Source organism: Bradyrhizobium sp. IC3123, assembly GCF_020193625.1.
Lineage (GTDB): Bacteria > Pseudomonadota > Alphaproteobacteria > Rhizobiales > Xanthobacteraceae > Bradyrhizobium > Bradyrhizobium yuanmingense.
The window spans coordinates 170,259-218,869 of record NZ_JADYVF010000013.1; the positions used below are offsets into that span (position 1 = coordinate 170,259).

Below are 48,611 nucleotides of genomic sequence, written 5' to 3' on the forward strand. Positions count from 1 at the left end.
GAACGGTAAGATCATTGCGGCAGGGTCGATCGCCGACATGCAGGCCTCGCAGCATCCCTGGCTGAGGCAGTATTTTCATGGCAAGCGCGCCCGCGCGGTCATGGGTTGAGAGCTGGGTTGAGTAGCCGGAGCACCTGATGGAAACGCGGGCGAACTACATTTTGATCGGCTCGTTCACGCTGGCGGTGATCGCCGCCGCGATCGGCTTCGTGCTGTGGTTTCAGTCGCTGCACACCACCAAGCAGCGCAGCCCCCTGCGCGTCGTGTTCGAGGGCCCGGCGGCGGGCCTGCGCAACGGCGGCAGCGTCAATTTCAACGGTATCAGGGTGGGCGAGGTGGTCTCGGTGAAGCTGGACAACCCGCGGCGGGTTGTCGCACTCGCCATGATCGAGAACAACGCCCCGATCCGCAAGGACACCCTGGTCGGCCTCGAATTCCAGGGTCTCACCGGCGTTGCGGCGATCTCGCTGAAAGGCGGCGAGGAGGCCGCGCCAGCTCCGCCGCTCGACCAGGACGGCATCCCGACGCTCACGGCCGACCCCAACAAGCTCCAGGATGTCACCGAGGCGATCCGCGCCACGCTGCAGAACGTCAACAAGATCGTCGCCGACAATCAGGAATCGGTGAAGAACTCGCTGAAGAACCTCGAGACCTTTACCAACTCGCTGGCGCGCAATTCCGAAAAGATCGACGCCGTGATGGCCAAGGTCGATGGCGTCATGCTCAAGGCCGACAATCTCATGCTCGGCCTCAACACGCTGGCCGGCGGCAAGGACGGCGGCGAGCTGTTCCAGGCGGTGAAGTCGATCCGCGAGCTAGCCGAAGATTTCGACAAGCGCTCGGGCGCTCTGATGGCCGACGGCCGCCGCACCCTCGGCGACATTAGCCGCGCCGTGAACAATTTCGACCGCAACCCGACCCGCGTCCTGTTCGGCGCCAGCAACTCGTCGCAGCCCGCCCCGCCGCCCGAGCCGCCGAAGCCTGCGGCAGCGCCGAGGCGGTAGGCGGTAGGAAAGCGCGAATGGGGAGTGGCGAATAGCGAGTAGCGTATACAGCCTTCCTCACGGATCGATCCCAAACAAAAACGGAGCCCGCGAGGGCTCCGTTTTCATTCGCTATTCGCTATTCGCAATTCGCCATTGGCGAGCTTCCGCTCACCCCAGCCGGCCCGCCGCGTGCGCGAGCAGGGTGTAGACCAGGCCCGTTTCCGAGATCAGGTGGCTGCGCAGCTCCTGCGGGCCGCGGCCGTCGCGGGCGACTTCGTCGAGGAGGCGCTCGAACTCGGCGACGTAGCGGTCGACCGTGCCCTTGAAGTTGCGGTCGGCGCGGTACTTGCGGGCGACCTCGTCGAAGGCCTTCTGGCCGGCGGGCGTGTACAGGCGCTTGGTGAAGGCCTTGTTCTCGCCGCGCTGGTAGCGGTCCCACATCTCGGCGGCGAGGTTGCGGTCCATCAGCCGGCCGATGTCGAGCGACAGCGATTCCAGCGGATTGCTGCTTGCCTGCGGCGCCTGCGGCTGCGGCGCGGGTGCCGCGCGGCCACGCGGAGCCTGACCGGCCGGTGCGCCCTGATTGGCGTCGGTGCGGTTGAGCAGGTCCGACAGCCAGCCGTCACGGCCCTGGTCGTTGCCACCGGGCGCGACCGGCGGCGCTTCGGTGCGGCGCCCGGCCGGCATGCCGAGGTCCGGCGGCGGCAGCGTCGAGGCGCTGCCGATGTCGCGCATGCGGGTCTCGGGAGCCCGGCCGCCGACGGCGGCCAGCACCGGCTCTTCCTGGCGTTGCACGCTGGCGCGGCCCGCCGTGGTGACGTCGAGCCCGCGGCCGTGCTGGGCCACGATGCGGTTGAGCTCGGCGAGCGCCTCGATCTGGTCGACGATCACCTTGCGCATCTGCGCCGTGCTCTCGGCGGCCTCCTGCGGCATCTCGAGTACGCCGCGGCGCAGCTCGTTGCGGGTGGCTTCGAGCTCGTTGTGCATCTCCAAAGCCATCTGCTTCATGCTGGCGACGAGGTTGGTGAACTTCTCGGTCGACTGCTTGAACATCGTATCCGCCTCGTCCGTGGTCTGGCGGTAGATGTCGTGCATGGCCTCGATGGTCTGCCGGTGCTCCTCTTCAGACGCCGCGCGCACCGCCTCGAACTGGCGGGTGATCGCGGCCGAGCCGGCGCCGGCGGTCTCGGCGACGACGCGGGCGATGTCGCGGGCGCGCTCTTCGGCCGCGGCAAGCGATTCATCGAGCAGGCCGGTGAAGCGCGACAGCCGCTGGTCGAGATCGGCCGTGCGCAGGTCGATCGTGGTGACGAGCGATTCCAGTGCCTGCTTGCGTTCGGCGAGCGAGGCAGTGGTGTTCTTGTTGCTCTGCTCGACGACCTGCGCGGCCTCGACCAGCGCCTGGCCATGCTTGTCGAACTGGGTCGACAGCTCGCCGAGATCCTGCAGCGCCTTCGTGGTCTTGCTGTTGAAGACGTTGAGCTGCTCTTCCAGGTTCTGCGTCGCCGCGCCGTTGCGCGAGGTGACGTCGTTCATCGCCGAGACGAAGTCGGCGACGCGGGTCACCAGCGCCCGCTCGAGCGAGTTGAGGTTGTCGTGCGCACCGGTCAGCACCTCCTGGAGCAGGATGTTGCCTTCGCGCAGGCGCTCGAACAGGGCGACCGTGTCGGTGCGCAGGATCTTGCTGGTCTCCTGCATCTCCGTCACGGCCGCGATCGAGACCTGGCGCGACTGGTCGATCGCGGAACGCGAGGCCTGCTCGAGGTCCTTGAGCGACTTGCCGACGGCGCTGGTGGCGACCTCGCTCGCCGCGTTGATGGTGCGGGCGACTTCCGAGCCGTTGCCCATCATGGTCTGCGAGAAGGCCTGGCCGCGCGTCTCGATCGACTTCAGCGCGTCGGAGGTGACGCGGTCGATGTCGAGCGTGAGCTGGCTGGTCTTGGAGCCAATCGCGTCGACCAGTGCGCCGCGCTTGGCGTCGATCATGTTCGACAGACGGTCGGCCTGCTGCTGCACGTAGGTGACGATCTCGTCGGTCTTGCCGGTCATGGCCTGGCCGAAGCTGGAGCTGGCGGCGAGCACCGAGCGCTCGACGTCGGCCGAGCTCGACTTGACGCGCGAGCTCGCCTCGTTGGAGGCGGAGATCAGCGCGTTCTGGGCGTTGAGCGCGCTGGTCTGGATATCGTTGGTCGCGTTGGCGGCGGCCGCGCTCAGCGTACGCTCGATCTCGGTCGAGATCGTGCGGATCTGGCTCGCGGCGTCGGCCGAGGTCGAGGTCAGCGAGATCTGGGCTTCACGCGCGCTGTTGAGGATGGTCGAGGCGGTGTCGGCGCCGACCGCGGTCAGCGTGCGCTCGATGTCCGTCGTCAGCGACTTGATCTGGCCCGCCGCATCGGTCGAGGCGGAGATCAGCGTGCCCTGGGCCTCGCGCACGCCGCTGGTGAGCGCCTCGATGGTGGCGCCGCCGGCTGTCGCCAGCGCGCGCTGCATCTCGGCCGCGAGCGAACGGACCTGGCTGGTTTGTTCTGCGGAGACAGCAAGAAGGGTGCTCTGGGCGTCGCGGGCGCTGGTGGTGATCGTCTCGGCGGTGGTCTGGCCGACCTGAGAGAGCGAGCGATGCACTTCGGCCGCGAGCGACTTGACCTGGCTCGCCGCGTCCGAGGACGCCGTCACCAGCGTGCTCTGGGCCTCGCGGGCGCCGCTCATGATGGTCTCGGCCGTCGAGGTGCCCGCCATCGTCAGCGAGCGCTGCACGTCCGAGGACAGCGCCTTGATCTGGTTTGCGGTCTCGGTCGAGGCCGCGATCAGCGTGCTCTGCGCATCGCGGGCGCCGGCGGTGATCGACTCCGCCGTGGCGGTGCCGGCCATCGACAGCGAGCGCTGCACGTCGGCGGTGAGGGTCTTGACCTGGCTCGCCGCATCCGAGGACGCGGTGACGAGGGTGGTTTGCACCTCGCGGGCGCCGGCCAGGATCGAGGCTGCGGTGGCGGCGCCCGCCGCCGACAGCGTGCGCTCGACGTCGGCCGCGAGCCCCTTGATCTGGGTGGAGGCTTCGCCCGAGGCCGCAACCAGCGTCGACTGCGCTTCGCGCGCGCTGGTCAGGATCGAGTTCGCCGCACCGGTGCCGACTGCGGTCAGCGCCTGCTCGACCTCGGCCGAGGTCATCTTGAGCTGGGCGTTGACATCGGAGGAGACCGTCAGCAGCGACTGCTGGGCGGTGCGCGCGCCGGTCTGGATGGTCTCGCTGGTGTTGACGACGAGGTTGGTGAGCGAGCGCTCGGCGTCCTCGACATGCGAGCGGATCGCGGTCGAGATCATCTCGGCGCGGGACATCATGTCCTCGCTGGCCTGGCGTCCGCTGCTTTCGATGCGGCCGGCCACGGCCTCGACGCGGGAGCCGAGCAGATCCTCGAACTGAGCCACGCGCACGTCGATGTCGCTGGCGACCGAGCCGACCTTGGTCTCGATGGCCTGCTGGATCTCCTGGAAGCGTGCCGTGACCGTGTCGGTCAGATGCGTGCTGCGGCCGTCGATGATCTCGGTGACGCCGGTGATGCGGCGGTCGACCGCCTCGATCGCCTGCGCGGTGCCGTCGGTGAGCGTCGAGGTGAGCAGGGTCAGGCGCGTGTCGATCGACTGCACGGCCTGCGATGCGCCGTTGGTCACGGCGGTGGTCAGGTAGGTGAGGCGGGAGTCGATGGATTCGAGCGCCTGCGTCGCGCCACCCGTGAGCGTGGTCGTGAGGTGGGTCAGGCGGGTGTCGATCGACTGGATGGTCTGCGATGCACCGTCGGTCAGCGAGCTCGTGAGGTGGTTGAGGCGCGCATCGATGGTTTCAATGGCCTGCGAGGCACCGTCGGTGAGCGAGCTCGTGAGGTGATTGAGCCGTGCATCGATTGTTTCGATGGCCTGCGACGCCCCGCCGGTCAGCGACGTCGTGAGGTAGGTGAGGCGGGAGTCGATAGACTGGATCGCCTGCGCGGCACCGTCGCTCAGCGACGTCGCCAGCGTGTTGATGCGTCCGTCGATGGTCTCGGTCATCGACTTCGCGCGGCTGTCGAACGACAGCTCGAGCGCGGCGACGCGGCCGACGAGCTGCTCGTCGAAGGTCCTGATGTGGCCTTGGATGGTGCCGTCGAGGCTGGCGATCTTGCCGTTCAGCGAGGCGTCGATATTGCCGACGCGTTCGCCGATCGTGGTCTCGAACTGCACGAGGCGCTGGTCGAGCACCGCCGTGATCTGGCCGCCGTTCGACGTGAAGCGGGTGTCGAAATCGTCGACATAGGTCCTCAGTGTCTCGGCGATGTCCTGCGTGCGCTGGCCCATGCGCTCGACGATCTCGCCGCCGAAGGTCTTCACGGTGCGGTCGAATTCGGAGATGTGGCGGGTGATCAGCGCGCCCAGCGTGCCGGAATCGCGGGCGAACTTCTCGACCAGCTCGGTGCCCTGGTTCCGCACCAGCTCGTCGAACGCGCTCATCTGCAGCGACAGCGAATCGTGCGCGGTCTCGGTCTGGCTGACGACCTTGGCGACCAGGGCGTTGACGGTGGCGTCGAGCGCTTCGCTGGCCTTGTCGCCGCTCGTCATGATCTGGCCGGCGAGGCGGTTGCCGGCGTCGTCGATCTTGGCGGAGATGTCGTTGGAACGCAGCTCGAGCTCGAGCAGCAGCGAGTCCGATGAGTTCTTCAAGGAATCGTGCACCTGCTCGGTACGCTCGGAGATGCCGTCGACGATCGCGGCGGAACGCTGCTCGAACTCGCCGGTGATGCGGTCGATGCGCTCGTTCAGCATCTCGTGGACGCGGTCGGCGAGGTCGACGAACTCGTCGTGGACGTGGCCGGTCTTGAAGTTGAGGCTCGTGGTCAGCCGCTCGCTGGCGTCGAGCACGGCGCGCGTGGTCTCGTTGCTGGCCTCCTCGAGACGGTCGAGCAGGTCGCCGCCGCGCTCGCCGAGCGCCAGGATCATGTTGTCGCCGGCATTGCTCAGCGCCTGGGTGATGTGGGCGCCGCGCTCTTCCAGAGCGCCGGTGATGGACTTGGCGACCTCGTCGACGCGGGAGGCGATCGCGTCCGAGATCAGCGCGATGTCGTGGCGCAGGTCGATCTGCACGCCGGAAATGGCGCTGCGAACCTGCTCGGCCTGGCCGACCAGGTTGTCGCGCTGATGCGCGATGTCCTGGAGCAAAGCGCGGATGCGCACCTCGTTGTCGGAATAGGCGCGTTCGAGCGCGGCGACCTCATTGGCGACCAGCGTCTCGAGCTCACCGGCGCGCGCGATCGCACGCTCGATGCCGTCGCCCATCGCCGCGACCTCGCGGCGGATGGCCTGGCCCACGGTGACCATGGAATCGGAGGCCGAGCCTTCCGGCTCGGAGAAGCGGATCGCGACCTGCGCCATCGCCTGCGCGATCATCCGCATTTCCTGGCCGCGCCAGACGAGGCTCGCGAGGAAGTAGAACAGCATGACCGGCGCGAAGAACATCGCGACGAGGCCGGCGATCACGAGCACGCCGCCGCTCTGGCCCATCGCGGCCTGGATCGAGGGCAGGAAGCCGACGGTCAGCGCGGCGCAGGCGGCGAGCCAGATGCCGGCGAAGATGGTGGCGAAGGTGTAGACGCTGCGGGCAGGGCGGCCCTTCTGCAGCGCCTGGAGCAGCTGGCCGATGGTCTCGCGATCGTCGTTGGCGGCGCGGCGCGCAGTGCGCGGCTCCTCGACCGGGTCGAACACGGTCGAGCGCTCGTTGGCGGCCGGGCGCGGCTCGAAGCTCGGCTCGTCGAAGACCGGAGGCGCGGCCGGCGGCACCGGGGGCGCCGTTTCGTTGCGCATTGCGGCGTTGCGGCTGGTATCGGCCGCGGTGTCGCTGATGTTCAGAGCTTCCTGGATTGCAGAAAGCGCAACTTCTGTAGGGTCTTTGACCTTTTTCGGAGTGTTCGCCATGTTCAGTCCGAGCCCTCGTTACTTGTACGCGTCCCCCCGCGAGCCCTGCGCGCGACGCAAGCCCACAGACCGGATCATGCCGCTTGCGCGGATCTCCGAGCCGTCCCCACCCGGACGGCTTGTCCGCCAATTTCTGCAACATCCTATTGGCAGAGCGTCGCGAATGAAATGCCCGCAATTAAGACATTCTTAATCATCGTTAACAGGATCGCGCCGTAACGCCTTAGCAATCAACGCAATTCTCAACCGGACTCGGCCAATTGCGGCAACTTTTCGTCAATAAACCGGCGGATCTGCGTCAAATCCCCCAAACATTTCGTTAACCATTTCCATGCTTGGGTGAGGGGAATCTGACCGCCGGACCGGCGGCCGTCGCGCGAAGCCGGGGCCTGCGCCATGACGCCTGAACTGCAAGGGATGGACTGGATGCCTTCGCCCCCGCTTGCGCCCATCGACAGCCCGCTCGACCTCGATCACCTCTCTCGAATGACGCTCGGCGACGCTGAGCTGGAGCAGGAAGTGCTGGCCATGTTCGCGGAGCAGGCGGCCCGTCTGCTCGCGGCGATGACCGCATTGCCGGCCGAGACCGGCACGCTTGCGCACAAGCTCAAGGGTTCGGCGCGCGGGATCGGCGCCTTTGCGGTCGCTGATGCCGCTGCCAGCCTGGAGACTGCGATCCGGACCGGCCATGGCCGGCCCCACGCCTTCGCCGCGCTGAAAGAGGCGGTGGCCGAGGCCCGCTCTGCCATCGCGGCGATGCTGAAGCGTTGAGCCGATACGTCCGGAGCCGGGCTCTAGTCGCTTGTTTTGACGCGTTTTCTTCCCGCAAAGCGGGAATCATTTGGCTTCAAAACGCTATGGCGCCGGGCTGACCGACCCGTTATAGGACAGCCGGGACCCTCCTTCATTCAAAGCACCGCGGCAGCACGAGCACACATGGCCAAGATTCACTTTGTCGACCACAAGGGCGAAACCCGCACGGTGGAAATCGAGAACGGCGCAACCGTGATGGAAGCTGCGATCCGCAACAGCATTCCCGGCATCGAGGCCGAATGCGGCGGCGCCTGCGCCTGCGCAACCTGCCATGTCTATGTCGACGAAGCCTGGCGCGAGAAGGTCGGCAGCCCGACGCCGATGGAAGAGGACATGCTCGACTTCGGCTTCGACGTGCGCCCGAATTCGCGCCTGTCTTGCCAGATCAAGGTCTCCGACGAGCTCGACGGCCTCGTCGTGGCGACGCCCGAGCGCCAGGCCTGATCCGTCTCCAAGCAGACTGTCCAAGTCGACTAAAGCGCGATGCGATTAGGATGAATCGTCATCGCGCTTTAGGTTATTGTTTGAGCATGATCTTTTCGGAAAACCGCTACACACTTTTCCGGATCATGCTCTAAATGCTCGGCGGCGCGACCTCGATGCCGCGCTTGTGCCAGGGTCTGAGCTTCTCGATCACCTCTGCGGTCAGCGGCGCCGGTCGCCGCGTCGCCTCGTCGAGCAGGACGCCGACCGACGTCGCCGACGCAATGCACGTGCCGTTCGAGAACACGACCTGCTCGAATGTCACCGACGTTCGCCCGAGCTTGACCACGCCGAGGCCGAGCTCGATCGAGCCGGGCCAGTGCAGCTCGGCGCGAAAATGCATGTCGAGCCGCACCATGATCCAGGCGAGCCCCGGCGGGGTCAGTCCGTATTCGGGAAGCTTCATCAGCGTGACACGGCCGGTCTCGAAATATGTGGCATAGACCGCGTTGTTGACGTGCTGGTTCGGGTCTAGGTCGCCGAACCGGACGTTGTCGCTGAGGCGAAACGGAAAGTCCTCAAGGCGCGGGGTCGTGTCGAGGCGGGCTGGCGCGTTCACCGATTGATCTCCGTCATATCCATCCTCGTTACAGCCCAGTTATTTTGGCCCGGCAAGTGGGCGCGGCTGCGGGGCGATCCCGCTTTTATGCCTTTCCTGTTCCATCCCCGTTGGCTAGACAGGCACGGTCACCTCTGCCCAACGGGCGCCGTCCAACCGATAACGATCGATAAAGAGACGACATGAGCGACGTGATCAAAACCGATGTGCTGATTATTGGGGCCGGGCCGTGTGGTCTGTTCGCCGCCTTCGAGCTCGGCCTTCTCGACATGAAGGCGCATTTCGTCGACATCCTCGACAAGGTCGGCGGCCAGTGTGCCGAGCTCTATCCGGAAAAGCCGATTTACGACATACCCGGCATTCCCCAGGTTTCGGGGCAGGGGCTGACCGACGCGCTGATGGAGCAGATCAAGCCGTTTCATCCGACCTTCCATCTCGGCGAGATGGTCGAGACCGTGGAGAAGATCGGCGATCCCTTGTTTCGCTGCACCACGGATGCCGGCAAGGTGTTCGAATGCAAGGTGGTGGTGATCGCGGCCGGCGGCGGCTCGTTCCAGCCCAAGCGCCCGCCGGTACCGGGTATCGAGGCCTATGAAGGCACCTCGGTGCATTATGCCGTGCGCAAGATGGAGACGTTCCGCGACAAGAGCGTGCTGATCGTCGGCGGCGGCGATTCCGCGCTCGACTGGACGCTCAATCTGCATCCGATTGCGAAGCGCATCACGCTGCTGCATCGGCGCGACGAGTTTCGCGCCGCGCCCCATAGTGTCGAGCAGATGCGCGCGCTGGTTGCCGGCGGCAAGATGGATCTGCGGCTCGGCCAGGTCACCGCGCTCTCCGGCGCTGACGGAAAGCTCACCGGCGCCACCGTCAAGGGCAACGACAACAGCGTCACCGAAATCGCTTGTGACACCATGCTGCCGTTCTTCGGGCTGACCATGAAGCTCGGCCCGGTCGCGAATTGGGGCATCGCGCTGGAGAACAATCTGGTGCCGGTGGAGACGTCCGCGTTCGAGACCAATGTGCCGGGCATCTTCGCGATCGGCGACATCAACACCTATCCCGGCAAGATCAAGTTGATCCTGTGCGGCTTCCACGAGGGCGCGCTGATGTCGCAAAAAGCCCATCGCTATGTCTATCCGGAGAAGCGGCTCGTGTTCCAGTACACGACCTCGTCCTCCAGCCTGCAAAAGAAGCTCGGTGTCAACTGACGGAAGCGTTCGGGGCGGCGATGCCCCATGTTTCTGGTGCTGGAACCGTTCGTGAAATCGCCGTAGTCTGCGGCCATTCCGGTCATAGGCTTGGCCAGGTTTTTGGCTTAGCACAGTTTGGCTCTGCGAAGTCTTGGCTCAGCAAAGGTGATTGGCTCAGCAAGGTGATCATAATGCGGACTCTCGTTTCCAGCTTTCGGCTGCTCTCCTTCCTGGCGCTCGCATTGTCGCTCGCGATCGTGACGCCGTGCGCGGCGCAGACCGCCGAGCCCACGGCGGCGGGCCTCTGGCAGAAGGTCGAAGACGGCAGGACGGTCGGATGGTTCCTCTTCATCGATCGCAACGGCGTCTTCGAAGGCGTAATCGCAAAGACCTTCCCGCGGCCAACCGACGACCCGAATGAGGTCTGCTCCAAGTGCACCGACGATCGCAAGAACGCTCGGGTGCTCGGCATCTCCTTCGTCCGCGACATGAAGCGCGAAGGATTGAAGTACGAGGGCGGCAACGTGCTCAATCCGCGCGACGGCCAGATCTGGAAGGCCAACATGCGGGTCAGCCCCGACGGTCAGACCCTGACGTTGCGCGGCTATCTCGGCATCGCGCTGCTCGGCAAGGACGAGACCTGGACGCGCCTGCCCGATGCCAACATCGCGCAGGTCGATCCGGCCATCGTCGCAAAATACTTGCCCGCGCAGGCTGCAGCCGCCAAGCAACCGGCGCCCGCGGCGAAGAAGGGCGGCGCGATGATGGCGCCGGCAAAGCAGTAAGGGCGCAAGCCGCGCGCTGCGCGGTCTCAATGGCCCTAGCGCAGGGTCTGCAGCCTGTGCGGCCACCTTCGCCGAAGGGCGAACGTGCCTCGGGCGCCCTCCAGTAGTTCCCCGGAATGCGCGCTGGCGCTGGATTTGCATAGCTGTCGGCAAAGCTGCTGGGGGAGCGAGTCGCCGTCTCCACGCCTGCCGCGCACCATGCGGAAGGCGGACGGCAGCGTTTGCCCCGCGGTGATCACTTCGACCGCGGAGACCACATGAAACCTGCAAGACAGTGTGCCGCCGTGCTGCTGGGGCTGGCGGTTCTGACGCATGCGGCGCTGGCGCGCGACGACGGCCGCTTCGCCAACTCGCCCCTGAAACCCTGGTTCGAGAGTTTGCGTAGCGAGTTCGGGCTATGCTGCTCGGATGCGGACGGCTACGTCATCGCCGACGTCGATTGGGAGTCCGATCGCGGTCGCTACCGCGTGCGCATCGACGACGAGTGGGTCGTGGTGCCTGACGGCGCCGTGATCACCGTCCCGAACAAGATCGGCCGCACCATGGTGTGGAAGCACTATATCGACGGCCATCCGCGCGTGCGTTGCTTCATGCCGGGCAGCATGACGTAGAAGCGCGTCATTCCGGCCGGCGCGAAGCGCCGAACCGGAGCGACAACGCCAAGCTTAGCGCGCCTGGTTATTCGAACCCGCGCTCGCGAGCTGCTTGATCCGCGGCGACAGCACGGCGACCTGCACGGGCGAGGCCGGCATGCCGGCGACGATCATCGCGGGGCTCGCAGACTGCTCCTGGACGCCGGCGCCGCCGAGCGCCTGCACTTGCGTTGTCGTGATCGGAAACGACGTCACTTCGTAGGAGGGAAGCTCGCTGGCGAACGCGGCGGCCGAGCTCGCAATCATGGCGCCGGCAACGGCAATCATCGAGAGAACACGCATTGGAAAATCTCCGTGGAAGATGTCAATCGGAGGTTTGGTCGCCGCGATGGCAGAACAGGTTCGCCCGCGCGCGAACATTCCCGTTGTCTTCGGCGCAGATATTGATTGCGTGATGCGAAGGGACGAAACGCGGAAGACGTTTTCCGCGCCAATGTTTCCGGACGGTTTCGCGAAAAGCGCCGATGCGCCCGCTCAATGCTCTTGCAGATCGAACTGCGCAGATCTCGCCGGCGCGGCGGCCGCGGCAAAGCGCAGGCGCATCGTCGTGCCGTAGCCGGGCGCGGAAGCGACGACCAGCTCCCCGCCATGCGCCGCCATGATCTCGCGGACGATCGACAGGCCGAGACCGGCGCCTGCACCTGCGGCGTTGCCGGTCTGAAACGGCTCGGTCAGCCTGTGTTCGGCGCCGTCGGGCAGGCCCGCGCCATCATCGTGAATAGCCACGCCATCGCAGCCGATCGTGGCGACGATGCGCCGCGCGCCATGGGCGTGGATGAGCGCGTTGCCGACGAGATTGGCAAGTGCACTTCGGATCGCAGCGTCTACGCCCTGCACCACGAAGGGACCTCTTCCCTCGTGCTCGAGCGCAAGCTCGATGCCGGCGTCCAGCGCCGACGGGCTGAAATCGGCCAGCACGTCCAGCGTGATCTGGGCAAGATCGATCGGCCGCTTCTCGATCGCATGATTTTGCAATCGCGCCAGGTCCAGCATCGCGGAGACCAGCGAGGTCAGCCGGCGGACGTCGCGCACCAGCTCGGCCTTCAGGGCCGGCTCGGGCACGTCCTCGATCTTGGCGCGCAGCAGCGTCAGCGGCGTGCGAAGCTGATGGGCGGCATTGCCGAGGAAGCGGCGCTGCATCCTGATATAGGCGTCGATCTCGCCGAAAGCGCGGTTCAGCGCCTCGACCAGCGGCTTCAACTCGCGAGGGACCTCGGACAGCGATATCAAACCTTGCGGCGCCGAGGGGTCGATCGCGAGCGCGCGACGCGCCACCCGCTCGATGCTACGAGAGACGAAACGTGCGGCAAGCGCTGAACCGATGGCGACGGTCGCGGCAAAGGCCAGCGCCACCAAGGCGATCGAAAAGACCCTGCGGAGGAGAAAAGTCCTTGCAATCCGGCCAAAGCGAACCTGAGGCTCGCCGACCATCATCGCGAGCCGCAACGGGCCCCGTTGCACGGCGGAAAGACAGAAGGTGCTCTTCTGGTCGAGCGTGCTGAAAACGGACGAGCCGATGGGCCCGTGGTAGGGCAGCACGAAGGGAAGGGGAGGCCGGTGTTCGCTGCCGTACTCGCTGAGCAGGTCGCCCGCGGACACCACGTACCAGAGGTTTGGGCTGTCCAGCTTCAATTCCTCGAGCGCAGGAGTCGAGCGTATTATCAGTCTTTGCCCTTCGATCACCGTCGCGCGATCGAGAACGGCCGCCACGACCTGGCAGGCCCTGAACTCGCGCTCCTCCGTCGGGTAACGCCATATGAAGAGGCCAAGCATGATCAGGAAGATCGTGGTGGCGGCGATACCGAGCGAGAACGCAAAGGTTCGGGCGATTGACTTCATCGCGGCGTTGCCAGCCGCAGGATGTAGCCGATGCCCCGCATGCTGCGGATCTCGACGTCGCCGCCGAGTTCGGCCAGTTTCTTGCGCAAGCGCGAGACCTGCGCCTCGAGCGTGTTGGACTCGATCTCGTCGTCGAAGCCGTAGATCTCCTCGATCAGGGCGGCGCGGGTGATGACGCGGTCGCGCCGCATCAGCAGCGCCCCCAGGATCAGCGCCTCGCGCCGGCGCAGCAGGATCCTGGTGTCGGCGACTACCGCCTCGTTGCTGCCGAGGTGCAACTCGACGTTGCCGAGCGACAGCACCGATGGGGCCAGCAGCCGAGGCCGGCGCAGCACCGCGCGCACGCGCGCAAGCAGCTCCTGCGGCTCGAACGGCTTGCCGAGATAATCGTCGGCCCCGCCATTGAGCCCTTCGACGACATCCTCCTTGGCGTCCTTGGACGTCAGCATGATGATTGCGGGCCGCTCCGCCGATTGGCTCAGCGCCGTGACCACCTGGAGCGCATCTCCGTCGGGTAGCATCCGGTCGACGATCGCCAGATCATACTTGAAATTGTTCAGTGCCTGGCGGGCATCGGCGATCGAGCCGACGAGGTCGACGATGCCGTGCAATTGCCCGAGCAGCCGGCTGACATAGGCGCCGATCTGTGGTTCGTCTTCGATCACGAGGGAGCGCACGCGGGTCGTCCTTGACTCTGCTGGGGCAACAAAACCCTGACCGTGACGCTCCCTGGCCGAATTCTGGCGCTTCGGCTCGTGCGCGAGGGTTCCCTTAAAGGCAGCGAGCTTGGCGAATAAAAGGCAGGACCGGGTGAGCGCGCGGGCACGGCCCGTCACGTTTTTGAGGGCGTGATCGCGGCGGTGCAATGGTGGGGCAATGTTGATCCGGCGGGCGTGCCTGCCAGCGCCGGACATGGCCCTGGGGAGCATCCGATCGCACCTTGCAATCTTCGGGCAATTTAGCCGGACCAGATGCTGTGGCTCCTAACCACAACAATCGACTCGGCCTGCAAGGCCGGTCCGGGGCCCCGCAATGAATGATTTCGAAGAAGCCGCTCTCCGCCTCGCGGCGATTGTGCGGCGGACGACCGCCTGTCTCGCCGCACTCGGTGCGATCATGGCGACTGCGCCATCAGTCTCGGCGCAGACCGCCTTCACGCTGCCAGCGCCGCCATTGGAGCTGCCGATGCTGCCCTCGCCGTCGGGCAACTGGACCGTCATGGTCGGCATCGGCGGCGAATACAAGCCCGAGTTCGTCGGATCGAACAACGGAAGGTTTGCTCCGGTCCCGATCTTCTCCATCCGCCGCGCCGGATCAGTCGACCAGTTTCGCGGACCGCGCGACAGCACCAGCATCGCGCTGCTCGACATCGGCCATTTTCGCGCCGGCCCCGCGTTCAAATACGTCGCCTCAAGGAAGGCCGACAAATATGCCGAGCTGACCGGCCTTGGCAATGTCGACGCCGCCTATGAGCTCGGCGGCTTCGTGGAGTATTATCCGGTCGACTGGCTGCGCCTGCGCAGCGAGTTGCGCCAGGGCATGGGCGGCCATACCGGCACCGTCGCGGATGTATCTGCCGACGTCATCGTGCCGCTGATTCAAAGGCTGACGATCTCGGCCGGCCCGCGCTTCACCTGGAAGAGCACCAATGCCACTGCGCCGTATTTCGGCGTCACCGACACGCAGGCACTGGCATCGGGGCTTCCGAGATACGATGCCAGGGGCGGTGCGCACTCGGTCGGTTTCGGCAGCCAGATCTCCTACCGCATCAACCCGCAGTGGGAGGTCCACGCCTATGTCGAGTACCAGAAGCTGCTCGGCGATGTCGCGGACAGCCCGCTGGTGAAGCTGCGCGGATCCTCGAACCAGACCACCGTCGGTCTCGGTGCGTCCTATTCGTTCGATTTCAGGATCCGATAGACCATGCGCGGCAGAATTATCCTGGCTCTCGCCTGTGCGATCGCGTCCGCCGTCCTCGGTGCCGCCGCGGCGTTCGAGACGCGCGCGACGAAACTCCAGGCGATCACGACCCTCGGCATCGTCTCGGCCATCGGCGAGGAAATGAGCCTGACGCAAGCCGGCCTGACCGGGCTCGGCAACACCGCGCAAAGCCTCTCGATCAGCGCCTGGGGACTGGACGAGTTGATCGTCCAGCAGGCGACGAAGCTCTTGAGCGGACGTTTTCGCGTGCAACCGGTGAGCTACAGGCGCGCCGCGTTCGCCGCCGTCAGGGATTCGGCGGTTGCGCCCGTCAATCTCCTGCGTAGCGATCCGTTCAAGGAGCTGGTTCGCAGCGATGTAACGCCTCAGGGGCTCGATGCTTACCTAGTCATCACCCGTGCAAGATCGAAGCTCGGCAACGGCCGCAACGTCGAGGGCGTCGGGCTCGCCGAATACCGGACGCTGCTGGCGGATTACGGCCTGATCCATGCGCTATACGAAGTCCGGATCATCGACGGCAAGGCGTTCGACGTGATCGAGAAGCGTGCGGCGGCGCCGCTCGACAACACCGGGACCGTGCGGATTGCCGGCCCGAGCGGCCCGGTCGACGAGACGCTTGGGGGTTCATCGTCGAGCGAGCGGCTGCGCGCCGCGGTCGCGGACCTCATCACACGCAGCCTTCCGGTCACGCTGGGCGACATGCACCTGATCGACAGCCAGTGAGGTTCCGTCTTGACGCGTTTTGACGCGAACCGGGACCCACTTCGCTCGGAAACGCTTTAGGTCACTGGCGCGGGATTGAACAGCGTGAGGTCGTTGTGGATGCCCCAGCGGTCCGACCAGGGTTTGGTTCGGCCGCTGGCGACGTCGAGGATCAGGCGGAACAGGTCCCAGCCGGTCTCCTCGATGGTCTTCTCGCCGGTTGCGATCTTGCCGGCGTCGAAGTCGATCAGGTCTTTCCAGCGCCGCGCGAGCTCGCTGCGCGTCGCGACCTTGATCACCGGTGCTGCCGCAAGGCCATAGGGCGTGCCACGGCCGGTGGTGAAAACTTGCAACGTCATGCCCGAGGCGAGCTGCAGCGTGCCGCAGATGAAGTCGGAGGCGGGTGTCGCGGCGAACAGCATGCCCTTTTGCGTCGCCTTCTCGCCGGGCGAGAGCACGCCTTGAATCGCGCTCGAGCCGGACTTGACGATGGAGCCCAGCGATTTCTCCACGATGTTGGCAAGGCCGCCCTTCTTGTTGCCGGGCGTGGTGTTGGCGCTGCGGTCGGCGCCACCGCGGGCGAGATAGGAATCGTACCAAGCCATCTCGCGCACCAGCGCGCGGCCGACGTCCTCGTTGATGGCGCGGCGGGTGAGCAGCTGGATCGCGTCGCGCACTTCAGTCACTTCCGAGAACATCACGGTGGCGCCGGCGCGCACCAGGAGGTCCGCGGCGAAGCCGACGGCGGGATTGGCAGTGACGCCGGAGAAGGCATCGCTGCCGCCGCATTGCAGGCCGATCACAAGGTCGGACGCCGGGCAGGTCTCGCGCTTGCGGGCGTTGAGCACCTTCAGCCGCGCCTCGGCCTGGGTCATGATCGCCTCGACGATCGCGCCAAAGCCGTCGAAAGCCTCGTCCTGCATGCGCACGATGGCGTCACCCACGCCTTCCGGCACCAGGCGTTCGGGTGCGAGCTTCTCGCAGCCGAGGCCGACAACGAGGATCTCGCCGCCGAAATTCGGGTTGAGCGCGAGGTTCTGCAGGGTGCGGATCGGCACCACCGCGTCGGGCGCGGTGATGGCGACGCCGCAGCCATAGGCGTGCGTCAGCGGCACGACGTCATCCACGTTCGGATATTTCGGCAGCAGCTCGGCGCGGATGCGCTTCACCGCATATTCCATCGTGCCCTTGACGCATTGCACGGAGGAGGAGATGCCGAGGATGTTCTTGGTGCCGACCGAACCATCCGGATTGCGGTAGCCCTCGAAGGTGAAGCCTTCGAGCGGCGGCAGCGGTGCGGGGACGGCGGTCGAGATTTCGAGCTTGTCGAGGGCAGGGGCCTCCGGCATGCGGATGCGCGCCTCGTCCACCCATTCGCCGGCCAGGATCGGCGACAGCGCGTAGCCGATGATCTCGCCATAGCGGACGATCGGTTCGCCTTCCGCGATGTCGACCAGCGCGGTCTTGTGTCCCTGCGGCACGAAGGCGCGCAACGTCAGGCCGCTGGCAAAGCGCGCGCCGGCGGGGAGCCCGAAATCATTGACCACGATCGCGACATTGTCGCGCTCGTTGAGCTTGATGTAGCGGGGCTGCTCTTTCGCTGCGACGTCCTGGTCCATCTGCGCTGCCTCAGAAGTCGTAGGGTGGGCAAAGGCGCAACGCGCCGTGCCCACCGTCCTCACACCGAGCGTAAGTGGTGGGCACGCTTCGCTTTGCCCACCCTACGATATCTCAGCCCGGATTGGTGTAAGCCGTCTTCACCGTGGTGTAGAACTCGCGCGCGTAGGAGCCCTGCTCACGGGCGCCGTAGCTCGAGCCCTTCCGGCCACCGAACGGCACGTGATAGTCGACGCCGGCAGTCGGCAGATTGACCATCACCATGCCGGACTCGCTATTGCGCTTGTAATGCGATGCGTATTTCAGGCTGGTGGTGCAGATGCCGGAGGCGAGGCCGAACTCGGTATCGTTGGAGATGGCGAGCGCCTCTTCGTAATTTTTCGCACGAATGACGGCAGCGACCGGGCCAAAAATCTCCTCACGCGCGATGCGCATGTTGTTGTTGGCTTCGGTGAACAGCGCCGGCTGGAGATAGTGGCCGGGATTCTCGCGCTTTAGCAGCTCGCCGCCGAAGGCGAGCTTGGCGCCTTCGTCCTGGCCGATCTTGATGTAGCGGAGGTCCTGGTCGAGCTGGTTCTGGTCCACCACGGGGCCGATATGCACGCCGGCCTTGAGCGCATCGTCCACCGACAGGGTGTTCAGACGCTCGGCCATGGCGGCGACGAAGCGGTCGTGGATGCCCTCGGTAACGATCAGGCGGGACGAGGCGGTGCAGCGCTGGCCAGTCGAGAAATAGGCGCCGTTGACGGCGACCTCGACGGCAGTCTTGAGGTCGGCGTCGTCGAGCACCACCAGCGGGTTCTTGCCGCCCATCTCGAGCTGGAACTTCTTCATGGGGTTCGAGAGCACGCAGGCCTGCGCGATCTTGCGTCCCGTCTGCACCGAGCCGGTGAAGGAGATCGCGGCGACGTCCGGATGCTCGAGCAGGGTCTGGCCGACCACCGAGCCGGAGCCGACGACGAGGTTGAACACGCCCGCGGGAATGCCGGAGCGGGTGATGATCTCGGACAGCGCATGCGCCGAGCCGGGCACCAGCTCGGCCGGCTTGAACACCACGGTGTTGCCGTAGCAGAGCGCAGGCGCGATCTTCCAGGCGGGGATCGCGATCGGGAAATTCCAGGGCGTGATCATGCCGACGACGCCGACCGGCTCACGGGTGAGCTCGACGTCGAGGCCGGGACGCACCGAGGCGCCCTTCTCGCCGATCAGGCGCAGCGCTTCGCCGGCGAAGAACGCGAAGATCTGGCCGGCGCGGGCGACCTCGCCGATGCCTTCGGGGAGGGTCTTGCCTTCCTCGCGCGCGAGTAGGCGGCCGAGCTCTTCCTTACGGGCGAGGATTTCAGTCGAGATCTTGTTGAGCGCGTCGTAGCGCGCCTGCGGGGTCGACTGCGCCCAGGCGGGGAAGGCGGCCTTCGCGGCGGCGATCGCCTTCTCGGTCTGCACCTTGTCGGCCTTGGAATATTCGCCGACGAGATCATTGGTGTTGGAGGGATTGATGTTCCTGGTGACGCCGGAGCCGTCGACCCATTCGCCGCCGATGAAGTTCTTCAGGATCGCTGTCATCTTTTTCCTCCAGGGGAACGTTTCTAACGCACGAGGCAGGGACGCTTGTCGTCAAACGTCCAGCCGGGGATCAAGTCCTGCATGGCCATAGCGTCATCCCGCCCCCCAAGTCCATGCTTCTTGTAGAGCTCGTGCGCGGCCTCGATGGCGGGGCGGTCGATCTCGATGCCGAGGCCCGGGCGGTCCGGGACGGCGATCTTGCCACCCTTGATCTGGAGCGGCTCCTTCGTCAGCGCTTGACCGTCCTGCCAGATCCAGTGGGTGTCGATCGCGGTGACCTTGCCGGGGGCGGCGGCGCCGACATGGGTGAACATGGCAAGCGAAATGTCGAAATGGTTGTTGGAGTGCGAGCCCCAGGTCAGGCCGTTGTCACGGCAGGTCTGGGCCACGCGCACCGAGCCTTGCATGGTCCAGAAATGGGGATCGGCCAAAGGGATGTCCACGGCCCCGAGCCGCAGCGCATGGGAGAGCTGCCGCCAGTCCGTGGCGATCATGTTGGTGGCGGTCGGCAGGCCGGTGGCGCGGCGGAACTCGGCCATGATCTCGCGGCCGGAGAAGCCGGCCTCCGCGCCGCAGGGGTCCTCGGCATAAGCGAGGATGCCATGCATGCCCTTGCAGAGGCTGATCGCCTCATCGAGCGACCAGGCGCCGTTGGGGTCCAGCGTGACGCGCGCGCTGGGGAAGCGTTTTGCGATTGCGGTAACCGCCTCGATCTCCTGCTCGCCGCGGAGCACGCCGCCCTTGAGCTTGAAGTCGGCGAAGCCGTAATGGTCGTGGGTCGCCTCCGCAAGCCGCACCACGGCCTCTGGCGTCATCGCCTCCTGGTGGCGGAGGTTGAACCAGTCGGGCTTGGCGGTCTCGCCAGTGACGTAGTCGAGCTTCGACTTACGGCGGTCGCCAACGAAGAAGAGATAGCCGAGCGTCTCGACGCTGGTGCGCTGCTGGCCTTCGCCAAGCAGTGCTGCGACGGGCAGTCCGAGATGCTGGCCGAGCAGGTCGAGCAGCGCGGATTCGATCGCGGTGACCGCATGGATCATCACGCGAAGATCAAAGGTCTGCTTGCCGCGTCCGCCGACGTCGCGGTCGGCGAAGGCGGTACGGATATCGGCGAGGATGTTGTTCATCGCGCCGACCGTCTTTCCGATCACGAGGTCGCGCGCGTCCTGGAGCGTCTGCCAGATCTTCTGCCCGCCGGGCACCTCGCCGACGCCGGTGTGGCCGGCATTGTCGGTGAGGATGACGATGTTGCGGGTGAAGAACGGCGCATGCGCGCCGCTCAGGTTGAGGAGCATGCTGTCGCGGCCAGCGACCGGGATCACCTGCATCGCCGTGATAACAGGTGCTCCGGCGACTGACGCGCCGGAAATCTCAGTCTGGGCCATCGCAGGCTCCTCCCTGTCGTCTTGCTATTCTGCAGCCTGTTGTGACGATCGTGCGGCGGGCAGCTTCTGCACCAGTGCGGTTAGCTCCGCCATCTCCTGCTCGGTGAGATCAGTCAGCGGCGGACGGACGGGGCCGGAATCGCGGCCGATCACCTTCATGCCGGCCTTGATGATCGAGACCGCGTAACCCTTCTTGCGGTTGCGGATCGCGATCAGCGGCAGGATGAAATCCTTCAGGCCGGCCTGGATCGTGGCGTGGTCGCGCTTGCGCACCGCGGCGTAGAAGTTGGTGGCGAATTCCGGCACGAAGTTGAACACGGCCGAGGAATAGGTCGTCACGCCCATGTCGAGATAGGGCAGCGCGAAGGTCTCGGCGGTCGGCAGGCCGCCGACATAGGTGAGGCGGTCGCCGAGCTTGGTGTAGACGCGGGTCATCAGCTCGATGTCGCCGATGCCGTCCTTGTAGCCGACGAGGTTCGGGCAGCGCTCGGCAAGGCGCGCGAGCGTGTCGGGCTGCAGGATGGCGTTGTCACGGTTGTAGACGATGACGCCGATCTTCACGGCGGCGCAGACCGCCTCGACATGGGCGGCAAGGCCTTCCTGCTCGGAATGGGTGAGATAGGGCGGCAGCAGCAGGAGGCCGTCGGCGCCGGCCTTTTCCGCACCGATCGCGATCTCGCGGGCGATCGCGGTGCCGTAGCCGGTGCCGGCGAGCACGGGCACGCGGCCCTTGGTCTCGTCGACGGCGACCTTCACGACCTGCGGAACTTCTGATGGCGTCAGCGAGAAGAACTCGCCGGTGCCGCCCGCGGCGAACAGGCCTGCGACGTCATAACCGCACAGCCAGTCCATGTTGGCGCGATAGGTCGCCTCGTCGAAGGAGTAGTCCGCCCTGAACGGCGTGACGGGGAAGGACAGGAGGCCCGATCCGATCTTCTGGGCCATTTCCTGCGGGGTCATCTTGCTCATGGGCGCTCCCTTCTCGTGTTGCGGAGGACGCAAGCAGAGGCCGCACGTCCATGCGCCGTGGTTTAGGAGACCGTTCGATGCGCGTCCAAGCCAAAGCCTATATCGACCGATGCGGATTGAGCATCAATCCTCCGCCAGCTCCGCCGAGGACAATTCGCCGGCGATCTTGACCAGCGCCGAGAGCAGCGGGTTCTCGTCCTCGCGCCGCCACACCATGAACAGCTCGACCGGAACGCGCGTGCGCAGCTTCAGCGGACGCAGGCGGACGTCGGAGATCTTCAGGCTCGCCGCTGCCGCCGGTACGATGGCGAGGCCGAGTCCGGCGCGCACCATCGCGAGGATCGAGTGGATCTGGCTGAGATGCTGGACGTAGCGCGGCAGCACGTCGGCACGGGTGAACAGCGCCACCAGGAGGTCGTGGAAGTAGCGGCTCTCATAGGGCGAATACATCACGAAGGGCTGGTCGTCGAAATCCTTGATGGTGATGCCGTCGGCATTCGCCAGCGGATGCTTCTTCGGGATCGCCGCGAGCAGCGGCTCGGCGACGACGCGGCGGCTGGCAAGCTCGGGCCGCGCGATCGGCGGCCGCAGCAGGCCGGCATCGATCTGGCCAGAAGTCAGAGCCTCGAACTGGTCGCCCGATACCATCTCCTTCAGCGAGAAGTCGACCTCCGGCAGCTTGGCGCGGCAGGCGGCGATGAGTTCGGGCAGGAAGCCATAGGCCGCGGCCGCGGTGAAGCCGACCTTCAGCGAGCCGGTCTTGCCGAGCGCGATGCGGCGGGCCACCTGCGAAGCGCTTTCGGCAAGCTTGAGGATGCGTCGCGCCTCCGGCAGGAAGCTGCGCCCGGCCGGGGTGAGGCGCACCGAGCGGCTGGTGCGCTCCAAGAGCGGCGCGTCGATGATGTGCTCGAGCACCTGGATCTGCCGGGACAGCGGCGGCTGCGTCATGTTGAGCCGCACGGCGGCGCGGCCGAAGTGCAATTCCTCCGCCACCGTGACGAAACAGCGGAGCTGGTTGAGGTCGAACATCGATACATGCCTTAGATGAATAAGGCGTTTCCCCGGCACTTCTAGCATCGATCACCCCCAAAACAAAGACGGCGGCCTTGTGGGCCGCCGTTGAGTTGCCTGGTCAAGCTCCCATGGGAGCCCTCAGGAGGAACAGGCTGACGCGAGACAGCCTCACGTCCGCTGCGGACGCCACTGCGCTCATCACGCGCCACTCTTAGGCCTCGGCCGTTTGCCCGACACGAGTCCTAGAGGTGCGCGCGGCGAAGTGTCCAAGTTCAAGGCAGTATCGATCGATGCTGTTTTTGGATCGATGGAACGGCGAAGTGGGGGATGATCGGTGTTGGGAAACCCTATCAAACCACCGCTGTCATTCCCCGCGAAGGCGGGGAATCCAGTACGCAGCGGCGTCTCGATTCAATCACTGCTGTCACGGAGTACTGGATCGCCCGGTCAAGCCTGGCGATGACGGTGAGTGTGTGGAGACAGCGCGCGCTATTGCTGCGCGCTGGGCAGCAACTGCGGCAGCAGTCCGCGCGTCACGTTCGGCGGCACGGCGTCGAGGCCGAGCACGGCGCTCGCCGCCGGCAGCGCCGCATCGGCCATCGCGGCATGGCCCTCGGCGCTCGGATGCACCGCGCCGCCATAGACGGCGGAGAGCACGCCCCAGGTCGCATCGTGGATGTCGGTCGGCTGGCTCGCCGCCGGCAGGCCCTGCGGATAGGTCATCGCGGCGAAATAGCTGTCATTGGCGTCGCGGACCCAGCGCGCGCGGGGCAGGTAGGCGCGGTACTCCGAGGCGCCGCGGCCGCACAGCATCGGCTGGCTCGCCGCGCTGACGATGTCGGGATCGAAGCTCTGGCCGTTCGCGGCAAAGCAGCTGCGGTCGAATTCGGGATCGTTGCCGGAACGGGCGCAGAAGCCGTGCTCGGCGAACGCGGCCTGGTGCGCATCGACGAAGGTCATGCGGTCGGCTTCGGGATCGCGGCACAGCGCACCGCGGGTGCAGGTGGCGAGCCCCTTCAGCTGCGGCAGGAATTCGCTGTCGACGAAGGCGGAGACGCGGGAAAGGCGCTGCGGATCGGCATTGAAGGACGGGTGGATGTCGAAGCCGGCCCGGCCGCCGCGGCAGGGCGCGCCGCCGTCGGCGAGCGCAGGGTTGGCATAGGAGACATAGACCACGTGCGAGAGGTCGCCGCCGACCAGCGGCTTCAGCGCCTCGCGCAGCTTGACGAAATTCTGCGGCAGCTCGCGCTGGAGCGCATCGCGGGAATCGTCGACGCTCGCCAACACGCCGGAGCGGCGGAACAGCGCGCGCTCGGTCGCGGTTTCGACGATGACGTCGGCGACGAGGCCGGAGAAATAGACGTCGTTGGCACCGACCGAGAGCAGCACGAGATCGAGCGTGCGATCGGGCTGGCGCTTCTTCGCCGCGGTGACGGCTTCCCGCAGCTCGGCGACCTGCGCGTTCACGCTGGTGTTGCAGACGCCGGTCTTGCCGGGCGGGCATTCGCGGGCGCGCTGCGAGCCGAGCAGCCCGTCGCCGATGCTCGCGCCGGTGCAGGCGAGCGGCAGGAAGGTCACGGCGATGTGGGTGTAGCGCACCGCGAGCGCCAGCGCGGTGCGCGCCTGATAGCTGTAGAGCGATCGATGGCACGGCGCATTGAACCAGAGCGCGCTGTAGCGCTGCCAGTTGGCGAGCGTATCCGGCGCCTCGCAGGCGCGGCCGCCCTTGAAGCCGTGGCGGCTCGGCCGGTAGTACTGCGCGCCGGCGGTGCCGAGATAGGAGCGGAAGCAGAAGCCTTCGTCCGACAGCGCCAGCGGCCGGTCCGGATTGCCTTCGCCGGAGGCGATGCTGTCGCCGAGACCTGCGATGAAGATGTCGCGGACCTGGATCTCGGTCTGGATCCGCTGGGTCGGATCGGAGCCGGCCGAGACATCGACGGTCGCAACCGTCGGCTTGCCGTAGCGGACACGCAAATTGATCGGCTCGGCGCAGTCGAAGGTCGAGCTCTGCGGGCCATCGCCGTCATCGAACGACCAGGCGCAGGTGGCGCCGACCGGCACCGCGCCGGTCAGGCGCACCGTCACGGGATGGTCGATCGGCGTGATGTAGTTCTCTTTGACGTTGTCGCGGGTGCAGGGCTGGTTGACCCGGCCCTGCAGGTCGATGCAGAGCCGGTTGACCATGTTGCGGGCCCAGCCGCGGCCCTCGCTCTGGAGCTCGAGGGACTGTTCGGCGGCCAGAATGCTGCGGTTGCGCGCGTTCTCGACATGGAGCAGGAAGTCGCGCTCCTCGCGGAATAGCCGGAAGCGGTTACGCACCTCCCAGCTGATCTGCATGGTGCCGGCGTCCTGCGCGGCGGCGCGCTCGGGCAAAGCAAGGAGGCCGGCAAGCAGCACGGCGCCGGCCGAGAGGGTGCGAAGGAATACGGAAATCATGGCCCGCGTCTTCAACGGCAAAGTTGAGGCGGAAATAAGAGAGGATTGTGCCGCGGCCTGCAACCCTTGCCCGACGATTGCGGAGGTGGCGTCGGCGGCTCAGCGCTTGCTGGCCCGCCGTAGCAGCCGTTCGCGCTCCATCGGCGTCACCTCCTTGGGCAGGTTGGCCTGCGCGCAGGCTTCCGCCAGCCGCCGCCGCTCCTGCCACGGCGCGACCACATTCGTCCAAAGCTCGCGCGTGCCCATGATGGAGATGGCAAGGCCGAACGGGATCACGAAATAGAGAATACGGAACACCAGCAGCGTGGCCAGAAGCTCCTCGCGGCCGAACTGGGGCAGCGCCACGAGCATGGCGGCATCGAACACGCCGATCGAGCCCGGCGCGTGGCTGGCAAAGCCGATCAGGGTCGCCAGGATGAACACGACCGCGAGCGACATGAAGTCGATCGGCGGGTTGGCCGGCATCAAGAGGTACATTGCCGTGGCGCAGAAGCCGAGATCGACGACGCCGATCAGGATCTGCACCAAGGTCAGCGGCGCCGAGGGCAGCACCACCTTCCAGCCCTTCTGGCCGAGCTCGCGGCGCTTCTCGCCCATGCAGAGCCAGACCAGATACGCGCCGATCGATGCGAGGCCGCCGAGGGCGATCAACCGGTTGAGCGAGGAGGGCAGCTGATCCATCGAGGAGGCCGCATCCGGATGGATGGCCATGCCGATCGAGAGCACGAAGATGTTACCGAGCCAGAAGGTCAGGCCCGACAGGAAGCAGATCTTCGCGACGTCGATCGCGTTCAGTCCGTAGTCCGAATAGATCCGGAAACGGATCGCGCCGCCGGTGAAGACCGTGGCGCCGATGTTGTGCCCGATCGAATAGGACGTGAAGCTGGACAGCGCCGCGATGCGATAGGGCACGTGCTTCTTGCCGATCGTTCGCAGCGCAAAATAGTCGTAGAAGGTCAGCGTACAGAACGCGAAGGAGACGCAGATCGCCGCCAGCCCGATGTTGCCGCGGGGAATCTCCGTCAACGCGGTCAGGATGACCCCGGTATCGATGCCCTTGAGCGTCCGCACCAGCGTGGTGATCGCAAACGCGATGATGAAGATGCTCGCGGCGACGCCGAGCCGTCGCCAGCCGATCCATCTATTGAAGCCGCGTTTCAACGCGGGCAGCAGTCCGTGCATTCATCCTCCCGGCGGGGGGCAAGACCGACCGGGCCAGACATTGGCCGGTCGGGTGCGATCACGGCCAAAAGGCAGGCATCGATCGCTAGGCATGATCCAGCTCATTTAAGGCAAAATCAGCGGCTTGTGCAGCCCTTGACAACAATAGGTTCTGCGTTCGGCGGGCAACTTTGTCATACGCGGTTCATATCGGCGGCGCGTTAAGCATATGAGTCGCGAAACCAGGCTCCATCCGCGCGCTCACCGTGCCGATACGATCTCAGATCCCGGCGCCGTCCGCATTGTTCCAACGCAGAGCCGTATCGGCGTTTTTGGAACGTCGATGCCGCGTGGTCGTTAGCCTTCATCAGCAATCGAACATGGCGGAATACGCGGCTTTTTCGTGCAAGCCGGCGCCTCCGTGTTCCCAAGACCCGAGAGGATCGGAACGATGGGACTGTTCACAAAAGACATCAAGACCATGAACGACCTGTTCGTACATCAGCTCCAGGACATCTATTACGCCGAGCAGCAGCTCACCAAGGCGCTGCCGAAGATGGCGACCAAGGCCACTGATCCGCAGCTGAAACAGGGCTTTTTGACGCACCTCGAGGAAACCAAGCAGCACGTTGCGCGGCTCGAGGAGGTCTTCAAGATGCACGGCGTCCCCGTGAAGGCGGTCGACTGCCCGGCGATCGATGGCATCATCGAGGAAGCCGACGAGACCGCCGGCGAAGTCGCCGACAAGGCGGTGCTCGACGCGGCCCTGATCAATGCGGCGCAGGCCGCGGAGCATTACGAGATCGTCCGTTACGGCAGCCTGATCGCCTGGGCCAAGCAGCTCGGCCGCAACGATTGTGCGGCGGTGCTTGCCAAGACGCTCGAGGAGGAGAAGGCGACCGACCAGAAGCTGACGACACTCGCCGAGAGCAAGGTGAATCTGCGCGCGGCGAGCTGAGTAGAGGAAACTACGAGCGCCGCGCGACGGTCCGCGCGGCGCTTGTGCTTGTTCGCTTCCCGCTGCCGTGGTGCTGCTTCGGTGCGCCGCCGCGAGGATCAGCAATGTGAGCGAACTCGCTCATCTTCCATTCACCACTTCCGGAGCAGGTTTGTAGCCGGTTACCGATCGTCCACCACTGTCGGCTCAAGTGCGGGTCGATAGGGGCCGGCAATGTATCAAGTTCTCTACTGTCTCACCGACGAGCATGACTGGCGACTGGTGGCCCTTGGGGGCGCGGTGTGCCTGCTCGCCAGCGCCGCGGCGATCAGCCTGTTTCAGCGCGCACGCGCGACGCACGGAGCCGGGCGTCTGGCCTGGATCGCCCTGGATGCGGCCGTGAGCGGATGCGGCATCTGGGCGACGCATTTCATCGCGATGCTTGCCTATGGCCCCGGGAGCGCCGGCGCCTACAACATCCCGGTGACAATTCTGTCGCTGATGCTTGCGATCTCCTTGACCTTCGTGGGCCTGAGCATCGCCGTGGCGTCCTCGCGCCCGGTGTGGATCGTCGTCGGCGGCGCCATCGTCGGCCTGGGTGTCGCGGCGATGCATTACACCGGCATGGCGGCGCTGGAGATGCCGGCACGGCTGGATTGGATCGGGAGCACGGTTGCCGCCTCGGTGCTGTTCGGCGTCGTCTTCGCAGCGCTCGCGCTGTTCGTCGCCGCGCGAGGTGACGGCATTCGGCATGCGCTGAGCGCGACTGCTCTGTTGACGCTCGCGATCGTTGCCCATCATTTCACCGCGATGGGCGCGGTGCTGCTGACGCCGGACCCGACGATCGCGATCAGCGGGCTCTCGGTCCCGCCGGCCTCGCTGTCGTTCCTGACTGCCGGCGCCGCCGTCGCGATCATCGCGATTGCGCTCGTGGCCGCGCTGCTCGACCGCCGCGCCAAGGGCGAACTGGGCCGCCAGCAGATCGTGCTCGACAGCGCGCTGGAGAACATGTCGCAGGGGCTGTGCATGTTCGACGCGGAAGGCAAGATCATCCTGTTCAACGAGCGCTATGCCGCGATGCTCCGTCGAACCGAAGTGCCGCTCGCCGGCCGCTTGCTGGTCGACGTGCTCAGGGAAGAGCAGGCCAAGGGCCAATGGCAGGGCGACGCCGATGAATTCTTCGCCCGCCTCGTCGCCGACGCGCGCGAGGGCCGCACCACGACCGACGTCGTCAACCGGTTCGGCCGCTCCATCCGGGTCGTCAACCAGCCGATGCAGGGCGGCGGCTGGGTCGCGACCTTCGAGGACATCACCGAATGGCTGGAGGCGCAGGCCAAGATCTCGCACATGGCGCGACATGACGCGCTGACCAGCCTGCCGAACCGCGTGCTGTTCCACGAACAGCTCGAGCAGGGACTGCGCCAGACCAAGTCGGGCGACCAGCTCGCGGTGCTTTGCCTCGATCTCGATCACTTCAAGGACATCAACGACTCCCTCGGCCATCCCATCGGCGATGCGCTGCTCAAGGAGGTCGGCCGCAGGCTCGAGGCCACCGTCGGCGAACAGGACACCGTGGCGCGGCTCGGCGGCGACGAGTTCGCGGTGGTCCAGATCGGACGCTCCGAGGAGATCGCCGCGCGATCGCTTGCCGGACGCCTCGTCGAGGTGATCTCGGCGCCTTACCAGATCGACGACCATCAGATCGTGATCGGCGTCTCGATCGGAATCTCGCTGTCGCCGCAGGACGGCAGCAATCCGGACGAGTTGCTCAAGAACGCGGATCTTGCGCTCTATCGCGCCAAGGCGGATGGCCGCGGCACCTACCGCTTCTTCGAGACCGGCATGGATGCGCGTGCGCAGGCGCGGCGCCTTCTGGAAATGGATCTGCGCGCGGCGCTGCAACGCGACGAGTTTGAGGTCTATTACCAGCCGATCCGCGAGGTCGCCAGCGGTCGCGTCGTCGCCTTCGAGGCGCTGCTGCGCTGGAACCATCCGCAACGCGGGCTGATCGCGCCGATCAGCTTCATCCCGCTGGCCGAGGAGACCGGGCTCATCGTTCAGCTTGGTGAGTTCGTGCTGCGCTCCGCCTGTGCCGACGCGGCCACCTGGCCCGACGATGTCGACGTCGCCGTCAATTTGTCGCCGGTGCAGTTCAAGAGCCCGAACCTGATCGCGGCGGTGACAGAGGCGTTGGCCATATCGGGACTCGGTGCGCGCCGTCTCGAGCTCGAGATCACCGAATCCGTCCTGCTCCAGAACAGCGAGGCGACGCTGACGACCTTGCACGAGCTGCGTGCCATGGGCGTGCGGATCTCGCTCGACGATTTCGGCACCGGCTATTCGTCGCTGAGTTATCTGCGCAGCTTCCCGTTCGACAAGATCAAGATCGACCGCTCCTTCGTGTCGGAGCTGGCGACGCGCGAGGATTCCATGGCGATCATTCGCGCCGTGACCGGCCTCGGCCGCAGCCTCGGCATCGTCACCACGGCAGAGGGCGTCGAGAACGACGCGCAGCTCGAGCTGCTCCGGCGCGAGGGCTGCACCCAGGCGCAGGGTTATCTGTTCAGCAAGCCGCGGCCCGCCTCGGATGTCGCGATCATGCTGGAACGGCCGCGGCTGCGCGCGTCGGCTTGAGAGGTCAGCTTCGGCGCAGCGCGAAATGCGCGCCGCAGAACGCCATCACGGCGCCGAGACACAGGGCGGCAAGCCCGGCGAGCACGCCCGAGACGGTCGGGATCGGGCTCGGCGCCGACGCCGCCTGGCCCGCTCCCGCAAGCAGCAGCACGCCGACCGCGATCAGGAATTGCCGCATCCGCTGCGGGATCTGTCCGGAGACGGCGCTCTGCATCAGGCTCGCCGTGAAATAGCCGCCGGAGAAGCCGACGGTGGCGATCAGCCACCAGGCGATGGCGGCGCCCGCCGGAATGAACTCATGCGTGTCGGAGCGCCAGAGGCGGCCGAGATCGAGACCGTAGCGCGCGCCCAGCATGTGCACCGCGAGCGCCAGCAACACACCGGAGATCATCGCGGCGCCGAGAATCAGGCGGCGCGGAAAAAAGGTCGTCTCAGCCATGTCTCGCTTGTAGGATGGCCGGGGGCGATCGCGCAAGCCGATCGCCCAAGCGATCGCCCATGGGTTCGTTGACGACATGCCGGGAGCGGAAGCGGGTTCGACCACGAGCTATGCCTACAAGGCCTCGTTGATCGGCTCGGCGCATCGCTTCGAGCTGACGGAGCAGGGGCTGTCCTGGCACATCGCCGGCCGCTCCGGCCTGTGGCGCTATGACGAGATCTCGGCGATCCGGCTGTCGTTCCGCCCGGTGTCGATGCAGCAGCACCGCTTCCGCGCCGATATCAGCCGCGCCGGCGGCGGCCGCATCGCGATCCTGTCGACGAGCTGGCAGACCGCGGCGCTGATGGCGCCGCAGGACAACGGTTTTCGCGATTTCCTGATCGAGCTGCATGCGCGGATGGCCAAAGCCGGCAGCCGCGCCGAACTGACCGCGGGCCTCGGCCGTAAAACCTATGCGGCGGTGCTGGCGTTCCTGGCCGTGCTCGCTGTGGCAATGGCGGGGCTGTTGATCCGCGCGCTTCTGACCGGCGAGCTCGCGGGCGTGCTGTTCATCCTCGGCTTCGCCGCGCTGTTCGCCTGGCAGGTCGGCGGCTTCGTGCGGCGCAACCGGCCGCAGAGCTACAGTTTCGATCGCGTGCCGAAGGCCCTGCTGCCCTAAAGCGTTTGCGAGCGAAGTGGGTCCGGTTCGCGTGAAGAAAACGCGTCAGATGAGAGCCCTACTCCGTCGAATCGAAATCGTCCTCCTTGGTGCCGAGCAGCGAGACGATGGTGCGCAGGCCGGAATCGAGCTGCTCGGGCGACGGCGGGGCGAGCGCGAGCCGCACCGCGTTCGGCGCATGACCGTGCGCGATCGCGAAGGTCGAGGATGGCGTCAGCGCGATGCCGCGCCTTGCTGCTGCGGCGACGAAGGTCTGCGAGCGCCAGTGCGGTGGCAGCGTCAGCCAGAGATGATACGAGCGCGGATCGGCGGCGAGCTGGTAGCCGGAAAGCAGCCGTGCGGCGGTCTGCTGTCGGCGCGCGGCATCGATGCGTTTCAGCCGGGTCAGCTCGGCGACGGTGCCGTCGGCCATCAGCCGCTGCCCGGCCGCGAGCGCATGGCCGGAGGCGATCCAGCCGCCGGTCCGCACCGCGCTCATCACACTCTCGCGCAAGTGAGGCGGCGCGACGAGGATGCCGAGCGCGAGCCCCGGCGCGACCTTCTTGGACAGGCTGTCGAGCACGATGCAGCGGTCGGGCCCGAGCGCCGCCAGTGGCGTGTCGTCGGCGAGGAAGCCGTAGACGGCGTCCTCGATGATGGTGAGATCGAGCTTCTCGGCGACGCGCATGATGTCGGCGCGCCGCGTCGCATTCATGGTGACGCCGAGCGGGTTCTGGATGATGGGCTGCAGATACAGCGCCGACAGATGCGCCTCGCGATGGGCCTTCTGGATGGCGTCGGGCCGCGCGCCGAACTCGTCCATGGGGATCGGGACCAGCGTCACACCGAGCCGCGCGGCGATGCTCTTGACGTAAGGGTAGGTCAGCGCCTCGACGCCGCAGCGGCCGCCGGTGGGCACCAGCGCGGCAAGCGCGGCCGCGAGCGATTGCTTGCCGTTGGCGGTGAAGAAGATCTGCTCGGGCTGCGGCGAAAAATCCTTGCGTGCGAGATAGGCAGCGGCGGCAACGCGGGCGCTCTTGGTGCCGGTGCTGGTCGAAACGCGCAGCGCGGATTCCAGCGCGTCGATGCGCTCGAGCCCCGCGAGGCTCTTGGCGATCATCGCCCATTGCTGCGGCAATAGCGGGTAATTGACCTCGAGATTGATGCGCGCGTCGGCCGGCTCGCGCATGGTCTCGACTTCACGCCTGACGTCGCCGGAGATGAACGTGCCGCGCCCGACCTCGCCGACCACGAGGCCGCGGCGGAGCAATTCCGTATAAACCCGGCTCGCGGTCGAGACCGCGATGCCGCGGTCATAGGCAAAATTGCGCTGCGGCGGCAGCCGGTCGCCGGGTCTTAACGTGCCGTTAGTGATATCGGCCGCAATGGCATCGGCGAGCTTCACGTACTCGAACTTGGACATATTGCACCGAGAGCAATGTTTTGCTTGCTCCGAGAAGTGTACTGGAGCATTTAAGTTCCATCAAGTTCCGCGATTGGGCCGAGGAGAGCGAGAGCAATCCGACGGCAAATGAGGTGCAGGCGCCAGCAAGCGTCCGCGCCAACGGCACCTGCTTCGCCGCGCGGGACGATAGGCCGGAGAAGAAGAATGACCACGATCTCGCAAACTGCTGGGCGGACCTTACGCCCATCCTCATCGGGCGGATTTTTCAGTGCCCTAGCCCTGCGCCTCACCGCGCTGTTCGACCGCCTGGAGCGCCGCTCCGCCGTCAAGACCCTGAACGAGCTCGACGACCGCGCCCTGCGCGACATCGGCATCACGCGCAGCCAGATCGAGGATGCCGTGTACGGACAGTTCAAGACCGAGCTGTCGCGGTATCTGTGATACTCGCCTGTCCCGGACGCGCTGCAGCGGGAAACGCTGCTGCGCAGAGCCGGGACCCAGCGGATCGCACTCGCTGACGCATGGGCCCCGGCTCTGCAGCGCATCACTTCGTGCTGCGCAGCGTCCGGGGCACGGAAGCGCGAGTGTGGCACGCAGCTGCCTCTACGTCATTGCGAGCGCAGCGAAGCAATCCAGGCTGTTGCCGCGGAAAGACTCTGGATTGCTCCGCTGCGCTCGCAATGATGGAGTCTGCTGCCCTTCAGTGCCTCACCACCAGCACCGAGCACTTGGCGTAGCGCACGACGTGGCCGGCGTTGGAGCCGAGGAAATAGGTGCGCATCGCCGGCCGGTGCGAGGTCATCACGATCAAATCGGCCTTCACGTGCACGGCCTCCTCCAGGATCTCATGATAGATGCCGCCCTGGCGCACCACGCTGGAGATGCGGGACGGCTCGATGCCGGATTCGCGGGCGACGATGGCGAGGGCCTCTTCCGAGGTCTGGCGCTGCTGCTCGTCGAAATCGGCCGGGACGTACTCGGCCAGCATCACCGGCGTCATCGGCAGCACGTTGAGCAGGCGCACGGTGCCGCTCCAGGTCTGCGACAAAGTCGCCGCGGTCGCGATCGCCGGCTTGGCGAGATCGGTGTCGGCGAGATCGATGGGCACGAGGATGGACTTGAACATCTGCGCCTCCCTGTGAACCAGGCTGAACCAACCGGTCGAGACGGCGCCCGCGCGTCTAGCCCGATCGAAGCAGCTTGGGGCTGACGAACAGCACCAGCTTGCCGCGGCGGTAGGCCACGTCATCCCAATCCTTGACGTCAAAGTCGAAGATCGCAAGCCCCGCTGTGGGCAGGTTGTCGCCGAGGGCCTTGGCGCCATCGGGATCGCCGCCGCCGATCAGCATGAGCGCGACCTCGTGCATGCCGGGATTGTGGCCGATCAGCAGCAGCCGCTTCGGATCGGCGGGGGCGGTTGCGGTGCGAATGGCGTCCAGGATCTGCGCGGGATCGGCGCCATAGAGTTCCGGCAGGACCTCGACCTGCGGCGCCGGGACGCGGTCCTTCATCGCCTCCCAGGCGATGTCCCAGGTCTGACGGGCCCGCACGGCGTGGGAGACCAATACGGTATCGGGGAAGGGCGGATGGGCCGCGATCCAGTCTCCCATCCGCGCGGCATCCTTGTGGCCGCGGTCGTCGAGCCGGCGGTCCTGGTCACGGCCGCTCGGTGCGTCGGTCTCGGTCTTGGCGTGACGCAGCAGCATCAAACGGCGCATGGCATTCTCGAATCGTTCCACGTCCAGGATAATCTACAGGCGCCGGTTGAGGACAAGGTGACAAGGGCCCGCACAGTCCTCTAAGAAAACTGCATGAGCGAGACTTTCACAAGCGTGTCCCAGGAAGAAGCCGGCTTTCGCGACCGCGTGCGGCTGTCGTTCGATCTCGATGCCGACATTTGTGTGATCGGGGCGGGCTTGGCCGGGCTTACCGTGGCGCTGGAGGCGGCCCGGCTCGGGGCCAGTGTCGCGGTGCTCGAGGGCCGGCATATTGGCTGGAACGCCTCCGGAAACCAGCTCGGCACCGTGATGCCGGGCTTTGCGCTGCCGCTCACGGACCTGATCGAGCGCATCGGCTTGGAGGACGCCCGCGAATTGTGGACCCTGTCGAAGCAGGGCGCCGAGTTCGTCCGGGCCAACGCCAGCGAAGAGAGCATGCCGGGGATCGGCCTCAGCGACGGCGTGCTGGAGGTCTCCAATGTCGATGCCGGCGACCGGCTGATCAGCCGGCTGCAGATGCTGAACGAGGATTTCGATACCGAGGTCGAAGGCTGGCAGGTCGATCGCGTGCGCGAGGCGCTCAAGACCGATCATTACTTCCACGGCGTGTATTATCCGAAAGCGTTCCAGGTCGACGGCCGGAAATACGTGCACGGCCTTGCGGCGCTGGCACGGCGGGCAGGCGCCCGCATCTTCGAGGACACGCCGGTCGTCAGCATCGATCATTCCGGCATCCGCAAGCGCATCGTCACGCCCTCGGCGCGGCTGCGGGCGAGCCACATCGTGCTCGCCGGCAACATTCATCTCGGCGCCCCCTCCAAGCGCCTGTCGGAGACGTTGCTGCCGGTCTGGCGCTATGCCGGCGTGACCGCGCCGCTCGGCGAGCGCCTGCACGAGATCGTCGCCTTCAAGGGATCGGTGATGGATTCCGACGGCGTCGACCATTTCCGGGTCGTCGACGGCGACCGGCTGATGTGGGAGAGCCCGGAGACCACCTGGGCCGCGCGTCCGCAGCGCTTCGCCGGCGCCATCAAGCGGCGGATCCGGACGATCTTTCCCGAGCTCGGCAATGTCGAGATCACCGACATCTTCGGCGGCGCCACCGGCCAGACCGTGCACGGCATGCCGCAGATCGGCCAGCTGCGCAAAGGCTTGTGGGTGGCGAGCGGGTTCGGCCGCCAGGGCATGAACACCTCCGCCATGGCCGGACAGATGATCGCGCGCAGCATTTTGCGGGGCGATGAGCGCTGGAAGCTGTTCTCGCCGTTCGTACTGGTCTGGGCGGGTGGCGCCACGGGGCGCGTCGCCGGCCAGCTGGTCGGGATCTGGGGCAGGGCGAGCTCCGCCGCCGCAGGTGCGCTCGCCCGCTATCGCGAGCGCGCGAGGGTCAAGGACAGGCAACGCGAGGCCCGCCTCGCCGAAGCCAACCGCGCCGCCGGCACCGGTCCGCGCCGAGCGCCGCCCGGCGTGCGACCCCGGCCGGCGCCACCGCCGAAAGCCGCGGTCGGCGCTGCGGAACCGGTCGTGCACGAGGACCGCGTCTCGCAATAAGTTGAGCGAAATTCCGCTCCGACGTGTAACTTCGGCCGGCAGAAGCCCGTATCTCAGGGCGTGGACTTCCCGCGCACGGAGAATGACATGCTTGACCGCCGCATCCTGCTCACGACTGTCGCCGGCCTGTTCGGCCTTTCCGCCTTGCGCTGGCTGAGAGGAACACCTGCCGAGGCCGGCGAGAAGGCCGCGCAAAAGTTCGAGATCACGAAGACGGAAGCCGAATGGCGCGCCCAGCTCACGCCGCAGCAATATGAGATCCTGCGCAATCACGGCACCGAGCGGCCCGGCTCCAGCCCGCTGCTGAAGGAGAAGCGCAAGGGCATCTTCGCCTGCGCCGGCTGCGACCTGCCGCTGTTTACGTCGGAGACCAAGTTCGAGAGCGGCACGGGCTGGCCGAGCTTCTATGCGCCGATCGAAGGCAATGTCGGCAAGACCGAGGACCGCAGCTACGGCATGGTCCGCACCGAGGTGCATTGCCGGCGCTGCGGCGGCCATCTCGGCCATGTCTTCGACGACGGCCCGAAGCCGACCGGATTGCGCTATTGCATCGACGGTTTCGGCTTGGTCTTCCACCCCGCGGCGGCGTCGGCGACGTAGGATCTTTCTCCCTGTCATTCCGGGGCGGTCCGCAGGGCCGAACCCGGAATCTCGAGGTTCTCAGGTGCGCAATTGCGCACTTGGATTCGATGCTTCGCACCGCCCTCTAACGACAGGATGCCCCGGCAATTGTTGCCGGTCCCGGCAAATGTGCCCCGGTCGTCAGACCGGGGCTTTTTCATTAAGTCATTGATTTCCTGAAGATACTCGCATTGGCATAGGCCTTGCGACGTCTCTTTCCGATTGCGGCCATGGTCGACCGGCCGCCGAGATCGGATTTGGAGACAAAGTTATGGGTATCTTCGATGCAATGAACACCTCGGTGGGTGGCCTGCAGGCGCAGTCCTTCGCGCTGCAGAACATTTCCGGCAACATCGCGAACTCATCCACCACCGGTTACAAGGGCATCGGCACCAGCTTCGTCGACCTCATTCCGGACTCCTCGGTCCCGAGCAAGCAGGTGGCAGGCGGCGTGCAGGCCAACGCCAAGGCCACCATCACGACGCAGGGCACGATCTCGTCCTCCAGCGTCGCCACCAACATGGCGATCACCGGCGACGGCTTCTTCTCGATCCAGAAGGCGAGCGGCGTCGTCGACAACGTGCCTGTCTTCACCGGGGTGACCTACTATACGCGGCGCGGCGACTTCCAGCTCAATGCCAACGGCAACCTGGTCAACGGCGCCGGCTATTATTTGATGGGCGTCACCGTCGACCCGAAGACCGGCAACCCGACCGGCAGCGTGGCGAACGTCCTGCAATTCCAGAACAACTTCATTCCGGCGCAGGCGACGACCTCGATCCAGTACGCGGCGAACCTGCCGACCCAGCCGAACACAGTGGCGAAAACCACGGCCTCGACCGGCACATTGCTCGCGGCCGGCGGTCTCAACCCGTCCGATTTCGCCGCCAACCCGCTGCCGGTCGGCACCCCGCCGGCACCCTATGCCAATGCGACCGTGTCAGGCGCGGCCGCAACCGGCAACATCCGCTCGGCCTATTCGTCAACGACGGCCACCGGCACGGTTGCGCTCCAGAACAATTCGTCCGCGGTCGCCTCGACGACCACGTCGCTCGACAATACCGCCGGCACGCATCTCGCCTCCAGCATCCTCACCGCGCTGAGCGGCCAGACGTTGACCATCAACGGCAACACCATCACCTTCAACGGCGGCACCACGGTCTCGACCGTCGGCAGCAACACCACGATCGGTCTCGGTGCGGGTACGACGGCGACTGTGGCCGACATCCTGAACGCGATCCAGACCGCCGGCGGCGCCGGCGTCACCGCTTCGCTCTCGGTCAGCGGCAATATCCAGATCGCGACCGGCACCGGCACGGACGTTGCGATCGGCAGCGGCACGGCCGCCACCGCGCTCGGCATCAGCAGCGTGACACGTGGCGGCAACGTGCTGTCCTCGCCTGCAATCTCCGGCGCGACGGTGCTGAGCGGCTCGGCCACCGCCGGCGGTGCCCAGGTGCTCACGTCGGGCTTTTCCCCCGGCGACACCATCACCGTCAACGGCCAGACGCTGACCTTCATGGCCTCGGGCGCCTCGGGTGCGAACCAGATCAACGTCACCGACAACGTCACGACCCTGCTCGGCAAGATCGACGCGCTCTCCGGCGCCTCGGGGTCGTCGGTTAGCAGCGGCGGCGTGATCACGCTGAACACCGGCACCGTCTCCAACCTGACGGTCTCCAGCTCCAACAGCGCGGCCTTCTCCGCGCTCGGCTTCACCTCGACCATCACCAGGAATCGCGAGGGTGGCGGCACGGCCGGCACCGGCGGCGTGATCGGCAACGACATCGCCACCTTCACCAAGGAATCGATCAGCGGCGGCGCGGTGACCGCCTACAACGCCGCCGGTACGCCGGTGAACCTGCAACTGCGTTGGGCCAAGACCGACAGCGCCTCGCTGGGCGCGGGTCATTCCGACAGCTGGAACCTGTTCTACCAGACCGACCCGAACGCGACCGGCACGACGGTCGGCTGGGTCAACACCGGCCAGACCTTCACCTTTGCCGCCGACGGCTCGCTGACCTCGCCGAGCGGCTCGGGCATCACCATCAACAATGTCACCGTCAGCGGCCAGTCGCTCGGCTCCGTCGCCTTCAACATCTCCTCCGGAGGGCTGACGCAATATGCCAGCACCAGCGGCGCGGTGACGATCAACACCATCACCCAGAACGGCTACGCCGCCGGTCAGCTCCGATCGGTCGCCGTCAACAACAACGGCGTGGTGGTCGGCACCTTCTCCAACGGCCAGAACCTCAACCTCGCGCAGGTGCAGCTGTCGCATTTCAACGGCACCAATTATCTGAAGGCGATGGACGGCGGCGCCTATGCCGCGACCGAACAATCGGGTGACGCCATCGACGGCGCTTCGGGCACCATCAGCGGCTCGTCGCTGGAGGGATCCAACACCGACATCGCCGACGAATTCACCAAGCTGATCGTGACCCAGCAGGCCTATTCGGCCAACACCAAGGTGATCACGACGGCAAACTCGATGGTGCAGGATCTCCTCAACGTGTTGCGCTGATCGGCGCGTGACGTAACAAAGGCGGGCCAGTGATATGGGTTTGAGTTCAGCCCTCGCCAGCGCGATGAGCGGTCTGCGTGCCAACCAGGCCGCGCTCTCGATCGTCTCCTCGAACGTCGCCAATGCGCAGACGCCGGGTTACGTCGTCCAGACGCCGAACCAGATCGAGGTCACCACCGGCGAGTTCGGCGCGACGGCGATGACGACCGGCGTCAGCCGCCTGCTCGACACCTATGTGCAGAACCAGCTACGGACCGAGACCGGCGGCGGCGGCTACGCCGACCAGATGGCCAACATCCTGAAGCAGCTTCAGAATGTCTACGGCACGCCCGGCAATTCCGGCACGCTCGAAAGCGCGCTGAACAAGTTCACGACGGCGCTGCAGGCGCTGTCGACCAGCTCGGGTGCGTCGTCGGCGCAGACCGTCGCGCTCGGGGCGGCCCAGGCGCTCGCGACGCAGCTCAACGTCACCACCAAGGGCATCCAGTCGCTGCGCTCCAACGTCGAGCAGGATCTCAGCAATTCGGCGCAGGCCGCCAATGCGGCCATGAAGCAGATCGCCGACATCAACACCAGGCTCCAGGGCCTATCGGCCAACGATCCCTCGGCCGCAACGCTGATGGACCAGCGCGACCAAGCCATCAACACGCTGTCGAAATATGTCGACGTCCGCGTCACCACCGACAATTCGAACCAGGCCAACATCTACACCACGACCGGCATCCAGCTGGTCGGCGCCGGGCTCGCCTCGGAATTCTCCTTTGCCTCCGCCGGCGCGCTGTCGGCAACGTCGCTCTACAACATCGACCCTGCCAAGTCCGGCGTCGGCGCGTTCAACATCAAGCTCCCGAACGGCTCGCAAGTCGACGTCGTCGCCAACAACGTGGTGTCGTCCGGCCAGATCGCGGCCGACCTGAAGCTGCGCGACGACATTTTGGTGCAAGCGCAGAACCAGATCGACCAGCTCGCCGCCACGATGGCGAGCGCGCTGTCCGATAAGACCACGACGGGCAGCACGGTCACCGGCCCGCCGGCCGGCTTCGATCTCGAGCTCGCCGGTGCGCTGCCGGGCAACACGGTCAACATCACCTATACGGACACGGCGACCAACACGCAGCGCCAGATCACGCTCGTCAACGTGACCGACCCCGCTGCGCTGCCGCTCCAGAACGCGACCAACGCCAACCCGATGCGGATCGGCGTCGACTTCGCCGGCGGCATGGGCGCGATCGCCTCTGCGCTGAACACCGCGCTGTCGGGCACGCATCTGTCGTTCTCCGCCGCCCCGTCGCCGGCGACCGCCACGACGCTGCGGGTGACCGACGACAACACCGGGCTTGCCAAGGTCGGTTCGGCCTCGACCACCAAGACGATCTCGTCGCTGACCTCGGGCAATCCGCAGCTGCCGCTGTTCACCGACGGCGGGCAGGCGCTCTACACCGGCGCAATCACGGCGTCGGGCTCGCAGATGACCGGTCTTGCCGGGCGCATCGCCGTGAACACGCAGCTCGTGACCGATCCGACCCGGATGTCGGTCTACAATACCTCGCCGGTGACGCCCGCAGGCGACACCACGCGTTCGGACTATCTCTACTCGCAGCTCACCAGTGCAGTGTTTTCCTATTCGCCGCAGAGCGGCCTCGGCTCGGCGAGCCAGCCTTTCACCGGCAGCGTCTCGAACTTCCTCCAGCAGTTCTTGAGCGTGCAGGCCAACGCCGCGACCCAGGCGACCCAGCTCCAGCAAGGCCAGAGCGTCGTGGTCTCGACGCTCCAGGCCAAGTTCGACTCGACCTCCAAGGTCAACCTGGACTCGGAGATGTCGAACCTGATCCAGCTTCAGAATGCCTATGCCGCCAACGCCCATGTCATGTCGGTGGTGCAGACCATGATGAACACGTTGATCCAGGCTCAATTGTAAACAGTAACAGGGCTCCGAAAGATGGCGATCAGCAGCATCAACTACTCCTCGTCGATCCTCGGCGCGCAGATCCGCAACATCAATCAGCAGCTCACCGACCTCTCGACGCAGCTCTCGACCGGCAAGCTGTCGCAGAACTATGCCGGCATGGGGACGAACGAGGGCTTTGCGATCGCCGGGCGCGCGCAGCTCTCCAACATCGCCGGCTATACCGACACGATCACCAACGTCAACGTCAGCATCAACCTCGCCAACACCGCGCTGCAATCGCTGACCAAGATCCGCAGTACGGTGCAAACGGGCTCCGCCAACACCGCGCAAGATCTCAACGTCAACGGCCAGACGATTGCCCAGAACACCGCCGCCGCCCAGTTCGGCTCGATGGTCGGTGTCCTCAACACGCAGACCGGCAGCCGCTATCTGTTCTCCGGAACGGCAGTCAATACCCAGTCGGTCGCCGATGCCGGCGACATCATTAACGGCACCACGACACAGGCCGGCTTCAAGACCGTCATGGCCGAGCGCCAGGCCGCGGACCTAGGGACCAGCGGCATGGGCCGCCTGGTGCAGACGCAGCCGACGGCAAGCTCCGTGCAGGTGTCGGAGGACGTCGCCGGATCGCCGTTCGGCCTCAAGATCAAGGCGGTGTCCTCGACGCTGACAGGCGCGACCGTCACCGGCCCGAGCGGCTCGCCGGTGTCGTTCTCGGTCGATCTCAACGGCGTCAATCCGAACAACGGCGACAAGCTCAGCATTCAGTTCACCCTGCCGGACGGCACGACCGAGCAGATCGACCTGACGGCGTCCTCGGCAACGCCGACGCCGCTCGGCAGCTTCGCGATCGATGCGAGCACGCCCGTCAACCCGAACAATACTGCTGCGAATCTCAACACGGCGCTGAACACCGCGATTCAGAAGCTCGCCAACACCTCGCTGGTGGCGGCATCGGCGATCGTTGCGGGCGACAACTTCTTCAACACCGCGAGCTCTGCGATCGGCACCCCCGTCAACAACCAGATGGCGCCGGCGGCCCCGGTCACCGGCGCGACGGCGCTATCGGGCGCGAGCCCCTCGGACTCGATCTCGCCGGGCTTCGTCGCAGGCGATACCATCACCGTCAACGGGACCACGCTGACCTTCGTGGCCTCGGGCGCGACCGGCAACCAGCTCAATGTCACCGACAGCATCCAGACCCTGCTGAGCAAGGTCGACGCGATCACCGGGACCTCGAAGCCTTCGACGGTCCATGGCGGCTCGATCACGATCAACACCGACGATGCGGCGAGCCTCAACATCACGACGTCGAACACCGGCGCGCTGAGCGCGCTCGGGTTCAGCTCGACGCCGGTGACCGCCACGCAGCCGCCGCTGCGCGTCGGCTCCTCGCCTGCGAGCTCGGCGACCACGCTGGTGAACGGCTCGGCCAATACGGTGAAATGGTATTTGGGCAATGACGGGCCCGGCTCGGCGCGCTCGACCGCGATGGCGCGGGTCGACGATGCCGTGACGGTGCAGTACGGCGCCCAGGCGAATGAGGATGCGATCCGCCGGCAATTGCAGGCGATCGCGGTGTTCGGCACCTTCTCGACCTCGCCGACCGGGCAATATTCGGGCGGGCAGGTCTCGGCGCTCAGCCTGCGGGTGACCCAGGCGCTGACCCAGCAGCCCGGACAGCAGCGCATCGAGGACATCCAGACCGACATCGCGATGGCCCAGAACACGATGAAGGACGCGAGCACGCGCCAGACCCAGGCCAAGGCGCAGCTCCAGACCATCATTGACCAGGCGGAATCGGCTTCGCCCGACCAGGTCGCGAGCGAGATCCTGGCGCTGCAGAACGCCCTGCAGGCGTCCTACCAGGTGACCTCGAACCTGGCGCAGCTCTCGCTCGTCAAGTTCCTGTAATGAAGCGTTAAGACGCCGTTAACCATGCCTGTTTACCTCTTGGTGAGGATTGCAAGCGGGGGCGGAGCGGTCGATGTCGGACAAGATGCAGCTGGTGGTGGCGACGCCTTGCTTCGGCGGGCAGGTGTCGAGCATCTATGCGAGCTCGATCTTCGCGTTGCAGCGGGCCGTGCACGGCATGTCCAATCTCGATCTCAAGGTTCTCTTGCGCGACGGCGACGCGCTGATCACCCGTGCGCGGGCCAACCTGGCCGCGATGTTCCTGGACGATCCCAAGGCGACGCATTTCCTGTTCATCGATGCCGATATCGGCTTCAAGCCGGAGCAGGTGTTCCGCCTGATCGAATGCGGCGCGGACGTCGTCGCCGGCTGCTATCCGATCAAGCGGGTCAACTGGGACAAGGCCGCGCGGGCGATCCAGTCGGGTCGGGGCGACGTGCCGGCCGCCTCGCTCGACTACGTGCTCGAGATCGAGGATCCCGACCGCATCGTGGTGGTCAACGGATTCACCCGCGTGCGCTATGCCGGCACCGGCTTCCTGATGATCCGGCGTCACGTGCTGGAGGCGATGTGCCGCCACCCCGACTACGCGAACCTCCAGTTCTTCCGCGAGCATTCCCATGATGCGCTGGCGGCGAGCCGGAACCGGTTCGCGCTGTTCGAATGCATGATCGATCCGGCGACCGGCACCTATCTGTCCGAGGACTTCGCCTTCTGCAAGCGCTGGACCGATATCGGCGGCGAGATCTGGGCCGACATCCAGAGCCCGCTCGACCACGTCGGGCCGTCGGTGTTCCATGGCGACATCGCCTCGCAATTCGCAGCTGCGCCTGCGGCGGCCGATGCCGCGGCGTGAGCCTTTCGGGATGAGCGGCGGCCCATCCCCTCGGCCCGAGATGCAACGCGCCGCCGACGGCGGCTCGCGTTATCGCCTGCGCGACCTCTTCACGCCGCTCGACACGCTGCTCGTTTCCGGCGGAGATCCGCGCCTGGCGCTCGATCCCACCGGCCGCGCCAACGCCTATGGCTGCCCGGCTTCGCCGGAGCCGGAGGTGTGGAATTTCGCCTCCTCGACCGCGTCGACGATCTCGCAGGCGGCCTATGACCGCGCCGCGCTGGCGCGTGAAGAGCTGATGCACAAATGCCTGCTCGACGAGGTCGAGCTCGCTTTCGATGCACGCTGCGAGGACATGCGCCACGAGCTGCGCGGTCATCTCCAGCTCTCGCCGCGCGTCGACGTGGTGTTCTCGCCGTCCGGCACGGACTCCCAGCTCCACGCTCTGTTCCTGGCGCGCACGATGCTCGGCGCGCGGCCGGTGACGATCGTGGTCGGCGCCGACCAGACCGGCAGCGGCACGGCCCATACCGCGCGTGGACATCATTTCAGCACCCTAACGGCGAGCGGCTTTGCGGTTCGCAAGGACGGCGCGGTCGCGGGGCTCGCCGGCGCCGGCATCTCGCTGCCGTTGCGCGCGCCGGGGGCCGGGATCGCGATGCGCACGGATGCCGATGAAGCGGTGCTGCATGCGGTCGAGGCCACGATCGCACAAGGCGCGCCCGTGCTGCTCCAGATCATGGATTCCTCGAAGCTCGGATGGCGTGCGCCGAGCGCGGCCTGCCTCGACGAGATCGCGCGGCGCTGGCCGCGCAAAGTCCAGATCGTCGTCGACGCCTGCCAGGCCCGGCTCGGCCGCCGGCGGCTGCGCTCCTATCTCGACCGCGGCTATATGGTGCTGATCACCGGCTCCAAATTCTTCGGCGGACCTGCCTTCAGCGGTGCACTGCTGGTGCCGAAGGGCCTGTCGCGGTCGCTCGATCGCGTCGAGGGGATCGCATCTGGAATCCGTGATTACGCCGGCCGCTGCGATTGGCCGATGGCCTGGACGGCGCTGCGTTCGCGCTTCGAGCGCCGTCCGAATTTCGGTCAATGGCTGCGCTGGGAGGCGGCGCTGACCGAGATCGGCAGCTACTACGGCGTGCCCGGAGCCTTCCGCGCCGGGATGCTCGCCGAGCTCGCTGCCGGCATCGACAGCATGATCGCATTGTCGCCGTCGTTGCACGCTGTTTCGGCCGCGACCCATGTGGCCGGCATCGACGACGAGGAATTCGCGCAACCGACCATCTTTCCGTTCACGCTGCTGCGCGACGGCAAGCCGGTTTGTGTTGCCGAGACCGCTTCTGTTCATCGCGCGTTGGCGCGTGATGTCAGCGAAGAGATCAACGGCAGCACGGAGGACCGTCAGGTCGCCGCGCGGCGCTGCCTGATCGGCCAGCCGGTGCGGCTGGAGCGGCAGGACGAGACGCCGCAGGCCGTGCTGCGCCTCTGCGTCGGCGCGCGGCTCGTGACTGAGGCCTGGTCGCCGGACAGGGCGGAGGCGCAGCGCAACGTGCAGCACCTTCTCGACCAGATCGCCCACGTCCTGGTGAAGATCGAGCTGCTGCTCGCCGGTGGCGCAGCGGCGGCCGTGTCGGTAAAGCCCGCGTTCGAGGTGTGAGATGCAGCATCCGGTTTCCGCGCCGATCGGCTTGACCGCGGCGAACTATGCCGACCGCATCGGCTTTGCGCAGCTGACGCGCCGGGCCTTCGAAGGCGTCGATCTGCATCCGTTGCGCGATCAGCTCGTCGCGCGCATCGCGGCGGGGACCGCGCTTGCGGGCGAGGGGCTGGACCTGTCGTTGATCACCCAGCTGCTGGGTGACAAGGATCGGGGGCTTGCGATCCAGTCCGAGGTGCTGGCCTTCCATCAATTGTTCCGAACGCCCGGCGCAGGCCCGAAGCCGGGCTTGCGCCTGCTCGCGCTTGCAGCCGACATCGACATGGGCGGTAACACGCCGATTGATTTCCTGCTCGAGGGCTCCGATGTCGAGCTGTTGACTCTCTACGTGATCAAGGGCGTCGGTTTGCCCGAGACCTTGCCGGAGCACGACGTGGCCATCGTGGTCGCGTCCGATTCCGAGGAATGCCGTGAGGCGCTTGCGCTGATCGAAGGGGCCGCGCCGCACTGGCCGCGGCCGCTGCTCAATCGACCCGATCGCATCGGCAATCTCGATCGCGACAAGCTGTATCGGCTGCTAACGGACGTGCCCGGCCTCGACATTCCCGCGACCATCCATGCAACGCGCGCGCAATTGTCGGACCTCGCGCAGGCGCGGATCGCATGCGAGGACATCGCAGGCGAATTGCACTTTCCGATGATCGCACGGCCGCGCGGCTCGCATGCCGGCGTCGGGCTCGCGAAGCTCGACGATGCGGCGGCTCTGGCGGCCTATCTCGCCGAACGGAAAGAGCAGGACTTCTTCGTCGCACGCTTCGTCGATTATGTGAGCCCCGATGGGCTCTACCGCAAGTATCGCCTCGCCATGGTCGACGGCAAACCGTACGCGTGCCACATGGCGATCGCCGACCGTTGGGACATCTGGTATCTCAACGCCTACATGGCCTTCAACGAAGAGAAGCGGGCCGAGGAAGCCGTCTTCATGCGCGACTTCGATCATGCTTTCGGCGAGCGCCACAGAAACGCGATCGAGGAGATGAGCCGGCGCGTCGGCCTCGATTATTTCATCGTCGATTGCGCCGAGAACGCGAACGGCGAGCTTCTTGTGTTCGAGGCCGACAACACCGCCGTCGTGCACAACATGGATTCGCCGGTCGTGTTTCCGTACAAGCCGCCGCAGATGCGCAAGATCTTTTCCGCGTTCACGGCGATGCTGTTGCGGCATGCGAAGACGGGCGCGGAGAGCGCAGCATGAACGAGATCATCCGCAATACGCAAAGCTCCGTCGCGAATACCCCGCTAGATCCGCAGGACTGGAGCGAGTTTCGCGCGTTGGCCCACCGCATGCTGGACGAGACGATCGACGGCATTGCCAACGTTCGGGCGCGCCCCGTCTGGCGGCCGATTCCCGATGACGTGCGCGCGGCCTTCAGGGCGGACGTGCCGCGCGAGGCGAGCGACCTCGCGGAGGTCTATCGCGGATTCTCCGAGCATGTTGCGCCCTATGCGACCGGCAACGTCCATCCCGGCTTCATGGGCTGGGTGCATGGCGGCGGCACCGCCGTCGGCATGCTCGCGGAGATGCTCGCGGCCGGCCTCAACGCCAATCTCGGCGGACGCGACCACATGCCGATCGAGGTGGAGCGCCAGATCGTCGACTGGATGCGCCGCCTGTTCCTCTTTCCCGAGAGCGCGAGCGGCATCTTCGTCACCGGCACGTCGATGGCCAATCTGATGGCCGTGCTGGTGGCGCGCACCACCGCGCTCGGCACGCTGGCGCGGCAGCACGGCATCGGCAATGATGGTGCGCTGCTCACGGCCTATACGTCGCAGGCAGCGCATGGCTGCATCTCGAGGGCGATGGACATTGCCGGGCTCGGCACCGATGCGCTGCGCAAGATCGCCGTCGATGCCGATCATCGCATCGACGTTGCCGCATTGCGCGCACAGATCGCCGTCGATCGCGATGTCGGCTTCAAGCCTTTCCTGGTGGTCGCATCCGCCGGCACGGTCGATATCGGGGCGATCGACGACCTCAGGGCGATCGCTGCGTTGTGCCGCGAGGAAGGAATCTGGTTTCACGTCGACGGCGCTTTCGGTGCGCTCGCAATCCTGTCGCCGGAGCTTGCGCCGCTGCTCGGCGGCATCGAGCTTGCGGATTCAATCGCACTCGACTTCCACAAATGGGGGCAGGTGCCGTATGACGCTGGCTTCCTGCTGGTGCGCGACGGCGAGCAGCATCGGCAGGCCTTCGCGCAGCCGGCGGCCTATCTGAGCCGCGAGGCGAGGGGGCTTGCGGCGGGCGCGGTCTGGCCCTGCGATCTCGGCCCCGATCTGTCGCGCGGCTTTCGTGCGCTGAAGACGTGGTTCACGCTCAAGACGTTCGGTACCGACCGGCTGGGCCGGGCAATCGCACGAAGCTGCGCGCTCGCCAAATACCTGGAGGCGCGTGTGCTGGCCGAACCGCGGCTGGAATTGCTGGCACCGGTCAATCTCAACATCGTCTGCTTCCGCTATCGCAGCGGCGATGCGGTCAATCGCGAGATCGTCGCCGACGTCCAGGAGTCCGGCATCGCCGCGCCATCGAGCACGACACTGGACGGAAAGTTCGCGATCCGCGCCGCGATCGTCAATCACCGCACCGAGGAGGCGGACATCGATGCGCTGGTCGCAGCCGTGCTGCAGTTCGGTGGACAGCGGAGCGGCGGAGTGATCGAAGTCGACGCGCCACCGCTCGTAGCGCAATAACTTGACGAACGTCTGAAACGACAACGGCCCCGGAGGCGATCCGGGGCCGTTGTCGGTGCTGCGAACGGTGTATCAGGCGGCGGTGCTGACGTCGTCCTTGTCGGCTGCCGCCTTGGGATGAGTGGCCTCGAACTGGTTGCGCAGCTTCTCCTCATAGGCGATCAGCTTGCGGGCTTCCTTCAGCGCTCGGTAGAGGTCGCCGTTCAAGATGTTGTTGTTGATGCCTTCGATGATCGGCCAGGAGCTCGGCACCGCGGTGACGATGTCCCGCACCAGGTTGAAATAGGTGCCGTGCTGGGTCTGCGGATCCGGGGAGATGTACATGAGCTGGACCGCCAGATAGACGAGCTTGGCGGGTGTGTCGGCGGTCTCCGGCGTGAGGATGTCGCGCTCGCGCAGGATCGGCACGTTCTCGCCATCGATCAGGAGGCGGGCCCGCTGGTCCGTGTTGGTGATCACGGAATTGCCGACGATGATGCGTTCGTGCGGTTTGAGCTCGACCTTGAGGGCCATTCCTGTTCTCCATCAACGCTTTCGTAACCGAGCGTTCGTTGCGGCCTATCAGGACGTGATTCTCGCTCGCAACTAGTTAACGAGCTGTAAATTTGAGCCATGCCCGCCAAAAAGCTCAATGCTTTCAAGGACAGGATTGGCGCGGTGGTGCTGCTAGGCGCGTCGCTTCCGAGGCCGAATCACGTGTGACCGGGCAAAAGCGCGGGTTTCATTTCATGTTTCGTTAGAGGTCTCGGCGGCACGGTCCGCCGTCGCTGGGTCCATCGCGATCCAAGCAGACGTGTAACAGTAGCGTCGTTTACCAGAAAGGTAACAGAGTCATGTCAGGCATCGTCCTCTCCGCATCGGTTCGTCAGAACCTGCTCTCCCTCCAGTCCACCGCTGATCTTCTCGCCACCACGCAGAACCGTCTGTCGACCGGCAAGAGCGTCAACTCGGCCCTGGACAATCCCACCAACTTCTTCACGGCCCAGTCGCTCGACAACCGCGCCAGCGACATCAACAACCTGCTCGACGGCATCGCCAACGGCGTG

40 protein-coding genes (1 of these 40 only partly in view) are annotated in these 48,611 nt (G+C 66.1%); 23 read left to right on the forward strand and 17 right to left on the reverse strand.

The features are described from left to right. A protein-coding gene (locus I6F20_RS31245) for an ABC transporter ATP-binding protein (protein WP_036015555.1) crosses the window boundary here: on the forward strand, nt 1–109 show its final stretch. 674 nt of this gene lie to the left of the window's left edge; the window shows 109 of its 783 coding nt (coding positions 675–783); its start codon lies off the left edge, out of view; it ends in the stop codon at nt 107–109. 28 nt (nt 110–137) lie between these two features. Then, entirely contained in the window at nt 138–1,004 is an 867-nt protein-coding gene (locus I6F20_RS31250; RefSeq protein WP_036015558.1) for an MlaD family protein, read from the forward strand. Between the two features lie 150 nt (nt 1,005–1,154). Here I6F20_RS31250 and I6F20_RS31255 read toward each other — a convergent pair whose 3' ends face one another. Next, the gene (locus tag I6F20_RS31255) at nt 1,155–6,923 is read right to left on the reverse strand and encodes an apolipoprotein A-IV repeat region-like domain-containing protein (protein WP_225129403.1); all 5,769 of its coding nucleotides are present in this window, start codon (nt 6,921–6,923) and stop codon (nt 1,155–1,157) included. Nucleotides 6,924–7,319: 396 nt separating this feature from the next. On the opposite strand from I6F20_RS31255, the gene I6F20_RS31260 reads away from it, so the two are divergent. Together I6F20_RS31260 and I6F20_RS31265 are read left to right on the forward strand one after the other, a co-directional pair. Further along, nucleotides 7,320–7,694 carry an Hpt domain-containing protein gene (locus tag I6F20_RS31260; RefSeq protein ID WP_225129405.1) on the forward strand — a complete coding sequence of 125 codons (375 nt, stop codon included), beginning with the start codon at nt 7,320–7,322 and terminating at the stop codon, nt 7,692–7,694. A gap of 165 nt (nt 7,695–7,859) precedes the next feature. After that, nucleotides 7,860–8,180, forward strand: coding sequence for a 2Fe-2S iron-sulfur cluster-binding protein (locus I6F20_RS31265; RefSeq protein ID WP_008143731.1), 321 nt, complete (start codon nt 7,860–7,862; stop codon nt 8,178–8,180). Nucleotides 8,181–8,310: 130 nt separating this feature from the next. On the opposite strand, the gene I6F20_RS31270 is transcribed toward I6F20_RS31265, so the two are convergent. Further along, the gene (locus I6F20_RS31270; protein ID WP_036030229.1) at nt 8,311–8,778 is read right to left on the reverse strand and encodes an acyl-CoA thioesterase; all 468 of its coding nucleotides are present in this window, start codon (nt 8,776–8,778) and stop codon (nt 8,311–8,313) included. 182 nt (nt 8,779–8,960) lie between these two features. Here I6F20_RS31270 and I6F20_RS31275 point away from each other — a divergent pair, with 182 nt between their 5' ends. The 3 genes from I6F20_RS31275 to I6F20_RS31285 all read left to right on the forward strand — a co-directional run bounded on the left by I6F20_RS31275 (nt 8,961) and on the right by I6F20_RS31285 (nt 11,367). After that, nucleotides 8,961–9,989, forward strand: coding sequence for an NAD(P)/FAD-dependent oxidoreductase (locus I6F20_RS31275; protein ID WP_036015581.1), 1,029 nt, complete (start codon nt 8,961–8,963; stop codon nt 9,987–9,989). Nucleotides 9,990–10,162: 173 nt separating this feature from the next. After that, a complete protein-coding gene (locus I6F20_RS31280; protein WP_036044525.1) occupies nt 10,163–10,756 on the forward strand; it encodes a DUF2147 domain-containing protein in 594 nt (197 codons plus the stop codon). Between the two features lie 257 nt (nt 10,757–11,013). Next, entirely contained in the window at nt 11,014–11,367 is a 354-nt protein-coding gene (locus I6F20_RS31285; protein WP_057028767.1) for a hypothetical protein, read from the forward strand. Between the two features lie 54 nt (nt 11,368–11,421). Here I6F20_RS31285 and I6F20_RS31290 read toward each other — a convergent pair whose 3' ends face one another. The 3 genes from I6F20_RS31290 to I6F20_RS31300 all read right to left on the reverse strand — a co-directional run bounded on the left by I6F20_RS31290 (nt 11,422) and on the right by I6F20_RS31300 (nt 13,925). Beyond that, a complete protein-coding gene (locus tag I6F20_RS31290) occupies nt 11,422–11,691 on the reverse strand; it encodes a hypothetical protein (RefSeq protein WP_225129407.1) in 270 nt (89 codons plus the stop codon). Nucleotides 11,692–11,883: 192 nt separating this feature from the next. Next, nucleotides 11,884–13,248, reverse strand: coding sequence for a sensor histidine kinase (locus I6F20_RS31295; RefSeq protein WP_036030218.1), 1,365 nt, complete (start codon nt 13,246–13,248; stop codon nt 11,884–11,886). Beyond that, entirely contained in the window at nt 13,245–13,925 is a 681-nt protein-coding gene (locus I6F20_RS31300) for a response regulator transcription factor (protein ID WP_036015597.1), read from the reverse strand. The genes I6F20_RS31295 and I6F20_RS31300 overlap by 4 nt, the downstream gene beginning before the upstream one ends. Nucleotides 13,926–14,280: 355 nt before the next feature. On the opposite strand from I6F20_RS31300, the gene I6F20_RS31305 reads away from it, so the two are divergent. Together I6F20_RS31305 and I6F20_RS31310 are read left to right on the forward strand one after the other, a co-directional pair. After that, nucleotides 14,281–15,168, forward strand: a complete 888-nt coding sequence (locus tag I6F20_RS31305) for a MipA/OmpV family protein (RefSeq protein WP_225129408.1) — start codon at nt 14,281–14,283, stop codon at nt 15,166–15,168. Between the two features lie 3 nt (nt 15,169–15,171). Continuing rightward, entirely contained in the window at nt 15,172–15,912 is a 741-nt protein-coding gene (locus I6F20_RS31310; protein WP_225129410.1) for a hypothetical protein, read from the forward strand. A 56-nt stretch (nt 15,913–15,968) separates the two neighbouring features. Here the strand turns inward: I6F20_RS31310 and garD are convergent, their stop codons facing one another. From garD to I6F20_RS31345, 7 genes are all read right to left on the reverse strand, one after another. Beyond that, a complete protein-coding gene (gene garD, locus I6F20_RS31315) occupies nt 15,969–17,510 on the reverse strand; it encodes a galactarate dehydratase (RefSeq protein WP_225129412.1) in 1,542 nt (513 codons plus the stop codon). A gap of 112 nt (nt 17,511–17,622) precedes the next feature. Next, nucleotides 17,623–19,071 (reverse strand): aldehyde dehydrogenase family protein, encoded by a 1,449-nt coding sequence (locus I6F20_RS31320; protein WP_225129413.1) that lies wholly within the window; start codon nt 19,069–19,071, stop codon nt 17,623–17,625. 23 nt (nt 19,072–19,094) lie between these two features. Further along, nucleotides 19,095–20,453, reverse strand: a complete 1,359-nt coding sequence (gene gudD, locus I6F20_RS31325; protein ID WP_109143165.1) for a glucarate dehydratase — start codon at nt 20,451–20,453, stop codon at nt 19,095–19,097. Between the two features lie 24 nt (nt 20,454–20,477). Next, on the reverse strand, nt 20,478–21,422 hold the full coding sequence (gene kdgD, locus I6F20_RS31330) for a 5-dehydro-4-deoxyglucarate dehydratase (RefSeq protein ID WP_036030198.1): 945 nt from the start codon (nt 21,420–21,422) through the stop codon (nt 20,478–20,480). 123 nt (nt 21,423–21,545) lie between these two features. Then, a complete protein-coding gene (locus I6F20_RS31335; protein WP_109143167.1) occupies nt 21,546–22,451 on the reverse strand; it encodes a LysR family transcriptional regulator in 906 nt (301 codons plus the stop codon). Nucleotides 22,452–22,925: 474 nt separating this feature from the next. Further along, on the reverse strand, nt 22,926–24,872 hold the full coding sequence (locus tag I6F20_RS31340) for an SGNH/GDSL hydrolase family protein (protein WP_225129416.1): 1,947 nt from the start codon (nt 24,870–24,872) through the stop codon (nt 22,926–22,928). Between the two features lie 99 nt (nt 24,873–24,971). Next, nucleotides 24,972–26,054 (reverse strand): lysylphosphatidylglycerol synthase transmembrane domain-containing protein, encoded by a 1,083-nt coding sequence (locus I6F20_RS31345; RefSeq protein ID WP_225129418.1) that lies wholly within the window; start codon nt 26,052–26,054, stop codon nt 24,972–24,974. A 430-nt stretch (nt 26,055–26,484) separates the two neighbouring features. On the opposite strand from I6F20_RS31345, the gene I6F20_RS31350 reads away from it, so the two are divergent. Next, a complete protein-coding gene (locus I6F20_RS31350; protein ID WP_036015620.1) occupies nt 26,485–26,991 on the forward strand; it encodes a YciE/YciF ferroxidase family protein in 507 nt (168 codons plus the stop codon). Between the two features lie 213 nt (nt 26,992–27,204). Next, nucleotides 27,205–29,604 (forward strand): bifunctional diguanylate cyclase/phosphodiesterase, encoded by a 2,400-nt coding sequence (locus I6F20_RS31355; RefSeq protein ID WP_225129419.1) that lies wholly within the window; start codon nt 27,205–27,207, stop codon nt 29,602–29,604. Between the two features lie 4 nt (nt 29,605–29,608). On the opposite strand, the gene I6F20_RS31360 is transcribed toward I6F20_RS31355, so the two are convergent. Continuing rightward, nucleotides 29,609–30,043, reverse strand: a complete 435-nt coding sequence (locus tag I6F20_RS31360) for a hypothetical protein (protein ID WP_036015623.1) — start codon at nt 30,041–30,043, stop codon at nt 29,609–29,611. Between the two features lie 76 nt (nt 30,044–30,119). Between I6F20_RS31360 and I6F20_RS31365 the strand changes: the two genes are divergently transcribed. Then, nucleotides 30,120–30,701, forward strand: a complete 582-nt coding sequence (locus I6F20_RS31365; protein ID WP_225129421.1) for a hypothetical protein — start codon at nt 30,120–30,122, stop codon at nt 30,699–30,701. Nucleotides 30,702–30,759: 58 nt separating this feature from the next. Here I6F20_RS31365 and I6F20_RS31370 read toward each other — a convergent pair whose 3' ends face one another. Then, the gene (locus tag I6F20_RS31370; protein WP_225129423.1) at nt 30,760–32,103 is read right to left on the reverse strand and encodes an aminotransferase-like domain-containing protein; all 1,344 of its coding nucleotides are present in this window, start codon (nt 32,101–32,103) and stop codon (nt 30,760–30,762) included. 186 nt (nt 32,104–32,289) lie between these two features. Between I6F20_RS31370 and I6F20_RS31375 the strand changes: the two genes are divergently transcribed. Beyond that, nucleotides 32,290–32,526 (forward strand): DUF1127 domain-containing protein, encoded by a 237-nt coding sequence (locus I6F20_RS31375; RefSeq protein ID WP_036015631.1) that lies wholly within the window; start codon nt 32,290–32,292, stop codon nt 32,524–32,526. A 259-nt stretch (nt 32,527–32,785) separates the two neighbouring features. On the opposite strand, the gene I6F20_RS31380 is transcribed toward I6F20_RS31375, so the two are convergent. Both I6F20_RS31380 and I6F20_RS31385 read right to left on the reverse strand, forming a co-directional pair. Then, nucleotides 32,786–33,211, reverse strand: coding sequence for a universal stress protein (locus I6F20_RS31380; RefSeq protein WP_036015633.1), 426 nt, complete (start codon nt 33,209–33,211; stop codon nt 32,786–32,788). A gap of 55 nt (nt 33,212–33,266) precedes the next feature. Beyond that, complete coding sequence (locus tag I6F20_RS31385) at nt 33,267–33,803, reverse strand: SixA phosphatase family protein (RefSeq protein WP_225129425.1); 537 nt, start codon at nt 33,801–33,803, stop codon at nt 33,267–33,269. Between the two features lie 93 nt (nt 33,804–33,896). Here I6F20_RS31385 and I6F20_RS31390 point away from each other — a divergent pair, with 93 nt between their 5' ends. The 9 genes from I6F20_RS31390 (at nt 33,897) to I6F20_RS31430 (ending at nt 47,565) form a co-directional block, all read left to right on the forward strand. Continuing rightward, the gene (locus tag I6F20_RS31390) at nt 33,897–35,354 is read left to right on the forward strand and encodes an NAD(P)/FAD-dependent oxidoreductase (RefSeq protein ID WP_225129427.1); all 1,458 of its coding nucleotides are present in this window, start codon (nt 33,897–33,899) and stop codon (nt 35,352–35,354) included. An 87-nt stretch (nt 35,355–35,441) separates the two neighbouring features. Further along, nucleotides 35,442–35,954, forward strand: a complete 513-nt coding sequence (gene msrB, locus I6F20_RS31395) for a peptide-methionine (R)-S-oxide reductase MsrB (RefSeq protein ID WP_036015643.1) — start codon at nt 35,442–35,444, stop codon at nt 35,952–35,954. A 292-nt stretch (nt 35,955–36,246) separates the two neighbouring features. Further along, entirely contained in the window at nt 36,247–38,499 is a 2,253-nt protein-coding gene (locus I6F20_RS31400) for a flagellar hook-basal body complex protein (RefSeq protein WP_225129429.1), read from the forward strand. 34 nt (nt 38,500–38,533) lie between these two features. Continuing rightward, on the forward strand, nt 38,534–40,417 hold the full coding sequence (gene flgK, locus I6F20_RS31405; protein WP_036015649.1) for a flagellar hook-associated protein FlgK: 1,884 nt from the start codon (nt 38,534–38,536) through the stop codon (nt 40,415–40,417). Between the two features lie 21 nt (nt 40,418–40,438). Beyond that, the gene (locus tag I6F20_RS31410) at nt 40,439–42,322 is read left to right on the forward strand and encodes a flagellar protein (protein ID WP_225129431.1); all 1,884 of its coding nucleotides are present in this window, start codon (nt 40,439–40,441) and stop codon (nt 42,320–42,322) included. Nucleotides 42,323–42,395: 73 nt separating this feature from the next. Beyond that, nucleotides 42,396–43,178 carry a hypothetical protein gene (locus tag I6F20_RS31415; protein WP_225129433.1) on the forward strand — a complete coding sequence of 261 codons (783 nt, stop codon included), beginning with the start codon at nt 42,396–42,398 and terminating at the stop codon, nt 43,176–43,178. 10 nt (nt 43,179–43,188) lie between these two features. Next, a complete protein-coding gene (locus I6F20_RS31420) occupies nt 43,189–44,817 on the forward strand; it encodes a hypothetical protein (RefSeq protein ID WP_225129435.1) in 1,629 nt (542 codons plus the stop codon). A gap of 1 nt (nt 44,818) precedes the next feature. After that, entirely contained in the window at nt 44,819–46,072 is a 1,254-nt protein-coding gene (locus tag I6F20_RS31425) for an ATP-grasp domain-containing protein (RefSeq protein WP_225129437.1), read from the forward strand. Continuing rightward, a complete protein-coding gene (locus I6F20_RS31430; RefSeq protein ID WP_225129439.1) occupies nt 46,069–47,565 on the forward strand; it encodes a pyridoxal phosphate-dependent decarboxylase family protein in 1,497 nt (498 codons plus the stop codon). The genes I6F20_RS31425 and I6F20_RS31430 overlap by 4 nt, the downstream gene beginning before the upstream one ends. Before the next feature lie 72 nt (nt 47,566–47,637). On the opposite strand, the gene flbT is transcribed toward I6F20_RS31430, so the two are convergent. After that, nucleotides 47,638–48,078, reverse strand: a complete 441-nt coding sequence (flbT, locus tag I6F20_RS31435; RefSeq protein ID WP_036015664.1) for a flagellar biosynthesis repressor FlbT — start codon at nt 48,076–48,078, stop codon at nt 47,638–47,640. Nucleotides 48,079–48,398: 320 nt separating this feature from the next. Here flbT and I6F20_RS31440 point away from each other — a divergent pair. Then, nucleotides 48,399–48,611 (forward strand): flagellin N-terminal helical domain-containing protein (locus I6F20_RS31440; protein WP_443110872.1); only part of this gene is annotated, 213 nt, incomplete at its 3' end.

Excerpts from the sequence above, each read along its gene's own strand:
- I6F20_RS31250 (WP_036015558.1), top strand. The coding sequence starts at position 138 with ATGGAAACGCGGGCGAACTACATTTTGATCGGCTCGTTCACGCTGGCG.
- I6F20_RS31255 (WP_225129403.1), bottom strand. The coding sequence starts at position 6,923 with ATGGCGAACACTCCGAAAAAGGTCAAAGACCCTACAGAAGTTGCGCTT.
- I6F20_RS31260 (WP_225129405.1), top strand. The coding sequence starts at position 7,320 with ATGACGCCTGAACTGCAAGGGATGGACTGGATGCCTTCGCCCCCGCTT.
- I6F20_RS31265 (WP_008143731.1), top strand. The coding sequence starts at position 7,860 with ATGGCCAAGATTCACTTTGTCGACCACAAGGGCGAAACCCGCACGGTG.
- I6F20_RS31275 (WP_036015581.1), top strand. The coding sequence starts at position 8,961 with ATGAGCGACGTGATCAAAACCGATGTGCTGATTATTGGGGCCGGGCCG.
- I6F20_RS31280 (WP_036044525.1), top strand. The coding sequence starts at position 10,163 with ATGCGGACTCTCGTTTCCAGCTTTCGGCTGCTCTCCTTCCTGGCGCTC.
- I6F20_RS31285 (WP_057028767.1), top strand. The coding sequence starts at position 11,014 with ATGAAACCTGCAAGACAGTGTGCCGCCGTGCTGCTGGGGCTGGCGGTT.
- I6F20_RS31290 (WP_225129407.1), bottom strand. The coding sequence starts at position 11,691 with ATGCGTGTTCTCTCGATGATTGCCGTTGCCGGCGCCATGATTGCGAGC.
- I6F20_RS31295 (WP_036030218.1), bottom strand. The coding sequence starts at position 13,248 with ATGAAGTCAATCGCCCGAACCTTTGCGTTCTCGCTCGGTATCGCCGCC.
- I6F20_RS31305 (WP_225129408.1), top strand. The coding sequence starts at position 14,281 with ATGAATGATTTCGAAGAAGCCGCTCTCCGCCTCGCGGCGATTGTGCGG.
- I6F20_RS31310 (WP_225129410.1), top strand. The coding sequence starts at position 15,172 with ATGCGCGGCAGAATTATCCTGGCTCTCGCCTGTGCGATCGCGTCCGCC.
- garD (WP_225129412.1), bottom strand. The coding sequence starts at position 17,510 with ATGGACCAGGACGTCGCAGCGAAAGAGCAGCCCCGCTACATCAAGCTC.
- I6F20_RS31320 (WP_225129413.1), bottom strand. The coding sequence starts at position 19,071 with ATGACAGCGATCCTGAAGAACTTCATCGGCGGCGAATGGGTCGACGGC.
- gudD (WP_109143165.1), bottom strand. The coding sequence starts at position 20,453 with ATGGCCCAGACTGAGATTTCCGGCGCGTCAGTCGCCGGAGCACCTGTT.
- kdgD (WP_036030198.1), bottom strand. The coding sequence starts at position 21,422 with ATGAGCAAGATGACCCCGCAGGAAATGGCCCAGAAGATCGGATCGGGC.
- I6F20_RS31335 (WP_109143167.1), bottom strand. The coding sequence starts at position 22,451 with ATGTTCGACCTCAACCAGCTCCGCTGTTTCGTCACGGTGGCGGAGGAA.
- I6F20_RS31340 (WP_225129416.1), bottom strand. The coding sequence starts at position 24,872 with ATGATTTCCGTATTCCTTCGCACCCTCTCGGCCGGCGCCGTGCTGCTT.
- I6F20_RS31345 (WP_225129418.1), bottom strand. The coding sequence starts at position 26,054 with ATGCACGGACTGCTGCCCGCGTTGAAACGCGGCTTCAATAGATGGATC.
- I6F20_RS31350 (WP_036015620.1), top strand. The coding sequence starts at position 26,485 with ATGGGACTGTTCACAAAAGACATCAAGACCATGAACGACCTGTTCGTA.
- I6F20_RS31355 (WP_225129419.1), top strand. The coding sequence starts at position 27,205 with ATGTATCAAGTTCTCTACTGTCTCACCGACGAGCATGACTGGCGACTG.
- I6F20_RS31360 (WP_036015623.1), bottom strand. The coding sequence starts at position 30,043 with ATGGCTGAGACGACCTTTTTTCCGCGCCGCCTGATTCTCGGCGCCGCG.
- I6F20_RS31365 (WP_225129421.1), top strand. The coding sequence starts at position 30,120 with ATGCCGGGAGCGGAAGCGGGTTCGACCACGAGCTATGCCTACAAGGCC.
- I6F20_RS31370 (WP_225129423.1), bottom strand. The coding sequence starts at position 32,103 with ATGTCCAAGTTCGAGTACGTGAAGCTCGCCGATGCCATTGCGGCCGAT.
- I6F20_RS31375 (WP_036015631.1), top strand. The coding sequence starts at position 32,290 with ATGACCACGATCTCGCAAACTGCTGGGCGGACCTTACGCCCATCCTCA.
- I6F20_RS31380 (WP_036015633.1), bottom strand. The coding sequence starts at position 33,211 with ATGTTCAAGTCCATCCTCGTGCCCATCGATCTCGCCGACACCGATCTC.
- I6F20_RS31385 (WP_225129425.1), bottom strand. The coding sequence starts at position 33,803 with ATGCGCCGTTTGATGCTGCTGCGTCACGCCAAGACCGAGACCGACGCA.
- I6F20_RS31390 (WP_225129427.1), top strand. The coding sequence starts at position 33,897 with ATGAGCGAGACTTTCACAAGCGTGTCCCAGGAAGAAGCCGGCTTTCGC.
- msrB (WP_036015643.1), top strand. The coding sequence starts at position 35,442 with ATGCTTGACCGCCGCATCCTGCTCACGACTGTCGCCGGCCTGTTCGGC.
- I6F20_RS31400 (WP_225129429.1), top strand. The coding sequence starts at position 36,247 with ATGGGTATCTTCGATGCAATGAACACCTCGGTGGGTGGCCTGCAGGCG.
- flgK (WP_036015649.1), top strand. The coding sequence starts at position 38,534 with ATGGGTTTGAGTTCAGCCCTCGCCAGCGCGATGAGCGGTCTGCGTGCC.
- I6F20_RS31410 (WP_225129431.1), top strand. The coding sequence starts at position 40,439 with ATGGCGATCAGCAGCATCAACTACTCCTCGTCGATCCTCGGCGCGCAG.
- I6F20_RS31415 (WP_225129433.1), top strand. The coding sequence starts at position 42,396 with ATGTCGGACAAGATGCAGCTGGTGGTGGCGACGCCTTGCTTCGGCGGG.
- I6F20_RS31420 (WP_225129435.1), top strand. The coding sequence starts at position 43,189 with ATGAGCGGCGGCCCATCCCCTCGGCCCGAGATGCAACGCGCCGCCGAC.
- I6F20_RS31425 (WP_225129437.1), top strand. The coding sequence starts at position 44,819 with ATGCAGCATCCGGTTTCCGCGCCGATCGGCTTGACCGCGGCGAACTAT.
- I6F20_RS31430 (WP_225129439.1), top strand. The coding sequence starts at position 46,069 with ATGAACGAGATCATCCGCAATACGCAAAGCTCCGTCGCGAATACCCCG.
- flbT (WP_036015664.1), bottom strand. The coding sequence starts at position 48,078 with ATGGCCCTCAAGGTCGAGCTCAAACCGCACGAACGCATCATCGTCGGC.